General features: G+C 45.2%; 52 protein-coding genes (1 of these 52 only partly in view). 22 read left to right on the plus strand and 30 right to left on the minus strand.

Annotated features, from left to right (window positions below; all coding sequences use genetic code 11):
• Together QUB26_RS01890 and tkt are read right to left on the minus strand one after the other, a co-directional pair.
• Positions 1–500 carry the 5' portion of a PAS domain S-box protein gene (locus tag QUB26_RS01890; RefSeq protein ID WP_333239393.1) on the minus strand. It extends 2,299 nt beyond the left edge of the window, so only the first 500 of its 2,799 coding nucleotides appear in the window; its start codon is at positions 498–500; its stop codon lies off the left edge, out of view.
• 563 nt (positions 501–1,063) lie between these two features.
• Positions 1,064–3,079, minus strand: coding sequence for a transketolase (tkt, locus tag QUB26_RS01895; RefSeq protein ID WP_333245030.1), 2,016 nt, complete (start codon positions 3,077–3,079; stop codon positions 1,064–1,066).
• Between the two features lie 34 nt (positions 3,080–3,113).
• Between tkt and QUB26_RS01900 the strand changes: the two genes are divergently transcribed.
• Entirely contained in the window at positions 3,114–3,251 is a 138-nt protein-coding gene (locus QUB26_RS01900; protein ID WP_333110366.1) for a hypothetical protein, read from the plus strand.
• A gap of 489 nt (positions 3,252–3,740) precedes the next feature.
• Here the strand turns inward: QUB26_RS01900 and QUB26_RS01905 are convergent, their stop codons facing one another.
• Positions 3,741–3,938 (minus strand): hypothetical protein, encoded by a 198-nt coding sequence (locus tag QUB26_RS01905; protein ID WP_333302598.1) that lies wholly within the window; start codon positions 3,936–3,938, stop codon positions 3,741–3,743.
• Between the two features lie 57 nt (positions 3,939–3,995).
• On the opposite strand from QUB26_RS01905, the gene lysS reads away from it, so the two are divergent.
• Positions 3,996–5,549: a lysine--tRNA ligase gene (gene lysS / locus QUB26_RS01910; RefSeq protein ID WP_333316330.1), complete on the plus strand. Its 1,554-nt coding sequence runs from the start codon at positions 3,996–3,998 to the stop codon at positions 5,547–5,549.
• Positions 5,550–5,883: 334 nt separating this feature from the next.
• On the opposite strand, the gene QUB26_RS01915 is transcribed toward lysS, so the two are convergent.
• From QUB26_RS01915 to QUB26_RS01935, 5 genes are all read right to left on the minus strand, one after another.
• Positions 5,884–6,483 carry a TerD family protein gene (locus QUB26_RS01915; RefSeq protein ID WP_333316332.1) on the minus strand — a complete coding sequence of 200 codons (600 nt, stop codon included), beginning with the start codon at positions 6,481–6,483 and terminating at the stop codon, positions 5,884–5,886.
• Between the two features lie 81 nt (positions 6,484–6,564).
• Positions 6,565–8,019, minus strand: coding sequence for a TerD family protein (locus tag QUB26_RS01920; protein WP_333316333.1), 1,455 nt, complete (start codon positions 8,017–8,019; stop codon positions 6,565–6,567).
• Positions 8,020–8,115: 96 nt separating this feature from the next.
• Positions 8,116–8,688, minus strand: coding sequence for a TerD family protein (locus QUB26_RS01925; RefSeq protein ID WP_333056776.1), 573 nt, complete (start codon positions 8,686–8,688; stop codon positions 8,116–8,118).
• Positions 8,689–8,848: 160 nt separating this feature from the next.
• On the minus strand, positions 8,849–9,382 hold the full coding sequence (gene def, locus QUB26_RS01930; RefSeq protein ID WP_333316335.1) for a peptide deformylase: 534 nt from the start codon (positions 9,380–9,382) through the stop codon (positions 8,849–8,851).
• 131 nt (positions 9,383–9,513) lie between these two features.
• Positions 9,514–10,755, minus strand: coding sequence for an HhoA/HhoB/HtrA family serine endopeptidase (locus tag QUB26_RS01935; RefSeq protein ID WP_333316337.1), 1,242 nt, complete (start codon positions 10,753–10,755; stop codon positions 9,514–9,516).
• A 212-nt stretch (positions 10,756–10,967) separates the two neighbouring features.
• Here QUB26_RS01935 and dnaA point away from each other — a divergent pair, with 212 nt between their 5' ends.
• From dnaA to dnaN, 3 genes are all read left to right on the plus strand, one after another.
• Positions 10,968–12,338 (plus strand): chromosomal replication initiator protein DnaA, encoded by a 1,371-nt coding sequence (dnaA, locus tag QUB26_RS01940; protein ID WP_333316338.1) that lies wholly within the window; start codon positions 10,968–10,970, stop codon positions 12,336–12,338.
• A gap of 39 nt (positions 12,339–12,377) precedes the next feature.
• On the plus strand, positions 12,378–12,632 hold the full coding sequence (locus tag QUB26_RS01945; RefSeq protein WP_333239377.1) for a hypothetical protein: 255 nt from the start codon (positions 12,378–12,380) through the stop codon (positions 12,630–12,632).
• A gap of 301 nt (positions 12,633–12,933) precedes the next feature.
• Positions 12,934–14,073, plus strand: a complete 1,140-nt coding sequence (gene dnaN, locus QUB26_RS01950; protein ID WP_006632140.1) for a DNA polymerase III subunit beta — start codon at positions 12,934–12,936, stop codon at positions 14,071–14,073.
• A gap of 108 nt (positions 14,074–14,181) precedes the next feature.
• Here the strand turns inward: dnaN and QUB26_RS01955 are convergent, their stop codons facing one another.
• Positions 14,182–15,621 carry an ATP-binding protein gene (locus QUB26_RS01955; RefSeq protein ID WP_333316341.1) on the minus strand — a complete coding sequence of 480 codons (1,440 nt, stop codon included), beginning with the start codon at positions 15,619–15,621 and terminating at the stop codon, positions 14,182–14,184.
• A gap of 978 nt (positions 15,622–16,599) precedes the next feature.
• Between QUB26_RS01955 and QUB26_RS01960 the strand changes: the two genes are divergently transcribed.
• From QUB26_RS01960 to QUB26_RS01990, 7 genes are all read left to right on the plus strand, one after another.
• Positions 16,600–17,679, plus strand: coding sequence for a permease (locus QUB26_RS01960; protein ID WP_333056769.1), 1,080 nt, complete (start codon positions 16,600–16,602; stop codon positions 17,677–17,679).
• Between the two features lie 145 nt (positions 17,680–17,824).
• Entirely contained in the window at positions 17,825–18,613 is a 789-nt protein-coding gene (locus QUB26_RS01965) for a TIGR03943 family putative permease subunit (RefSeq protein WP_333056768.1), read from the plus strand.
• A gap of 182 nt (positions 18,614–18,795) precedes the next feature.
• Positions 18,796–20,172: an oligosaccharide flippase family protein gene (locus QUB26_RS01970; RefSeq protein ID WP_333239376.1), complete on the plus strand. Its 1,377-nt coding sequence runs from the start codon at positions 18,796–18,798 to the stop codon at positions 20,170–20,172.
• 234 nt (positions 20,173–20,406) lie between these two features.
• Positions 20,407–21,972: a hypothetical protein gene (locus QUB26_RS01975; RefSeq protein ID WP_333239374.1), complete on the plus strand. Its 1,566-nt coding sequence runs from the start codon at positions 20,407–20,409 to the stop codon at positions 21,970–21,972.
• A gap of 229 nt (positions 21,973–22,201) precedes the next feature.
• Positions 22,202–22,768 carry a hypothetical protein gene (locus QUB26_RS01980; protein WP_333239372.1) on the plus strand — a complete coding sequence of 189 codons (567 nt, stop codon included), beginning with the start codon at positions 22,202–22,204 and terminating at the stop codon, positions 22,766–22,768.
• A gap of 1,088 nt (positions 22,769–23,856) precedes the next feature.
• Positions 23,857–25,212 (plus strand): ATP-binding protein, encoded by a 1,356-nt coding sequence (locus QUB26_RS01985; RefSeq protein ID WP_333239371.1) that lies wholly within the window; start codon positions 23,857–23,859, stop codon positions 25,210–25,212.
• A gap of 109 nt (positions 25,213–25,321) precedes the next feature.
• The gene (locus QUB26_RS01990; RefSeq protein WP_333239369.1) at positions 25,322–26,698 is read left to right on the plus strand and encodes an ATP-binding protein; all 1,377 of its coding nucleotides are present in this window, start codon (positions 25,322–25,324) and stop codon (positions 26,696–26,698) included.
• A gap of 382 nt (positions 26,699–27,080) precedes the next feature.
• Here the strand turns inward: QUB26_RS01990 and QUB26_RS01995 are convergent, their stop codons facing one another.
• A complete protein-coding gene (locus QUB26_RS01995; protein WP_333239367.1) occupies positions 27,081–27,881 on the minus strand; it encodes an ion transporter in 801 nt (266 codons plus the stop codon).
• A 25-nt stretch (positions 27,882–27,906) separates the two neighbouring features.
• Here QUB26_RS01995 and QUB26_RS02000 point away from each other — a divergent pair, with 25 nt between their 5' ends.
• Together QUB26_RS02000 and QUB26_RS02005 are read left to right on the plus strand one after the other, a co-directional pair.
• The gene (locus tag QUB26_RS02000) at positions 27,907–29,643 is read left to right on the plus strand and encodes a pentapeptide repeat-containing protein (protein ID WP_333239365.1); all 1,737 of its coding nucleotides are present in this window, start codon (positions 27,907–27,909) and stop codon (positions 29,641–29,643) included.
• Between the two features lie 273 nt (positions 29,644–29,916).
• Complete coding sequence (locus tag QUB26_RS02005) at positions 29,917–30,438, plus strand: hypothetical protein (RefSeq protein ID WP_333239363.1); 522 nt, start codon at positions 29,917–29,919, stop codon at positions 30,436–30,438.
• A 60-nt stretch (positions 30,439–30,498) separates the two neighbouring features.
• Here QUB26_RS02005 and QUB26_RS02010 read toward each other — a convergent pair whose 3' ends face one another.
• Positions 30,499–31,119: a DUF4276 family protein gene (locus QUB26_RS02010; RefSeq protein WP_333239361.1), complete on the minus strand. Its 621-nt coding sequence runs from the start codon at positions 31,117–31,119 to the stop codon at positions 30,499–30,501.
• The gene (locus QUB26_RS02015) at positions 31,113–32,312 is read right to left on the minus strand and encodes an AAA family ATPase (protein WP_333239359.1); all 1,200 of its coding nucleotides are present in this window, start codon (positions 32,310–32,312) and stop codon (positions 31,113–31,115) included. Before QUB26_RS02015 ends, QUB26_RS02010 begins: the two co-directional genes overlap by 7 nt.
• A 223-nt stretch (positions 32,313–32,535) precedes the next feature.
• On the opposite strand from QUB26_RS02015, the gene QUB26_RS02020 reads away from it, so the two are divergent.
• On the plus strand, positions 32,536–32,880 hold the full coding sequence (locus tag QUB26_RS02020) for an NAD(P)H-quinone oxidoreductase subunit M (protein WP_333239357.1): 345 nt from the start codon (positions 32,536–32,538) through the stop codon (positions 32,878–32,880).
• A gap of 320 nt (positions 32,881–33,200) precedes the next feature.
• Here QUB26_RS02020 and QUB26_RS02025 read toward each other — a convergent pair whose 3' ends face one another.
• Positions 33,201–33,557, minus strand: coding sequence for a hypothetical protein (locus QUB26_RS02025; protein WP_333199915.1), 357 nt, complete (start codon positions 33,555–33,557; stop codon positions 33,201–33,203).
• 1,045 nt (positions 33,558–34,602) lie between these two features.
• Between QUB26_RS02025 and QUB26_RS02030 the strand changes: the two genes are divergently transcribed.
• A complete protein-coding gene (locus QUB26_RS02030) occupies positions 34,603–36,912 on the plus strand; it encodes a protein phosphatase 2C domain-containing protein (RefSeq protein ID WP_333239355.1) in 2,310 nt (769 codons plus the stop codon).
• A gap of 162 nt (positions 36,913–37,074) precedes the next feature.
• The gene (locus QUB26_RS02035) at positions 37,075–37,797 is read left to right on the plus strand and encodes a glycosyltransferase family 25 protein (protein WP_333316343.1); all 723 of its coding nucleotides are present in this window, start codon (positions 37,075–37,077) and stop codon (positions 37,795–37,797) included.
• A 250-nt stretch (positions 37,798–38,047) separates the two neighbouring features.
• Here QUB26_RS02035 and QUB26_RS02040 read toward each other — a convergent pair whose 3' ends face one another.
• The 9 genes from QUB26_RS02040 to QUB26_RS02080 form a co-directional block, all read right to left on the minus strand.
• On the minus strand, positions 38,048–38,743 hold the full coding sequence (locus QUB26_RS02040; RefSeq protein WP_333239351.1) for an LPS assembly lipoprotein LptE: 696 nt from the start codon (positions 38,741–38,743) through the stop codon (positions 38,048–38,050).
• A gap of 104 nt (positions 38,744–38,847) precedes the next feature.
• Complete coding sequence (locus QUB26_RS02045; protein WP_333239349.1) at positions 38,848–39,213, minus strand: DUF1823 family protein; 366 nt, start codon at positions 39,211–39,213, stop codon at positions 38,848–38,850.
• 158 nt (positions 39,214–39,371) lie between these two features.
• Positions 39,372–40,403, minus strand: coding sequence for a type I glyceraldehyde-3-phosphate dehydrogenase (gene gap, locus QUB26_RS02050; RefSeq protein WP_333316345.1), 1,032 nt, complete (start codon positions 40,401–40,403; stop codon positions 39,372–39,374).
• Between the two features lie 610 nt (positions 40,404–41,013).
• Positions 41,014–41,325, minus strand: coding sequence for a P-II family nitrogen regulator (locus QUB26_RS02055; RefSeq protein WP_333055079.1), 312 nt, complete (start codon positions 41,323–41,325; stop codon positions 41,014–41,016).
• A gap of 1 nt (position 41,326) precedes the next feature.
• On the minus strand, positions 41,327–42,298 hold the full coding sequence (locus QUB26_RS02060) for a sodium-dependent bicarbonate transport family permease (protein ID WP_333239347.1): 972 nt from the start codon (positions 42,296–42,298) through the stop codon (positions 41,327–41,329).
• 203 nt (positions 42,299–42,501) lie between these two features.
• Positions 42,502–43,236, minus strand: a complete 735-nt coding sequence (locus tag QUB26_RS02065; protein ID WP_333239345.1) for a glutathione peroxidase — start codon at positions 43,234–43,236, stop codon at positions 42,502–42,504.
• A 252-nt stretch (positions 43,237–43,488) separates the two neighbouring features.
• Positions 43,489–44,736 (minus strand): ISL3 family transposase, encoded by a 1,248-nt coding sequence (locus tag QUB26_RS02070; RefSeq protein WP_333316347.1) that lies wholly within the window; start codon positions 44,734–44,736, stop codon positions 43,489–43,491.
• A 289-nt stretch (positions 44,737–45,025) separates the two neighbouring features.
• On the minus strand, positions 45,026–45,556 hold the full coding sequence (locus tag QUB26_RS02075) for a hypothetical protein (protein WP_333316349.1): 531 nt from the start codon (positions 45,554–45,556) through the stop codon (positions 45,026–45,028).
• Between the two features lie 33 nt (positions 45,557–45,589).
• A complete protein-coding gene (locus QUB26_RS02080) occupies positions 45,590–46,093 on the minus strand; it encodes a hypothetical protein (protein ID WP_333316351.1) in 504 nt (167 codons plus the stop codon).
• A 215-nt stretch (positions 46,094–46,308) separates the two neighbouring features.
• Between QUB26_RS02080 and QUB26_RS02085 the strand changes: the two genes are divergently transcribed.
• The gene (locus QUB26_RS02085; RefSeq protein WP_333239337.1) at positions 46,309–47,784 is read left to right on the plus strand and encodes an NB-ARC domain-containing protein; all 1,476 of its coding nucleotides are present in this window, start codon (positions 46,309–46,311) and stop codon (positions 47,782–47,784) included.
• A gap of 253 nt (positions 47,785–48,037) precedes the next feature.
• Here the strand turns inward: QUB26_RS02085 and QUB26_RS02090 are convergent, their stop codons facing one another.
• The 4 genes from QUB26_RS02090 to QUB26_RS02105 form a co-directional block, all read right to left on the minus strand.
• Positions 48,038–48,397: a DUF5615 family PIN-like protein gene (locus QUB26_RS02090; RefSeq protein WP_333204798.1), complete on the minus strand. Its 360-nt coding sequence runs from the start codon at positions 48,395–48,397 to the stop codon at positions 48,038–48,040.
• Positions 48,394–48,729 (minus strand): DUF433 domain-containing protein, encoded by a 336-nt coding sequence (locus tag QUB26_RS02095; RefSeq protein ID WP_333090952.1) that lies wholly within the window; start codon positions 48,727–48,729, stop codon positions 48,394–48,396. Before QUB26_RS02095 ends, QUB26_RS02090 begins: the two co-directional genes overlap by 4 nt.
• A gap of 157 nt (positions 48,730–48,886) precedes the next feature.
• A complete protein-coding gene (locus tag QUB26_RS02100; protein ID WP_333239335.1) occupies positions 48,887–49,282 on the minus strand; it encodes a XisI protein in 396 nt (131 codons plus the stop codon).
• Complete coding sequence (locus tag QUB26_RS02105) at positions 49,267–49,686, minus strand: element excision factor XisH family protein (protein WP_333239333.1); 420 nt, start codon at positions 49,684–49,686, stop codon at positions 49,267–49,269. Before QUB26_RS02105 ends, QUB26_RS02100 begins: the two co-directional genes overlap by 16 nt.
• Before the next feature lie 85 nt (positions 49,687–49,771).
• On the opposite strand from QUB26_RS02105, the gene trpC reads away from it, so the two are divergent.
• The 3 genes from trpC (at position 49,772) to QUB26_RS02120 (ending at position 52,504) form a co-directional block, all read left to right on the plus strand.
• Positions 49,772–50,671: an indole-3-glycerol phosphate synthase TrpC gene (trpC, locus tag QUB26_RS02110; protein ID WP_333239473.1), complete on the plus strand. Its 900-nt coding sequence runs from the start codon at positions 49,772–49,774 to the stop codon at positions 50,669–50,671.
• A gap of 350 nt (positions 50,672–51,021) precedes the next feature.
• Positions 51,022–51,267, plus strand: coding sequence for a DUF5340 domain-containing protein (locus QUB26_RS02115; RefSeq protein WP_041623669.1), 246 nt, complete (start codon positions 51,022–51,024; stop codon positions 51,265–51,267).
• Positions 51,268–51,346: 79 nt separating this feature from the next.
• Complete coding sequence (locus QUB26_RS02120) at positions 51,347–52,504, plus strand: alanine--glyoxylate aminotransferase family protein (RefSeq protein WP_333239331.1); 1,158 nt, start codon at positions 51,347–51,349, stop codon at positions 52,502–52,504.
• 55 nt (positions 52,505–52,559) lie between these two features.
• Here the strand turns inward: QUB26_RS02120 and QUB26_RS02125 are convergent, their stop codons facing one another.
• The 3 genes from QUB26_RS02125 to nblR form a co-directional block, all read right to left on the minus strand.
• Positions 52,560–52,775, minus strand: a complete 216-nt coding sequence (locus QUB26_RS02125) for a DUF2949 domain-containing protein (RefSeq protein WP_333069463.1) — start codon at positions 52,773–52,775, stop codon at positions 52,560–52,562.
• An 821-nt stretch (positions 52,776–53,596) separates the two neighbouring features.
• On the minus strand, positions 53,597–54,112 hold the full coding sequence (locus QUB26_RS02130) for a DUF192 domain-containing protein (RefSeq protein WP_333239328.1): 516 nt from the start codon (positions 54,110–54,112) through the stop codon (positions 53,597–53,599).
• A gap of 225 nt (positions 54,113–54,337) precedes the next feature.
• On the minus strand, positions 54,338–55,033 hold the full coding sequence (gene nblR, locus QUB26_RS02135) for a response regulator transcription factor NblR (RefSeq protein WP_333243894.1): 696 nt from the start codon (positions 55,031–55,033) through the stop codon (positions 54,338–54,340).
• A gap of 251 nt (positions 55,034–55,284) precedes the next feature.
• On the opposite strand from nblR, the gene rbsK reads away from it, so the two are divergent.
• Positions 55,285–56,211 carry a ribokinase gene (rbsK, locus tag QUB26_RS02140; RefSeq protein ID WP_333243897.1) on the plus strand — a complete coding sequence of 309 codons (927 nt, stop codon included), beginning with the start codon at positions 55,285–55,287 and terminating at the stop codon, positions 56,209–56,211.
• 184 nt (positions 56,212–56,395) lie between these two features.
• Here the strand turns inward: rbsK and QUB26_RS02145 are convergent, their stop codons facing one another.
• A complete protein-coding gene (locus QUB26_RS02145) occupies positions 56,396–57,670 on the minus strand; it encodes a ribulose bisphosphate carboxylase small subunit (protein WP_333316353.1) in 1,275 nt (424 codons plus the stop codon).
• Between the last annotated feature and the right edge of the window lies 1 nt (position 57,671).

Here is a 57,671-nt window from a genome sequence, read left to right on the forward strand (position 1 = left end):
GCATCTGCATAAAATATTCCCACCGGCGAAGCTTCAGTTAAAGTTTGATAGCGAGCTTCCGTTTCTCGGCGTTCAATTATTTCTTTTTGCAGTATTGAATCGATCATCCCTAATTGAGTTGGACTCAGGAGAGTTAATGCTTGGGGAACGAAAGGAATTAATGCAAAAGCGGTGTAACCAGAAATCGCGGCGGTAATAATTTTTAGAATGCCAGAAACCCAATAAACAGGATGCCAAAGCGTCCAAACTTCCATCACATGAGTAGTGCCGCCGGAGATAATAAAGGCTGCAAACAGCCAAAAGATATTGCGAAAGGGCAAGTCTTTTCGCTGAAAGATAAAATAATAAATTAGCGAGAGGGGTATTGAATAGTAAGCCAGGGCAATGATAGAGTCTGACACTATGTGGAGTGCTACTAGCTCTCGCTGCCAAAGGTAACAGTGACCGTGAGGAATATAATTTCCCGTGAATAACAGGTGATTTAAAAACTTCCAAATCATAAACGGAATGACAAATGGGGAAGGAGTAATTTAACGCAATAACTTATAACTTATCTTAACTCTCTGAAATATACAGTTCTGGAGGCACGGGAGGCTAAAAACCCGGTTTCTTCATAAAGGCCTCATTGCCAAACCGAATATTGTGGTAGAAACTGGTTTTTCTTCGGTAAGTCTTAATATAGCAATTCTCAATGATTCGCGAGCTGTAGCGAGCTCTAGGTTGGGTATAACTCATATGTTGCACCATTCTCAATCCTTTTATGAACAGGCTTTTCGGCCTGTTCCACAAGAGATGAATTTTCTTGTGGAACAGGCCGAAAAGCCTGTTCCTGACAATGGTGCAAGATGTGAGGTATGACGAAGTGAAACCCTAGATGCCGATTTGAGATTTGAGATTTTAGCTTTTCCTTTCTTCTTCCTTATCTTCTAGATAACTAAAGCCTTCTTCCATCTATCCGTTATCTCTGTTACATCCGTCGAGCGAATCCGTTGCCCAACTTCCTTCTGCTATAAAAAATGGGGCGAGCTCGAAGCCCGCCCCACCCAAAATTATGCTGCTGCTATTAACCCAACAGCGCCTGAGCCTTAGCTACCACATTATCAACGGTGTAGCCAAACTTTTCTAAAGCAACGGGGCCCGGTGCAGAAGCGCCGAATCGGTCAATACTGAGGCTATCGCCTTCAGAACCCAAATAACGTCCCCAGCCGAAGCTAGAACCTGCTTCAACTGCCAACCGCTTAGTAACAGCTTTCGGCAGTACAGATTCGCGGTAAGCGGCATCTTGTAAGTCGAACAATTCCCAGCAAGGCATCGAAACTACGCGCACTTTATTACCTGCGGCGCGCAATTTTTCAGCGGCATCAACGCAGAGGTAGGTTTCGCCGCCGGTGCCGATTAAAATGATGTCGGGAGTGCCGCCGTCGTCGGACAAAATGTAAGCGCCTTTGGCTGTTCCTTCGATCGAACTTCCGGCCAAGTTGGGCAGATTTTGGCGCGACAAAGCCATTAAAGTTGGGCGAGTGCGGCTTTCAACGGCCACTTTGTAAGCGCCGGATGTTTCATTACCATCCGCAGGGCGCATTACCAACAAATCGGGAATTACTCGCAGAGAAGCGATGGTTTCCACGGGTTGGTGAGTTGGGCCGTCTTCGCCCAAGGCTACGGAGTCGTGAGTCATTACGTAAATAACTCCAGCTTCCGAGAGTGCAGAGAGGCGAATTGCTCCCCGCATATAGTCAGCAAATACCAAGAAAGTGGCGCAGTAAGGAATTAAACCGCCGTGCAGTACCATACCGTTGGCGATCGCACCCATGGCGTGTTCCCGCACACCAAAGCGCAGGTTACGTCCTTCGTACTGACCTTTTTGGAAGTCTTTTTCACCCTTGAGCAAAGTCATGTTAGAAGATGCCAAGTCAGCGGAACCGCCGATCAGTTCAGGTAACACACCTGCCAAAGCATTCAAACATTTTCCAGAATGATTCCGAGTCGAATCGGCTTTATCTTCTGCCTTGTATGTCGGCAAAACTTTATCCCAACCTTCAGGAAGTTTGCCGGCAACGCTGCGCTCATATTCTGCTGCTTCTGCAGGATATGCTGCTTTATAAGCATCAAAAGCTTTCTGCCATTCTTGCTCAGATTGAGCACCGCGATCGACTGCTTTGCGGAAGTGTGACAAAGCATCATCAGGAATCTCAAACGGTGCGTGTTCCCACTTCAAGAAATCACGAGTTGCTTTCACTTCATCGGTACCCAAAGCAGCACCGTGAGAACTGTAAGAATTGCGCTTGTTAGGAGAACCGTAACCAATGATGGTGCGGACTTTAATCATGGACGGTTTGTCCGTGACTTTTTTGGCTTCTTCAATAGCTTTGTGAACTGCTTCTAGGTTAGTATCTTCGTCTAGAGCGGTATTGTCTACTGTAATAACGTGCCAATTGTAAGCTTCAAAACGCTTGCCCACATCTTCAGTAAAGGCCAAGCTGGTGTCGCCTTCAATAGAAATGTGATTGTCATCGTACAAGGCAATTAATTTGCCGAGTCCGAGGTGTCCGGCCAAAGAACAAGCTTCGCCAGAAATGCCTTCCATGTGGCAGCCGTCACCCATGATGACATAGGTGTAGTGGTCAACAATTTTATGGTCGGGCTTGTTAAACTTAGCAGCGAGGTGAGCTTCTGCCATTGCCAAACCGACGGCATTAGCAATTCCTTGTCCGAGGGGGCCTGTGGTAACTTCTACGCCTTCGGTGACGAAGTTTTCGGGGTGTCCGGGGGTTTTGGATTCCCACTGACGAAATTGCTTGATGTCGTCGAGGGTGACGCTATCGTAGCCGGTCAAGTACATGAGGGCGTACTGTAGCATACAGCCGTGGCCAGCGGAGAGGACGAAGCGATCGCGATTAAACCATTTGGGGTTTTTGGGGTTGAACCGCATGAACCGATCCCACAGCACAAAGGCCATAGGGGCAGCGCCCATCGGCAGTCCCGGGTGTCCTGATTTTGCTTTTTCTACCGCATCGATGGCCAAAAAGCGGATAGAGTTGATGCAGAGTTCTTCGAGTGATTGGGTTGCAACAGCCATAATTCTGGTTTTTATATGTTAAGAGAGAGTGTGTGTGGTCGATTCTGACAGAGGTGCGATGAGCCGAGTTCGATCGCTCGCGTTTCTGCTGTTCAGTTTCTGTGGAACTGCCGTGAGGCTGCACTACATATCATCTCACCTGTTGCGATCGACAGACAACTTAATTTTTTAATGTTTCGGTCGCTTTGTGCAGTTGATTGTAAATTGTTATAAGGAATACCCTGAAAACCCCGTGACTTCAGTCCGGGGATGAAAGGGCGTTACAGGATTTATCCTGCCTGCTCTCTTTACCCCAGTCCTGAATCTAAAATCTCATCTTTTCAATTCAAAAAACTTTCGTGAAAAGTTTTGGACACGACGGGACAGTATGGTAAACTGAAACAGTCACGGTTAAACTCCCTTGCCGTCGTGAAACGGGACATGAGACACACTTTTAGGCATAAACTGGGGGACAAAGTGCGACGAAAACACTATAAACAGTCGAAACCGAAAATGTAGGTTTCAATCCAGCAAACACAAACTTTTTTACGCTCGAATTGTTAAGTAGGGTAGGGCATACCCGAACTCTAGGGAAATATCCTAGTACGCTTTTGGAGATAGATCCGCTGGGATGTTTCTGAGTTAGGCTCGTCAATTGGTGGTATCCCCACGGTTGAAAGGTTTAAGAATTGCCGCAAGGACAGAACATTTTAAGGTCAGTCGCTGAATTAAGAATCCCCTCGGCTTCAGCCAGGGGAGTGTCAAGATAGAGTTTGGTGTTTCTGACATCTTGCAGCTTTGTCACGAACAGGCAAGATGCCTGTTCCACAAAGAGTGAATTTTCTTGTGGGGCGTTGATTTGAGCAACGCTCGATCGCACGATCGCCAGAATAGTGCAAGATGTCAGATATTTGTAATTTTAATCAGGCAATAACTAATGACTCTCAGTGAAGCCGAAGTCCGCAGTCAAAAAGTAGACGAACTGCGATCGCAAGGCATAGAACCGTATCCCAGTGAATCCTACGCGCGATCGCACACAGCCAAGCAAGTTCGCGAAATATTTAGTCAGCCGGGAAAAGAACTCGAAAACGGACAAAGTGACCCCGAAGAAATTTCCCTGCGATTAGCAGGCCGCATCACTTCCAAGCGAGACAGCGGCAAAATTGGTTTCATCGATTTAAAAGACGCCACAGACAAAATTCAACTCAAAATCGAGAAAGCAATCGTCACCGGCGAAGTCGGTTTGAGCTTTGAACAAATTAAAAAATTGCTCGATGTCGGCGATTTTGTCGGTGTCGAAGGTATCGGCTGCCGCACCCCCAGGGGAGAACTTTCTATTTTAGTGAGGGAATTCAAGCTTTTATCAAAAGCTACCATTCAATTTCCCGATTCTTATTATGGAATTAACGACCCCGAAGTTTGCCGCCGTCACCGCGAAATGGATTTGGCAAGCAACCAAGATGCGCTCAACCGTTTTATGCTGCGTAGTCGCATCGTTCAAAGCATCCGTTCCTATCTCTGGCAAGCCAATTTTTACGAAATAGAAACGCCAACACTCCAAGCTATTTACGGCGGTGCTGCTGCTAAGCCATTCATCACTCACCACAATGCTTTGGAGGTGGATTTGTATTTGCGAGTCGCTCCAGAATTATTCTTAAAAAGAGCAATTTGCGGCGGTTTCGAGCGAGTCTTTGAACTAGGGAAAGCATTTAGAAATGAGGGAATTGACAGCACCCACAATCCAGAGTTTACCTCTTTGGAAGTTTACCAAGCTTATGCTGATGTTTTCGACATTTTAGGAGTAGTCGAAGACGTGATGTGTTTCGCAGCGGCGGCGGTATTTGGGGATGTCAAGGAAATTGAAAATCAGGGAGAAACTATTAGTTTAGAACGCAAGTACGATTACAGCGAAAAATATCCCGGTTTCAGCGGCAAACACTGGCAAGTGAAAACGATGGTAGAAGCTGTCAGAGACGAGTTTGGGCTGGATTTTGACAGTTTGGACTTGGAAAGTGCGATCGACTCTGCAACCAAGCTAGAATTGCACCTGTCTAAGTTAGAACAACAGAGTTTAGGGTACGTGCTGTATGCAGTTTTTGACAAATTAGTTGTTCCCAAACTAATTCAACCTACATTCATCATCGACTATCCTGTTGAAGTCAGTCCCTTAGCAAAAGGACATCGCAGCAAGCCGGGATTTGTAGAACGTTTCGAGCTGTTTATTAACGGTACAGAATACTCTAACGGCTTCTCAGAATTGAACGATCCGAAAGAGCAAAGAAAGCGGTTTGAGGAACAGTTAGCGCAGAAAAATGCGGGCGATGACGAAGCGCATCCAATGGATGAAGACTTTATTCAAGCGCTATCTTTGGGAATGCCTAACTGTGCCGGAATGGGCATCGGCGTAGACAGATTAGTCATGCTTTTAACTAATACTCAAAGTATCCGAGATGCCGTCATGTTCCCGACAATGCGGCCGGTCAAAGATTGATTCGTAATGTTTTGTAGGGGCGGGTTTTACCAACAATATCTAACTCAAACAAACAGTCTCTATAAACCCGCCCCCACCCACAAATAACCTACATCAACCTTGACTTCGATCAAATACGAAAAATGTGCATTGCGATTTACCGTTGGAGGGGGGCGGGTTTATATATATTGTCAATTATTGGCTAATTTTGTTGGTTAACCCGCCCCTACAATTCTACGGAAAATGTGCATTTTGATGGCTGGTTGGGTGGGGGCGGGTTTATATAGATTGTCAATTATTGACAGGTATTTTGGGTGAACCCGCCCCTACAAGCATCAGTTTCAAGAATTTAAGATCACCGCATAAACGAACCGACAACACCGTTCATATCTTCAGCCAAAGGATTTCCCAAAGCCTTAAACTTCCACTCGCCGCCTTCTCGATAAACTTCTCCCATCAACATATTTAATTTTCCTTCATAAGATGGGTCATTTGACAAGCGATAGCGAGCGATTTCTTTGCCTGCGGCATCTACAGCTCTCACGAAAGCATTTTCTACCAGGCCGAAATGCTGTTTTCTCTCTTTTCCATCGTAAATATTTACGCCCAAAATAATTTTGTGATATTCTGCAGGCAAAGAACTCAGTTTCACCACTATTTGTTCGTCGTCTCCCTCTCCCTCACCCGTGAGATTGTCGCCTGAGTGAACAACTGTTTTGTCCTTTGACTCCAAATGAGAGTAATAAATTACATCCTCTTTGTAGTTCTTTATTTTGCCATTTTCTCCCAACAGCATAGCGTAGGAATCTAAGTCAAAATTTGCACCGCTGCTTCGGCCGAAAAGACCTTTTTTAGTTTGTGCCACATCCCAGCCCAAACCCATTGTCAGTCTGGACAAGTCGTATTCGCTTTTGCTGAGAACTATTGATTGTCCTTTTGTTAAGTTGATAGCCATAGTTTTGTGATTTTGTAAGGTTTATGGTGAAGTTGAATGATTGCCCTAAGCTAGCATTTTGTTTGTCGGCAAAAGCTGTTTCTAGGGTAAGAGATTTTTGATTCGTGCTGATTTTACCCAATGCGGATATTCTGCAGTCAACAAATCGTATAATTCCTCATCGGCAATATGCTCCGGGTCTTCTAAACTGAAGAAATCGGCGTTGTCTAGGTAGCGATCGCCCATTTGGTCAAGCTGCTCTAAAAAGCTAAAATCGCTCGCTACGGCTCTTGCTAACCACCCGCGCACTCCCTTACTTTTGACATCTTTCTGCGACTTACCGATCGCCATAAACTGCCAAAATATCGGCTCATAGGACGACCATTGTAGCTGCTGCTTGGTTTCCGATTCGTCCGCAGTGGCTCCATCAGTCACAAACATCACGTAGACAGGTCGATCGGCTTTAATAGCTGCGTAGCGCCTGCTACCGCGACCGTCTGGAAAATAGAAGTTTCTAATTTCCTTGATTACTTTACCGTAGTAAGTACCTCCTTCTAAAGGATACTGTTGGAGTATATGGTGGATGAAGTTTGAGAAATTGTCGATCGACATTTCACCGGGATTGTGGGGGTTGACTCCAAACAGAAATATGTCGATAGCAGCGTTGTCATCAAACCGACATCCCAAAGCCAAAATCTTCTCTGCCAAACGCTGAATCTTTCCTGAACTGTATAGCGAAGACATGGAACCAGAAATATCGAGGCAAAGCGCTACTTGAGCATCGTGATTGGTGAGATTTGCCTTTTTTAGCGAGATATCTGCTTTCTTAGCGAGATTGAAAATGTGCGGCGCTTTCTCCTGAAGCTTTTTGTCTAATGCTATAGCTTTCTGACTTTTGTTGCTATCTTCAATAACTGGTAATCTAGGCAGTTCTACTGTACGTTGTGCAGGTTTTTCTGGCTGTTGAATCTCTGAATGATACTTGTCAACAAAACTCTGCAACCCTGCTTTATATCCTTGTCCTACAGCCTGAAATCTCCAAGCTGCATCTTTTTTATACAACCGTCCAAATTCGACTGCTGTTTCTTCAGAAAAAGCTTCTGTTAAATCATACCGCGCTAGTTCGCTGTCGGTTTCGCGATCGTACAATCGGATAAAAGCATTTCTGATTTGGCTAAAATTTTGATGTTTAGCTTGTGCGTCATGAATCGTGACCACAAAAACCATTTCCTCAACAGCAGCCGTTACTTTTTCCAAGTCTACATCAATTGTCTCGTCATCCCCTTGAGTTTGACCAGTTTGATTATCTCCCGAATGGGCGATCGCTCCGTCCGGCGACTGCGAGTTATTGTAAAATACAAAGTATCTTTCATCGGGAATCTTGCCGTCAGAACCTAACGCAAAAACCGAGGCATCGATATCGCAGCTTTGCTGGTTTGAGTCTGAAAAATTTAGTTCAGTTGCTATTTCCCATCCCAGGGCGATCGCAACTTTTGTTAAACTTGGAGATGTTTTAGAAAGATTAAATCTTTCGCCCTTCTTTAATTGAATTCCCATCTGGTTTGTCACCTCATGAGTCTGGCTTAAAATCGAGGGAAATATTCCTGCTTCCGAATTTCCCCTCGATTTATTTAGTTAGGAGCGATCGACCTTTTATCCGGCATACTTATCTACAAAGCTTTGCAAGCCGGAATTGTAGCCTTCTCCTACAGCTTGAAACCTCCACTCGCCGTCTTTCTTGTAAAGTCTGCCAAACTCTACCGCTGTCTCCCTAGAAAAATCCTCGTCCAAATCGTACTTCGTTACTTCTGTGTTAGTAGTAGTGTCGTAAATCCTGATAAAAGCATTCCGCACTTGACCGAAGTTTTGCCTTCTCAATTCTGCTTCGTGGATAGTTACCACAAACACAATTTCTTGCACCGCCGGATCGACTTTGGTTAAATCGACTGTAACGGTTTCATCATCGCCAAATCCTTCTCCGGTTCTGCTATCTCCCAGATGTATTACAGAAGTGTCCGGCGACTCCTTGTTGTTGTAGAAAACAAAGTATTTTTCGCCGGGAATTTTGCCAGTAGCCCCCAACATAAACACGGAAGCATCTAAGTCAAACGCTGCGCCGGTGTCTGTAGCATTGGTATCCCATCCCAAACCAATCCCGGCATTTTTTAGCCCCGGTGCTTCTTTAGAGAGATTGATTCTCCCGCCTTTTTCTAAGTTGATAGACATTTGCTCTCCTGTTTGCAACATCTCTGATATTACTGCTAACAATTATACCAACTGTCAGAGCAGCTTGACAAATTGCTTTTGGTACTCGTCCTCGGTCAATCGATTTTAGATTTTAGATTTTGGATTTGGGATTTTGGATTGGAGAATTGCTCCCGTATGGTCAGAGCAGCTTGACAAATTGCTGCTGGTACTCATCCTCAGTCATCAGTTCGTGGGTATTTTCCACCCTGTCTAAAAACACGATTCCATCTAAATGGTCGTGTTCGTGTTGAAAAATTCGGGCCACAAAGTCTGTCAATTCTTGTCGGTGGAGTTTGCCGTCTCTACTGGTGTATTCTATCTCGATCGCCCTACTTCTCGGCACCAATCCCCGAATCCCCGGAATGCTCAAACAGCCTTCCCAGTCTTTGACTGTCTCTGTTGATGCAGCCACAATCCGGGGATTAATCATCGCTGTGGGATCCATGTGGGGTGCTTGGGGATACCGCAGGTTGGGGCGAGATGCGACGATGAACAGACGATCGGACTGAGCCGCTTGAGGGGCGGCAATCCCCACTCCGTTTGCCTGCTGTACTGTACAGATTAAGCTGTCGATTAACTGTTGAATGCGATCGTCCTTAATATTCTCGACAACTTGCGACTGGCGGCGCAATACGGGATTTCCTAATTGTGAGATTTGTAAGAGTTCTGCCATAGTTATTGGTTAGTCGTTATTGGTTATTTGTTGTTACCGTTTTGTCGGTTGAATGGAGGAACAAAATCTAACTTACTCACTCAATAATTAATCCGTGTATCCGTGTCAAAATCCGTGTCGTGCTTTCCTTCTTATCCAACTTTTTGAACCGGCAAACTCCCCGGTATAACAGTCAAATTAACTATTTGCCCGTTGCGGTTGATTTCCATTTGCAACAGCCCGCCAACCTTAGCATTTAGCACGAACTCCTGAACAGCTTCCGACTGAATAATCGGCTGATTGTTAATTTTTTGAATCACATCTCCAGCCCGCAAACCTGCCGCCGCTGCCGGAGAATTAGGAACAACGCTAACAATAGCCACACCCCGATCGACTGCAACTCGCAGGCTGCTGTTAGCGTTGCTGTTAATTTGCTGCTTAACATCCGGAGTCAGCGTCGCCATTTCAATGCCTAAATAAGCGTGTTCGACTTTCCCCGTCGTAATCAGTTCCTTCGCCACCTGTTGGGCCGCCTGAATGGGAATCGCAAACCCCAGTCCTTGAGCACCTTGAATAATCGCCGTATTCATGCCAATAACTTCGCCCGAAGCATTCAGCAGCGGGCCGCCAGAATTCCCCGGATTAATTGCAGCGTCTGTTTGAATAAAACCGATCCGCTTGTCGGGTACGCCCACATCAGTGCTCGATCGCCCCGTAGCGCTAATAATCCCCGCAGTTACGGAATTGTCCAAACCCAAAGGATTGCCGATCGCGATCGCCCATTCCCCAGGCAACAGCTTATCCGAATTGCCGATCGCCACCACAGGCACATTATTCGCCTCAATCTTCACCACAGCCACATCCGTCACCTTATCCGCCCCCAACACCCGCCCCTGAAAGCTGCGGCCGTCCTTGAGAGTTACATTTACCGTATCGGCTCCCTCTACAACGTGAGCGTTAGTGAGAATCAGGCCGTCGGCCCCGATGACAAAACCCGAACCAGTGCCCCGTTCGATCCCGCCCCGGCCACCCGAATTCGGTTCTATCCCAAAAAAATCTTCCGGCGACAGCCCTCTATTTCCCGGTTTCACCAGGCGCGAAGCATCGATCCGAACCACTGCCGGGCCAACTTTTGCCACCGCAGCCACAATAAAATTCACATTAGTCCCGTCGCCCGACAAGGAAGCCGGCGGCAAGACTTTGCTAACTCGATCCTTTGTATTAGGAGGCAGTTGCAATTTCGGTTCCAGCGCCCTTTGTCCCGAATCGCCAGAATTTGCACGAAATGGAGAAACCGTCAGACGATCGCCCAACATGGCGGCCCCGGCTCCCGTTACCAGCAGCAATATGTAAATTGCCGGTTGCTTCCAAAATTTGCCAGTAGAACTCTTCATTGCCATGTTTTAAGGCTTTCCTGCCAAATCTAAATATTTGCTGAGCAGCTCCCCGATAGCTGGCGCAGGACTGCAGAGCCGCCAAATTTGTGGGCGATGGCGTCGGGCCCTTGCCCGTGCTACGGCAGACTCCCTTAAACTTTAGCATCTGAGGACTAAACTCTCTAGACTGTAGAATTAATATCTTGAATGCCGATCGGCAGAGGTGAGCAGTGGACATTCCCCTCGAAAGTCTGTGGAATCAGATACTTGAACGTCTCCAGGTACAACTGAGCAGACCTAGCTTTGAGACGTGGATCAAAACTGCCAGGGCAGAACAACTCGAAAATAACTGTTTGATCGTCAGCGCCCCCAACCCCTTTGCTCGCAATTGGTTGCAAAAATATTACAGAGAAATCCTTGCCGATGCAGTCGCAGAAATTCTCGGCTATCCCGTAGACATTTACTTGACAATTGCCGGGGGAAACGAAACAGGCGGCAGCAGCGACTCTGCCATAATTTGGCCCTCCCCCATCGCCGATATCCCGGAAAGCCACTCGCTTCACCCCCCCAAACCCGCCAATTTAAACCCCAAATACCTATTTTCCCGCTTTGTTGTCGGTTCCAACAACCGCATGGCCCACGCAGCCTCCCTCGCGGTAGCTGAGTCTCCCGGCCGAGAATTCAATCCCCTATTTTTGTGCGGTGGCGTTGGTTTGGGCAAAACTCATTTGATGCAGGCGATCGGTCATTATCGCTTGGAAATTGACCCCAACGCCAAGATTTTTTACGTTTCTACTGAGAAATTTACTAACGATTTAATCGCCGCCATTCGCAAAGACAGTATGCAAACTTTCCGCGACCATTATCGGGCTGCCGATGTTTTATTAATAGATGATATCCAATTTATTGAAGGTAAAGAATATACTCAAGAAGAATTTTTCCACACTTTTAATACTCTGCACGAAGCCGGGAACCAAGTAGTTTTAGCTTCTGACCGTCCGCCGCAGCAAATCCCCCGCCTGCAAGAGCGTTTGTGTTCCCGATTTTCCATGGGATTAATTGCCGACATTCAATTGCCAGACTTGGAAACTCGGATGGCAATTTTGCAGAAAAAAGCTGAGTATGAAAATATGCGCCTGCCGCGAGATGTGATTGAATACATTGCTTCTAGTTACACTTCCAACGTTCGGGAATTGGAAGGTGCTTTGATTCGGGCGGTAGCATATCTTTCAATTACTGGTTTGCCGATGACTGTGGAAAATATCGCCCCGGTTTTGAATCCGCAAACTGAAAGTGTAGAGGCAACGCCAGATGCAGTAATTGCAGTTGTGGCTGAGGAGTTTGATGTTTCTGTTGAAGATTTGAAAGGCAGTTCCCGGCGGCGAGAAATTAGTCTTGCCCGTCAAATAGGGATGTATTTAATTCGGCAGCATACTGGTTTGAGTTTGCCGAAAGTTGGCGAAGTGTTCGGTGGCAAAGACCACACGACTGTGCTTTACAGTTGCGAAAAAATTGCTCAGTTGCGGAACACTGACCCGAATTTGGCTCAAACTTTGCGTCAGTTGAGCGATCGAATTAATGTTGTCAGCCGCAAAACTTGAGAACAAGTAAGTTGTCAGTTGTCGGTTGTCAGTTGTCCGTTGTCAGTTGTCATCACTCAACGCCGTCAACAGTTAACAGTCAACAGTCAACAGTCAACAGTCAACAATTCCCATTCCCAATTCCCAATTCCCCATAATAGACAATCTTGCCTGTGGAAAAACCTGTGGAAAAGTTGCCCTCGGTTTGTGGAAAACTTTACTCGATCGCCCGAAACAGCTTTTGCACAAAAATGGGCGGGCGATCGACCGCACCAGCTTTTCCACAAGTTTTCCACAGGTATTTATTACCTATAAGTGACGCCCCGCAAGCAGTTAGCTTTTTTTTCCACAGTTTCCACAGGGCGATCGGTACAAAAATAATTCAATAAATTAAAAAAATAGGCGAGCCCTTCGCACCCTACACAGATAGTTCACGACGCGCGCTGACTTCAGAAACCGGGTTTCTTGGAAGATTTCTCGTTTTTACAGACAAAATTTTGCGTAGAAACCGGGAATAAGCGCCCAGCCTTAAGCCCTGACAGAGAAAAACCGACCCGCCGGCTTTCTGTGATACCATTTGTTTCTGTTTCAAATCCGGTTAATTAACCTTCGTACCATGAAATTGGTTTGCACCCAAAGTGACCTCAACGCCAACCTCTCGTTGGTAAGTCGGGCCGTTCCCTCCCGCCCGACACATCCGGTACTCGCCAACGTGCTCTTAGTAGCGGATGAGGAAAATCAGCGGGTTAGCTTGACAGCTTTCGATCTCAGTTTGGGCATTCGTACCAGCTTCGCAGCAGAAGTAACAGGCGGCGGCAGTTTTACCATACCCGCTAAATTGCTTAACGATATTGTTTCGAGACTCCCAGATGGAGAAATTACTTTAGAAGACGAAGCGGGGGACACCGTAGCATATCTCACTTGCAGTTCTGGCAGCTACCAAGTTAGAGGCATGGGCCCAGAAGAATTCCCAGAATTGCCCGCAATCGAAGCCGGAACAATCCTCAAATTGCCGCCGGAAGCCTTGATAGAAGGACTCAAAGGAACTTTATTTGCGACAAGCCCCGACGAGGCAAAACAGGTACTTGCAGGCGTGCATTTAAAGGTATTACAAGATTGCTTGGAATTTGCAGCTACAGACGGCCACAGATTGGCAGTAGTTCAAACTGCCAATGAAAAAGCTGAAGGCGAAGAAACCCAAGAAGAATTTGAGGTGACAGTCCCCGCTAAAGCATTGCGGGAAGTAGAAAGAATGCTGGTGATGCGGCAGTGGACTGAACCTGTAACCCTGCATTTTGAACACGGTCAAGTAGTGTTTGAATGGGCAGACCAGCGGCTGACCACTCGCACCTTGGAAGGGCAATATCCCGCATACCGGCAGTTGATTCCGCCGTCTTTTGAGCGGCAAATTACCTTAGAAAGGCGATCGTTCTTAGCAGCAGTTGAAAGAATAGCAGTTTTTGCCGACCAAAAAAACAATATTCTCAAATGCAGCATCGACGAGGAGAATCAGGAAATTACTTTGTCTGTAGATGCTAAAGATGTCGGCTGTGGCAAAGAGTCAATGCCCGCACAGATTTCGGGAGATAGCATCGATATTGCTTTCAACGTGAAATACTTAATTGACATTTTGAAAACTGCTCAATCCCCAGAAATTCAACTGCAATTAAACGGTGCTTTAGCCCCCGTAATTTTCCAGCCTTTGGGCGGAGTCAATGCTACATTCTTGGTAATGCCCGTGCAGCTTCGAGCGTAACGGATTGGTAGGGGCGGGTTTTACAAACAATCTCCGCCTAAAATTGCTCCTCTAATAAACCCGCCCCCGCTTGGGCGGTAAATCGATATCGACAAGTCGCCCAGGCATTCAAATCCATGGCAACAAAATTTCAAATTCAGTACCTGTACCGGGCGTAGAATGCAAATTTAACTTGCCTTTATGCTTTTCCGTAACAATTTGATGGGTAATTGCCAACCCCAAACCGGTACCTTTCCCCGCCGGTTTAGTGGTGAAAAATGTCTCAAAAATCCGCCGCTGAATTTCGGGCGGAATTCCCGGCCCGTTATCGGCAATTCGGATGGCTATCCAAGCGTTATTTTGATTTTTTTCCGCAGATTCTGGGCATAAGTCGCCGTTTTGGCTGGCGGATAATAGCTGTTTGGCATTTGGTCTATCGCCCCTAACATAATTTTGAATTAATTCCGAATTCACACAGTCTCCGTCACAACTTTCTATTACCTCGGTTTCAATAGTAATCGCAGGCATAAATTCTTTTTCTGCTTTTACCTCTTCCAAAGCGTCGATCGCATTACTGATGATATTCATAAATACCTGGCTCAACTGACCCGAGTAACATTTTACCAAAGGCAAATCCCCATAGTTTTTAACTACTTTAAATCCGTACTTCAGACGATTTTTCATAATTAGCAGCGTACTGTCAATACATTCATGGATATTAGCTTGCTTCAAGTGGGCTTCGTCCATGTGAGAAAATGTGTGCAGGCTAGTGACGAGTTCGGTCAGCCTCTGCGATGAAATTTTCATACTTTTGAGAATTTCCACCCAATCTTCTTGCAAAAAATCAAATTCTATATTTTTTTTGAGATGGTCAATTTTTTCGCTTTTACCCACAATCTCTTCGTAAGCAGACAGCAACTCCATGATGTCTTTCGAGTAGTTGGACAAAAAGCCGATATTTCCGCTGATGCAGGTGACGGGATTTCTAATTTCGTGGGCAACTCCAGCTACCATCTGTCCCAAACTCGCTAGTTTTTCGGTTTGAATTAATTGAGATTGAGTTTGCTGCCTCAGCAATTTTGTTGCTAGTTCGTGAATGTTGGATTGGGCTACTAACAGTTCGTGCACGTCTAGCAAACTATAAGTTTGAGGCGACACTTGAACCACAATCGGTTCGTAAAGCAGTTCTTTCGATCGCAACAGCGACTTCCGGGCTGCATCCACGATTAAAGTATTGCTGGGAAAAATTAAACTCTCAGTTTCGGCAAAGCGGTACAAAGCCCTCACCGGTCGCTTTAAAAATAATTCTCGCCCAAAAGGACGGCTGATAAATTCTAAAAATCTCCGCCGGGAAATCATACCGGCAAATTCACCTTGATGGGTCACAATGACTCCCGGTAACAGCGGATTAGCTTCTAACATCTGAGAAATTCGTATTCCCCAATCCGTAGCTTCTACCTGAAAATCGTAAAGCGACAATTCTTGGAGAGTAGAGTCTAAACAAAGTTCTCCTAGGTCAGCCTCGGAGAGGGGTTGGACTGGTCTTTCTACGCAGGAGGTATTGAACATAAATTTATCAGCACGCTTTTTTTGGGGTTCTATTTGCCAGACATTAAGCTACCAAAGGTCAGCAGGTGAGTTGCTGAGTGCTTTGACAGACATCCCTCTGGCCAACTGCATTTTAAATTACACAAAAAACTGACTGTACCAAGGAAAATTTTACCACTTAAAGTATTAGGCAAGATTGAGGATCACCGAGATCAATGCGCCCTTGTAATTATACCTAACTTTATTTTATACTGACTTGAGCGGTATTAACGCTTGTTTCTACTATTTAACTATCCATTAATCTTAGGTGGTCATCTTAACCTTGTGTTAATAAAATATTAGGCTGAGAAATATAAGTGATTGATAATAGAAGAAAATCGGAATTGCCCGATCGCCAACACGATGCAGCCCGTCAGCAGAAAATTTAAAAGCAGAAAGTCGGGGGGTGACGCCCCGGAATTTTAGCTGGCTATCGCGATGGCGGGACGCCCTCGCCCGTGCTAAGGCGTTTGAGGCGATTTTATCCCATATCCCCGATCCGGTACTCGCAACCCTCCGTAACGCTCAGCCAGCTACACACCTGCCAGTGCGTCCCCTATAGGTTTGTCGTGAAAACAATTATTTTTACCCGAAATATCTATCAAATCGGCGACGGTTCGCAGAGTCAATCGATTTTAGATTTTAGATTTTAGATTTTAGAATTGAAGCATTGACCCCAGGGATAAATTCGGGGGCTTGTATCCTGGATAATTTCGGTCAATTATTGATTGGCTGTACGAGGCGGATATGAATAGAAGTTCATTCAAATTAAAACAAGTTTAACCATTCCCAATCATTCAAGGCATCAGCATTGATTAAATTAGAAGCTCTACAAATTCCCGCAAAAAAAAGACAAAATAAAATTAACGGGATCTTAACTTAGTGCTATGCTTTGGTATGATCTACAAGGAGTTCTACCAAAGACGTATAGCTAAATAGCAATCTACCAGTAGGTGATCGATGCAACCCGCCCTGACAAATCAGTTAAATAATGCTTTCACCCTGTTTCTCAGCTTGTTAGTAGAAGCAATACCTTTTCTGCTGCTCGGAGTTTTATTTTCAGGTTTGCTGCTGGGGTTTGTAGACGAACGCAAACTCGTATCGCGCATCCCGCGAAACCCGCTGCTGGCGGCTTTGATGGGCAGTTCGATCGGCTTTTTGTTTCCCGTGTGCGAGTGCGGTAACGTGCCCGTAGCCCGCAGGTTACTGATGCAGGGAGTACCCGCACCAGCAGCGATCGGCTTTTTGCTGGCGGCCCCCACCATCAACCCCGTGGTAATTTGGGCTACTTGGACGGCATTTCGGGATCAGCCAGAAATTGTAGTTTTTCGGGTGGTATTTTCTCTGTCTATAGCCACAATTATCGGCTGGGTGTTCAGCGCCCAAAAAGACTTGCGGCCTCTGCTGCAACCCTCTGTAGCCCGTGCGATTCCTCTGCCAAAACCAGAGTTTTCCGAAAAAGAACTCGTCCAAGCTAACACTCCGCTGCTGTTGCAGTCGGGAACATTTATGCTCGGTCAGCCGGGGGGGGTGGTGCCGATCGAATCTTTGCTACAAGACAACTGGAAGCCATTACAAACAGGCAAAACAGAAAAAACCTCGAAACTTTCCTCAATGTTCCACCCCGTTTCTAAAGAGCGTCTGCGCCTGCTTTTAGATACTATGGTACAGGAGTTGCGCGAATTAGGAGGAGTGTTGGTAATCGGAAGTGCGATCGCAGCCATCATTCAAGTTGGCGCCCCCCGCGAACTAATTCTCAACCTCGGCCAAGGCCCCGTTTCCTCGATTCTAGCCATGCTGCTATTAGCGGCAGTCGTATCGATTTGTTCTACAGTAGATGCCTTTTTTGCCCTGTCTTTTGCTTCCACATTTACCAGCGGTTCGCTGTTAGCATTTCTCGTTTTCGGCCCGATGATTGACCTCAAAGGTATCGGTTTAATGCTGTCAATTTTCAAAGGTAGAGCCGTAGTTTACTTAATTGTATTAGCAGCTCAGTTAACCTTTTTAATGACCCTTTCTATTAACTTGCATTTAGGTTAATAAACTAGCTCAAACAGACAACTCATACGATGATTTTCGATGGGCTATTTTCAATTACCTTGCTCCCCGACACAGAAGTCACCGATATACGGATAGTTTTTTTTCTTTTCCTTCTACCCTCTTCCTTCCCAGTCACTCTTAAAAAATGAATTTAAAAAAAATTAGCCCCTGGCTGGATGCCCTAGCTATCTTAGCCTGGGGAATATTGCTCCTCAAATATTGGATCACGGGCAAATTAAGCATTCTCATTCACCCCAATTACTTTGGCTTGACTCTAGCAGGAGGAATCGGCTTAATAGTTATTGGCGGTTTAAAAACTTGGGAACTCTTAAAACTCGATCGCACCACAAAGCAATCGCGGACATCAACAGCAAATAACTCTCTCAGAATCACAGAAGTTGAACACGTTACTTTGTTTCCCCCCAGTATCGGCAGCACCTTAATGTTGAGCGTCGCATTAATAGGTTTACTAATAACGCCACGCACATTTACCAGCCAGACAGCTTTAGAACGGGGCCTCACCGAAGCCCTGCCCATCACCAGACTGCAACCCCAAGAATTTCGCAATACTACCAAACCAGAAAATCGATCGCTCGTCGAATGGGTGCGGCTGTTAAATTTCAACCCCGAACCGGATACATACAGAGGTCAAAAAGTCAAAGTTCAAGGATTTGTAATTCACCCCCCCAACATAGCCGAACAATATATGTGGCTCGGGCGTTTTATCATTACCTGCTGCGCGGCAGACGCCTATCCGATCGGGTTGCCTGTAAAATTACCGATCGGTCAAAGCCGCGCCGCCTTTGCCCCAGACAGTTGGCTAGAAATAGAAGGAGAAACGATCGTAGAAGAACTGCAAGGCAAGCGCAAATTAACCATTCAAGCATCCTCCCTCAAACCAATTCCTGAACCAAAAAACCCTTATGATTATTAGATGTGGAATAAGTATCAGATTAAATTTTACCTTGATTGCGAGATCGACAGTCCAGAACCGTCCTGCGTATACAAATTAAGATACTGTACAGTCAGCGATCAAACTTGCAAAAGCATCCTGTAGTAGTTGCCAAAAGTAAATTCAGCAACTACACTCGTCATTAGTAAATAAATTCTGAGTATATGTCAGCAGAAAAAAAATTAGCTATCAAAGGTGCGGCCTGGACGATCGCCAGCTATGGAATCAGTCAAATTATCCGATTTGGCAGCAACTTAATCCTGACGCGTCTGCTTTTGCCCGAACTATTTGGTCTGGTAGGTCTAACCTACGTTTTCATCATAGGGATCAACTTATTTTCAGACATAGGTCTAGGCCCAAGCATCATCCAGAATAAGCGCGGGGAAGATCCTCAATTTCTCAACACCGCTTGGACACTGCAAGTCATTCGCAGCTTTTTCGTTTGGATTTGTTTGATTATAATTACCCAGCCTGTTGCGAGTTTTTATGGAGATGCCCGTCTGGAGTGGTTGATTCCAGTAATAGGTATAAATTCCTTAATAGGAGGCTTTAAATCCACTGCCACATCCAGCCTAGAACGCAAAATGGCAGTGAAGAAAGTAGTAATTTTTGAGTTAGGCCAACAGATTTTTTCTACTACAGTAATGATTGTCTGGGCCTGGTTCGATCGCAGCGTCTGGGCGATCGTTGCAGGCGGCTTGAGTGGAGCTTTAATAGAGTTAGTATGGAGCCATTTTTTGATTCCCGGCAAGTCAAACCGCTTTGCTTGGGATAAAGAAGCAGTTAAAGAAATATTTTCTTATGGGAAATGGATATTTCTGTCTACGGCTTTGTATTTCTTGTGTTCTCAAGCCGATAGACTCATCCTGGGGAAAATATTTACTTTAACAACGTTGGGCATTTACGGCATCGCTTTTACTCTCGGCGATATGCCGCGCCAAGTCATCATCGCCATTAGCGGCAGGGTGATTTTTCCCTCGATTTCTATGCTGGCAGAGTTGCCACGGGAGGAGTTGCGCGCGAAGATACTTAAGAACCGCAAGTTAATTCTAATACCATTAGCCGTAGGTTTAGCAATTTTTGTGAGCTTCGGAGATCAGTTAATTTTAACACTGTATCGGAAAGAGTATGAGGCGGCATCTTGGATGATGCCTATCTTGGCTTTAGGTATCTGGCACACCACCCTCTACAATCTGATGGGTTCTTGTCTGTTAGCCGTAGGAAAGTCTCAGTACCAAGCTATGGGAAATCTGCTGACTTTTGTGAATCTATGTATAAGTATACCGCTGGGATATCACTTAAAAGGTAATTTAGGTGCCGTGATTGCTGTAGCTCTCGGCGACCTTCCTACCTACGCAGTAACTAACTACGGTTTGTGGAAAGAAGGACTAACTTGTTTTTGGCAGGATATTCAATTAACAGCACTGTTTGTAGGGGTGCTGGCAAGTCTACTTTGGTGTAGAGTCGCTTTTGGTTTGGGTCTGCCGATCGATAAAATATCACCGATGGATTTAATCCCCATCAATCAACTGTTTCAGTAAACAAACCTGTTGAAACTGCAGCGTGTCCCACCTAATTAATATCTTAAGTTTCATTCAGTCCTGGAGGCACCACAAGTTTCAAAAACTAGGTTTGTTACGGGAAATAACTCGTTGCAGCCATTTACTGTGGTAAAAAAATGGCTGGGTGAGTGTTAGGAATGGGCCCATAAGTGTAAAATTTAATAGGGAAAATTTGGTAGTTAATTTTCAGCAGAAAGTAGGAGAGAAAGATTGGTGAGTATTTTTAAGAAAAAAATTAATCCTTCACCCTTCGCTATTGGGCCATTCAAACAGCCGATCGACCGCACGGCGATCGTCCTCATGCTAGTGCTGAGCTTCTTAATCGGGCTGCTGCTGCTGAGCGGCGATCGCACAGCACCCAGAGTGCGAGAATTTACCTGGGAAAACAAACAAATCGGCGCCGAAGATACCGGCTTTATCCTCACATTCTTTCGGCCGATGAACCAGCCCACCGTCGAGGAAAACTTAAAGCTAGAACCCCCCCTCCCCGGTAAATTTAGTTGGGCTGGAAGGCGCATGGCTTACACCCTCAAAGATCCAGCACCCTACGGCGTTACCTACACATTAAAACTCGCCGGAGCAACCGACAAGTATTTCGGAGAAAAAAACCAAAATAAAGGAACGCTAATGCAACCGTTTAGCAGTTCCTTTCGCAGTCGCGATCGAGCTTTTGCTTACATCGGTGTCCAAGGCGAAACAGAAAGCAGATTAATGCTAGTCAATCTCACCAGCAGCGACTCGAAACCAATACCGCTGACTCCCAAAGATTTAGTTGTCACCGATTTTAAACCATATCCCGACAGCGATCGCATTTTATTCTCCGCCACAGATCGATCGATCGCCCGTACTCGCGGCACCCTCAATCAAGAACTCTTCACAGTCACCACCGGCCTCAACCCCCAATCAGGCTCAGGAAATCAACCAAAATACCCAGCCGGTAGAATCGACAAAATCTTAGACTCCAAAGATTACCAAAACCTCAAATTCGACCTCTCAGCCGACGGAAAAATCATAGTTGTCCAGCGCGTCAACCGCCGCAATCCCGGCGATTTCAGTCCTTGGATTGTGGAAGAAAAAGTGCCGCCCAGACCATTGGAAAATGAACAAGGCGGAGATTTTATGATTCGCCCCGATAGCATATCGATGGTAATATCTCAAAAACAAGGATTAGCGATCGTCCCCCTCAAACCCGAAGCAGATCCAGTCGAATTTTTGCCAAAATACGAACAAGTATTGGGCATGGCCCGCGACAACTCCGCCGCCGCCTATGTTAAATACAACAGCGATTTTACTCGATCGCTTTTCATCTTAGATAACCAAGGTGTAGAACAAGAAATATTGCGTATTCCCGGCAGCATTATGGCCGTTTATTTCGACCCCCGCAAAAACGAAGACAACCAAGTTCAGCGTCTCTACTGTTTGTTAGCCCAACGCCTCAAAACAGAAAGCTACAAAGAACAGCCTTTCATCGCCACCATCGACCTCAAAAAAGAGGGTACTCGTTTGGTAGGAACCATCAAACCGCTGCTGATTTTGCCCAACCAATTAGATACCCAAATCAGTTTATCTCCCGACGGACTGGCATTAATTTTCGACCAATCAGTCACAGCAGCAACTCCCTCAGCAGCAGACAGTCCCCGCAACGATAGTGGACAGTCGATCGCCACCAGCCGCCTCTGGCTGCTACCCTTAGTAGAAAGACCTGCAGACGGTTCTCCCGCCAAAGTACAGCCAGAAGAACTTCCCTTTGCCGGCTATCACCCCCGCTGGCTACCATAAACCAATTTTAGATTTTAGATTTTAGATTTTAGATTGACCGATATTGGTAAATATCGATAGGGTAAGGTGCACGCCTAAACACCAAGCGTTGAAATGTGCTCGGTATACATCCTACTTTTACTAAATCCATTTGAGATTAGAGATTAGAGATGGAGTTGATACTATGCGATACTGGTAAATACGACAAATTTTGACACCTAAAATCTAAAATCTAAAATCTAAAATCATTATGACTCCCGAAGAAATTAGCAATACCCTTAAAGACTTATTTGGTGAGAGTGTTGAGATGCCTGCTGCCACTTCTTGGCAAGTAGAAACCCCCAATTTTCGCCTGTTAGTCCTCCTTTCAGAAGACGGGAGTTGGCTGCGGATTTTGCTGCCGATCGCCGATGCCCAGGAAGCTCAACCATTTCTTGATAAACTGCTAGAAGCTAACTTTGACACCACCCTGGAAACTCGCTACGCCTTACATCAAAACGTTTTGTGGGGAGTATTTCAGCACAGCCCGGCCACACTCGCGGCCGCCGATTTCTCGGCCGCCGTCGCCAGACTGCTGGCTTTGCAAGAGAGAGGTTTGTCTGACTTTTTCGACGGTTTGATAGAAAGCCGCATCCGTCAAATCATCAAAGCTGCGAAGATGCAGGGACAGTCTGTGGAAACTACCCTTCAGACTTTAGACCGTTTCTACGCAGAGGGATTGATGGGTGAAATGGAACTAGGCCGAGAGTCTCGCGAAAACACTCTCGCCGCTTGGCGGTATCAGCTAGAACGCCTCTGGCCGGAGGTGGAACCCTAAGACGATTGCAGATTGCAGATTGCAGATTGCAGATTGCAAAAAACTGATGACTATTGAGGTTCGGAAGTTGCCTAAAGTTGCATTTCTTTGTAGTGGTATAGGAACTGGGGCCGACGGTTAGGATGTTCTTAATTCCACAAACCCTTGCGGAACATTGCTTCTTCCTTCTCTCCTAGGGAATGAGAATTAAATAACTTCCACTCTTGAAAGTGGGATGGGCGTCCCGCCCGTCCACTCATGACGGGCGGGACGCCCATCCCACAATAACAATTAAAATTGTAAGTTATTTAATTCGCGATCCGAGATAACTAAAGCCTTCTATCCGTTACATTCGGTTACATCTCACATCTTGCAGCAATATCAATAAGAGGATTTTTCGTGGGGTCAGGCGGGTTTATAGAACCTATTTGCAAGCTTTAAGGCTGTTGGCGAGCCCGCCCCTAGGGCTAATTGAGAATGGTGCAAGATATCAGTTACATCTCACATCTTGCACCATTCTCGCTTAACAGGCTTTCGGGCCTGTTCTGTCAAAGAGTGAATTTTCTTGTGGAACAGGCCGAAAAGCCTGTTCATAAAAAGCTTGTTGAAAATGGTGCAACATCTCAGTTACATCCGAAGAAAGCGAATCCGTTGCCGAACTTCCTTTGGCCTGGGCCCTAGTCTTGACAGTTGCAGCCTGAAGCCCCTTGGACGATGGCTAATCCGGGCCCTCGAACCCTTGAAGGATGCCCGTATATTCACTGATAACCCGATCGCAGTTCTCCAATTCCCTTCGACCACTGGAAAAATGGTATAATTTATCACAATAATTAGTTATAAATATTAAAAATTTTCCGAAAACACCCGATCGCAGGTATATCATGGTAAAAAGTTTAAAGCGCCTACTCCGTAAGTTCCACAAAAGCTTCGATCGTTTAATATTGACTTAGAAACAAAATCTTTAGCAGATAATGCTACTGCGATCGGGTTTTCCCATCGGGTGCTGTTGTAATTTGACAAATTAGCAACTACCCGCTACCAATTACCCGTTATGAATTAATAGCAACTTAAGTTGTTCATGAATACAATTTTTAACAGGGGTTTCATCTATGTTTGCTGTGCGTGAGACTAGCTCGGAGTTATCAGTGTTGCATATACCTGAAATTTGTACTTGGAACATCTCCTTAGAATCAACTCTCCTAGACCTGCCACTTTACAACTGCCAAATTGAATTAACTCAACAGGCAAAAGAAGTAGCCCAGGCTTTTGAACAAAATTCCATGCTTCCCGGCGTAATTTTGACAGATGGGGGTAATTTTGTCGGCATAATATCGAGGCGTCTATTTTTTGAAAAAGTTAACTGCCGCTACGGAGTAGAAATGTTTTTCAAGCGACCAATAGAGGTGCTGTACAAGTTGGCCAGGCCAGAGGAACTCATACTTCCCGCCAGTAAATTAATAGTAGAAGCAGCCCAGGAATGTCTTTACAGATCAGCCGAATTAATTTACGAACCCGTAGTAGTGGAAATAGCGCCTCAGACCTACAAGCTGTTAGACTTACACCAATTAATGGTCGCTCAATCAAGAATTCACGAATTAACAAATAAGTTACTCCACAAACAAACCCAAGCCAAACTCATCCAAACAGAAAAAATGGCGAGTTTGGGCAGGATTGTAGCAGAAGTAGCCCACGAAATCAGAAATCCGCTGAACTGTATTTGGGGAAATTTAACTTTTCTGCTGTCCTATTTTGAAAACTTGCTACAGCTAATGTCGGTTTATGAAGAAGAATATTCGGCACCCTGTCCCCGAATTGATGCCCTTAAAAAAGAAATTGAATTTGATTTTTTACAAGAAGATTTGCCGATCACCTTAGAAGGGATGGAGTTGGGAGCCTCGCAATTGCTAAAAATAGTTAACGGGCTGCACCACTTCTCTCACATGGACGAGGCAAAACCAGCCGAGACAGACATTCACGAATGCGTGGAGATGACGCTGTTAATTTTGAAAAACCGCTTTAAAAACAGCATAGAAGTGGTTAAAAATTACGGCGAACTGCCGCTAGTTAGCGGCTACTCCGGACAGTTGAGTCAGGTGTTTTTGAATTTGTTAGTTAATGCTCTAGACGCCCTGACAGAGTACGCAGCCGATCGAGAAATACACACCCCGTGCGGGGACAACTGGCAGCCCCAAATCGAAATTACCACTAAAGTTATAGAAACCGAACTCGGCAAGCGGGTGGCAATTTGCATTGCCGATAACGGGCCCGGCATTGCCCCAGAAAATCACCAGCAGATATTTGACACCTTTTTTACCACTAAACCAGCAGGCAAAGGCAGCGGTATGGGGCTGGCTATCTGCCATCAAATCGTCACAGAAAAGCACGGTGGCCAACTCAAATTGCGATCGCAACCAGGAAAGAATACTGAATTTGAAATTCTCCTGCCTATAGTTGGCACAACATGATCAACTCCAGAATATTCTCGGTTGTTCGCTCAGAAAAGTGAAATGATAGGGTAGCTTAGTAGTAGGTTCTCATTTCAATTTCCCAGCGTTTCGGCAACTAAAAGTTCCAGTGGCAAATAAATTCAGTTCCAAACTCCTTGGCCCTTCACTCTCCGAAGGCAGCCATCAAGACCTTTCCCTAGAGTCTACACTCTGGGATTTGCCCCTGTATGACTTTCAGGTTAAATCGAGCTGCTTAGCCGTGGCAGTTGCCGAAATGTTTGAACAGTATCCCCTAGTGCCGGGGGTCGTCTTGATGGAAGCAGGAGAGTTTGCTGGCATGATATCCCGCAGGCAACTGCTGGAATATTTGCTCAAACCCCAAGGCCCAGAGCTATTTTTGCACCTGCCACTAAAAGTTCTCTACAGTTACGCTCGCGTCGAAATATTATTGGTGGCAGAGAGTACAACCATTTTGGCAGCAGCCCCACAAGCTCTGCGTCGATCGCCCGAATTGCAGGCAGAACCGATCGTCGTCCAAATAGACTCCCAATCTTACCGACTCTTAGACCCTAACGCACTAAACATCGCCTACTGGCAAATTCGTGGCATCGAAACTCAAGTCCGCTACGAAAGAGCCCAAACTCAAATGATTCAAAGCGAAAAAATGGCTAGTTTAGGGCGTTTAGTCAACGGAGTAGCCCACGAAATTTTAGATCCCGTAGGCTTTATCTGGGGGAATTTAACCTACGTCAGCGACTACAGCAAAAACTTGATGGAATTGCTCTCAGTTTACGACGCATACTGTACCGATCCCCCGCCGGAAATAGCACGGCTCAAAGAAGAGATCGACTATGACTTTTTGCAAAACGATTTTCTCCGAACTGTGGCTAGCATCAAATCAGGTGCAGAACGTTTGAGCAAGTTGGCAACCAGTTTGCAAAACTTCTGCCACATCGACGATATTTATCCCAAACCCACCGACTTGCACGCCAATATAGACAGCATACTTTTGCTGCTCAAAAGTCGTTTGACTAGGGAAATCCAAGTAGTGAAAAACTACGGCTACCTTCCACCAGTGCCGTGCTATGCAGGACAGCTAAACCAAGTATTTATGAATATATTGACCAATGCTATTCATACATTAATTAATGAAGCAGTCGGTCAAGAATTGGCGAAAGAGTTTAAAGGTGGAGGACTCAGAGACGCCGATCGCCAGCCTAAAATTGAAATCACAACTCAAGTCTGCTGTCCCGAACCTGCGCCGGATTTAGATAAACTTCATGTTCGCTGGGTTTCGATTTGCATAGCCGATAACGGGCCAGGAATGTCACCTAGCAAGTACAAAAAAATCATAGAATCATTCTCTACGGAAAAACGCGCCCTCAAAGAAACCAGTTTAGCCGTTAGCTATCAAATAGTGACGGGCAAACACGGCGGTGCATTCAGAATGCGATCGGAATTAGGCAGAGGCACTGAATTTGAAATTTTGTTACCGTTAGCTTAAAGAAGTCAGTAGTCAGTAGTCAGTAGTCAGTAGTCAGTAGTCAGTAGTCAATAGTTATTGGTTATTAATTATTATGAAAAATACTGCTACATATAAATTAGAGGCAATCTTCTGTAGGCAAACGGCAATGCCCATTAGTGTCAACTTAACGTCAAACCTAGTACCGGTCTACTCTTTGACGATTATAACTCGATCCCCCCTAGCCCCCCTTAAGAAGGGGGGAACAAGATTCTTCTCAAAGTCCCCCTTCTTAAGGGGGATTTAGGGGGATCTAGACTTTGCCTAAAACCAACATTTATCAGGGGTTTCAGGTTTAAGTTGTCACCAACGGGCAATGCTGTGTCCCTACCTGAAAACTGCTGTAACAGTCAACAGTCAACAGTCAACCATTCTCTAATTGACTGCCGCACATTTTACAAAATCTAGCATTAGCATCGTGTACAGACCAACCGCAACCTTTACAAACAGCTTCTCCGTGATTAGCACTTTTAACTAAGTGTTTAATCAAGTCCCCCAATTGCCAAGGAATCAGAGCAATTCCCGTCAAAATCATCAAAATAGTCAGAAAACGACCGGATTCCGAAATCGGAGTAACATCGCCAAATCCCACAGTCGTCATGGTGACAACCGAGAAATAAACAGCATCCAAAAAAGTTCCAAAACTTTCGGGATTTGCCGGATGTTCGACTTGATAAATCAAACCAGAATAAACAAAAATTATTGCCAGCAAAGTAAACAAAATCCGAGCAAAAATCACCCCATCTTCGCTGCTGATGCGAAAAATAGAAATTTTCAAGTCCAGAAAACGGATGAGTCGGAGAATTCTAAACCAGCGGAAAATGCGGATAAAACTGACGTTGACAAATCCCAGTAAAAATGGTAATATTGCCAGCAAGTCAATAATTGAAAAAAAACTAAAAATAAATTTAACTCGATTTTCGGCACACCATAGTCGCAATAAATACTCAAACACAAAAAAAACTAAAAGCGCTGTATCGAGAGTTTGCAAATTAATTCTGACAGTTTCCGAAATCGGGTAAGTTTCGGCGATGAAGCTGGTCGAAGATAGGAGAATTAGTCCGGTAAGAGTTAAATTGACGGTTCTGCCAATTGGGGTTTCGATGTCTTCGAGATAAAATCCAATTTGCGATCGGGTTAACATAGATGAGAGAATTAATACCATTTATGAGGTAAGGGAATTATCGCATATGAGTATCGAATTAACTAAGGGTGAAAGGTTCAATCTTTCTAAAGAAAGTCCTAATTTCAGTAAAATTGCGATCGCCCTGGGTTGGCAAGTCAGCCAGACAGCACAAAACTGCGACATTGACGCATCTGTTTTTATGTTAGGGGCGGACGGTCGGATTCCTGATGAAAAGTATTTTGTATTTTACAACAATCTGACCTCCCCCGACGGTGCGGTGAGGCATTCAGGAGACAGCGCGACTGGCCAAATAGACGGAGATGATGAGACGGTTTATGTGGATTTGAGTAAAATCAATTCGGCGATTCAGGAAATAGTGTTTGTGGTGACTCTTCACGAGGGACAGGAAAAAAATCAAAGTTTTAGTCAAGTTGAAAATGCTTTTATCCGGCTTTACAATTCAGAGAATCTTAGCGAATTGGTTCGGTACAATTTAAATCAGATATTTTCCCAAGAGACGGCTTTAGAATTTGGACGCTTGTACAAGAAGAATGGCGAATGGAGATTTCAGGCGGTAGGACAGGGATATAATGCTGGGTTGCAAAGTTTTGTAGATAAGTATTACGTTGAGAATGCGGTTGAGAAAAGCTCGAATGCTGGTGAGAAGCTTGATGATGCTGAGGTTGTGAGGCGGTTTAGCGATCGGGTCGATCGGTTATTGCGCGAAGAGGCGATCGAGGAGACAGCGATTCCAGCATCTAGCGAAGCGGTAGAACAGGCTGCTGCTACTCCTGTGAATGCAGATACTGCGGAATCTGAGGAAGAGGCAAAAATAGATGATTCTGCACTAGAAAATCTGGAACCAGCTATCAGTGCTGAGGAATTTTGGCAACGGTATGAAGACGGAGAACGCGACTTTACAGGGATTAACCTAACGGGAGTAAATCTAAGTGGGAAAACTCTCGACTCTAATGTCAGTCTCAGTCAAGCAAACCTGAGCAGTGCAAATCTAGCAAGTGCCAAATTGACTGGGGTAAATTTGATTGGAGCTAACTTGCAAGGCGCTAATTTAAACTCAACAAACTTGCAAAGCGCTGATTTGATTGAAGCTAACTTGAGTGGGGCTAACTTAACCAATACAATCTTGTATTACGCAAGACTAATTCAGGCAAATTTGAGTCAAGCTAACTTAAGCGAAGCAAAGTTAGATAGCGCAAACCTGACTACAGCAAACCTCAGTAGCGCTAACTTAACTCAGGCAAGTCTAGGTAGTGCTAACCTGACAGGAGCCGATTTAAGTCAATCGAAGGTAACTAAAGTCAACCTTAGTTGTGCCAACCTTAGTGGTGTTAACTTAACAGGGGTAAGTTTGATTGGAGTAAACCTTCAACAAGTTAACCTTAGTGGCATGAATTTGAGTGGGGTAAATTTGACTGGCACAAATCTAAGTTATGCAAACCTTAGTGGCGTTAACTTGAGTGGTGTTAAGTTAAGTGGGGCAAATTTGAGTGCCACTAACTTGGATGGTGCTAACCTCACAGGGGTAAATTTGATTGGGGTAAACTTACAGAGCGTTAATCTAAGCGGGCAAAACTTGAGTGGCTTTAATCTGTCTGGGGCTAACCTATATGGAGCAAACTTGAGTGGAGCAGACTTAACTTCTGCGGACTTGCGCGGAGCAAATTTGAGCTGTGCAAACTTAGAGAAAACTAACCTGAAGGAAGCTAAACTGGTTGGAGCAAATCTGGAAACGGCAAAACTCGCAGGTGCAATTATGCCAGATGGCACAATTCACGAATGAATTAATCTTTGTAGTAACGAATTGAGTCTTTAGAAATGGCAGGAGTAGGGCGTGTTTTCTTGACCCGGAGATCCCCCCTAGCCCCCCTTAAAAAAGGGGGGAACCGGAAGCACTCAAAGTCCCCCTTCTTAAGGGGGATTTAGGGGGATCCAGACTTTGATAGAAGTGACATTTATTATGGGTGTCAGTCTTAAATTGATACCAATAGTGGGGTGTGCATCGCTTTAGAAATAAAGTATGATGAGTGTGAAATGTCAAATACATAAATTTTCGATGAATAAATCTGACACGGAAATTATAGAATCTACCCTCAGATGGATGACCGAGTTTGTCGAGTTACCGCATCCAGTTTTCAGCGATTTACCGATTTGTCCCTTCGCTAAAAAGGCACGCTTGGCTAATCAAATTTTATTCAAAATCGAGCGGTTTTCAGCGCTGACTGAGTTCGATCGCGATTCTGCCATAATGAAATCCATTTATGAATTTTACAATTCGGAATTTGAAATAATGGTAGTAATTAATCCCGAAAAAACTGCAATTAGTGCGCCAGAAACTAAAGAATTGATAGACAAATTGAATAATCAGATTTCAGAGTTGGGCTTGCTGGCTTTTCACATCCATCCCGAAGAAGATTTTAATATTGACGGGCTTCATACTCGGAGGATGCCCTATCCGGGCTTCACTGTTCAAGTAAATTCTAAGCTGAAGCCAGCTTCCGATTCTTTAGAGAAAACTGAATATTACAAAAATTGGACGCCCGAACAACTAAAAGATTTCGGGATTCCGAGAAATTGACGATCGCCCACCCTCCCTTTCTCCCTGTCTTGCTTCGCGCCCTTGGCTACTTTCATCGCTTCAATCCTCCATGAGTTTGATGAGAGTTGTAAAAATACGATCGCACTCTGAAGAAGCCTTGCGAACCTTGTCAACATCCAACATTTCTAACAGCTTGGAAGCGTGCTGTATCTTTTGATATTCGCCTTTCGATTTTGTGTCGCGGCTAGCTGCTTTCAGACTTCGTTCTAACAAATCCTTTTCAATCGTCTCTACATTGATCTTTTTAGGAATCGCATTTTCTTTAAATCCCTGCCCGTAAAATCTTTTTAAAGTATCAATATCCGCCATGAACCAAGCTTCCATCGCTTGAACCATGAGATAGCAATGAGTGTCATCAACCCCAGGCGAATCCCCGTTATCCCTCGACTTCAAATGCTCCCAAGGCGACTGCTTTACAACAGGTGCTTCTGAGTCAACCAGAAGGATGACAAACGCATCTGGGTGATCTGCCAAAGCATTCTTGAAATCCCTAAAAGCATTATTCCGGGAACCGCAAAGAGTGATAGTCCACTTGATTTTCTTGCTTTGAACAACCTGCACAATTTCTTTGAAAAAACTGCTAAATCCTTGTCGGAGCAATGCCTTTGTATTCTTGCCCTCGCCGCCGCCTTCGATGTAAATGCGAATTTCTTTTACCATCGGTTGCCCCCGATTTCTCCCATCCGCCAAAGGTCTCCCAAAGTGTAATTCTCAAGCCATTTTTTCAGTCGTTCGGGATCGAGACGGTTCAGGTGACTTCCTTTATCATCCCGATCGCATATTAACACTGACTCAGGACTCAGAGCGGACACTAAAGCATCGGAATGAGTTGTCACAATCAATTGTGTGCGCTGTGACGCTTCGATCAACATTTCAGCAACAGCAGGCAGAATGTCGGGATGCAAGCCAATCTCCGGTTCTTCAATACAAATAAGTGGCGGGGGAGTTGGATCGAGGAGTAAAGCTATCAAGAATAAATAACGCAGCGTACCGTCTGATAAACGAGTTGCGGGAATTGGCTGAATTAATCCTGTTTCGCGGATGAATATCTGGACAGTACCGCCATAAATCTTGATACTCAGTTCTTCGGCTGCATCGTAGAACAGTTGTAATTTTTCAATAATCAGCCTACTTCCTAATTGATACTGTAAGTTATTTAAAACCAGTCCTAAGTTGCCACCATCTTCTAGGAGGGGATGTTCTGGCAAGTCAGTTTGCTGAGCTTTTCTAGATACTGCATCTCTCCCTGTCTGCCAGTTACGATATAAACCAATGTCGGCAAATTTATTTCCCAGATATGATAGTTCGGGATATAGTTCTGGATCTTTTCTTTGAGATAAGATAGATTGATCGGGAATGATATCTTCTCGCCGCAGATTCCGCAGCTTTCTTGTTTGCGGCTCGTTGTCCTCTATAACATTGATAACAGGGCGACCCCGATCGCTATAACGGTAGTAAAAAAATGGATGGCTTTCAGAACTATGGCGCGGTGCCCTATCTTCTATAGCTTCGTCCACTACTTCAAGTCTCTGACCGACTGCGGTAAAACTAATCTGATAGCGCAGTGGCATCGTTCGTTCTGGGTAATCTAAAATAGCCTCAATTTTTGCTGTGGGAATACCTTTTTCACCTTTCCACAGAAACTCGCTGATACCACCTCCTTGACGAATCGGAGCAAGTAAGTCGGTAGTTGTTGCTTTCAACACTCCCATCGCTTCAATGAAGTTAGATTTGCCGGAGGCGTTAGTACCGATCAATACATTCAGGGGTTGCAGTTCAATTTTTTCCCCTTCACTTCCATAGGAAAGGAAGTTTTGCAGTTGCAGGGAGTGAATAAATCTCTTGCCTTCCACCTTGTCCTCCTATGCCAATTCTGAACTATTATACTTTACGAATGCTTTCGTTTTTAGTCTTGAATTAAGTAGGTTTCAAAACTACCGATTCCAAGTCTTTGCCTTGAAGTCTGAGGGGGAGTGAGATATGCCGATCGATCGCACAACAGGCGACCTACTCTCCTGCAAAGGTCTGTGACCCATTACAATTAATTCAGCAAAAAATCTTTACACATAAGAACTCATGCAGCTTAAGTCAACAACCCGCCATATTCGCATATACACCGCCATCCTCGAAGATAACGAACTCGTACCCAGCAATGACCTTTTGACGCTCGACATTGACCCAGATAACGAACTTAACTGGAATGATGAGTCTGTCAAACAGGTATATGCCAAATTTGACCAACTCGTAGACGCTTACGAGGGCGAAGATTTGACCGAGTACAACCTCCGCCGCATCGGTTCGGAGTTGGAACACTTGGTACGATCGTTCTTACAAAAAGGCCAAATCAGCTACAACCTCAACAGCCGCGCTGTCAACTACAGCATGGGCTTGCCTCAAGTTGATGCCAAAATTCACCTGTAAGGGCGATCCTCTTCGAGGGCTTCGCTAACGGGCGATCGGCATTTATGTCAACTTAAGATTGAAACCCATAATAAATGTCGCTTGTAGCTGAGTTTCGATCCCCCCTACTCCTCTTAATCACGGGAGTACCGCAGGGCGGTTTCATTTTCTTGTAGGGGCCGTGCTACCCCTACTCCCCGTGCCGGCCCTTTTGGTCTGACTGCCGATCGATGGTTGGTGGCGGGGGTAGGCACGGGGGCACTACCCCTACAAAAACCTCGTTTTTGGTGAGAATGAAACCGCCCTGGGAGTACGGGGGGTTTAAAGCTGAAAATCTGCTTTTATTCTTCTTCCTGCTTGTTTCTGACTCCTGACTCCTGACTCCCGGCTTCTTCCTTCTTCTGACTTCGATCGGACTTCTCCCCCGCCTCCCCAGCATCAACCGGAGAATTGGGAACGCGATCGCGTTCCAAAAACTGTTTAACTGCAAGTTGGCGGTTGCTCATAAACTGACCCCAAGCGCCGGGAAACATCCCATCCAAGGTTTCCACCAGCGCCCAAACCTCAAGATTCATCACTTTGTAATAGAAACTGTGAGAATGTTGAATGCTAGTGAGTATTTCGTCTATTTCAACAGCAGGCAGCCGCTTCGGATCGGGCAAATTCTTGGAAAAGGCGCTGGGTTCATGTGGGGCCATGGTTAAATACTCAACAGCTTGCAGAGGCCGGTCAGTCGATTTTAGATTTTAGATTTTAGATTTTAGATTGATTCCACAGATGAATCTGGGGGCTTGAACTAAATATCTAATTTTTTTGGCTTTCCACGACTCCTGTCGGGGGCTTGCGTCCATCAGTCGATTTTAGATTTTAGATTTTAGATTTTAGATTGATTCCACAGATGAATCTGGGGGCTGGAACTAATATCTAATTTTTTTGGCTTTCCACGACTCCTGTCGGGGGCTTGCGTCCATCAGTCGATTTTAGATTTGAGATTTGAGATTTTAGATTGACTCCACAGATCAATCTGGGGGCTGGAACTAATATCTAATTTTTTTGCTGTCCCCGATTCCTGTCGGGGGCTGGCATCCGTCAGTCGATTTTAGATTTTAGATTTGAGATTGACTCGACAGATGAATCTGCGGGCTTGTATCCGTCTTTGGGTAGGGTTAAATTTAACTTCTGCTTTGCAAAACAAGGGCGCGAGGCACAGATGACCCTTCGCGAGAAAACCGACAATTGATATTTATTTATATCTGTCGGCTCAGGTGATTTCTACCTAGCTGCATCATACCATTAGAGTTAGTCTAAAATCTCAATTCCCTTGAGTGCTGCGATTTCTTCGGAAATTGCCGCTATCATGAATATGCTGAAAACAGCGTGATTTCCAGCCGATGACTGGGGTGTCGCGCGATCGTCTAACCCTGAAAGCTCATAGTAAGATTCATCCGGCAGTCAACAAAATGGTAAACTGTTCGTGTCAGTACAAGACATTAAAACCTACCCCTGGACTGGGGGAAAGTCACGCCTAAAACATTGTAAGGAGATATCGCTACGCACACAACAGTGCAAACGTGGTGAGCCAGGGAACCTGAAAAATCAGGATATTAGGACTGCGAAGTCTTAAGAATCTCCGTCTGTTGAGAAAGCGGGGGTGTCAAATAATCGCCACGTATCAACCCGTCGAGGTTCAATCGCTAAAATAGTTCAGATCAGCACGCTTGCCCAAAGGCGTCAGGAACCCTTATGCAAAACTCTGTGGCAAAACACTACTTATGGGCTTTAGGTGAAGGGATCAAAGGGTGTAAGCCAGGCGATCTGATCGCTGGTCGCTACTTGGTCAAGCGCGATCGACTTCTTGTCGATACTCAACCCGAACACTTGCCGGAACTGCCCGATGAGATTCCGAGTGTTGTCACTCCTTATCTGAGACTGTTTGCCTATCAGTTGCACGTACCTCAAGTATACGGCCTGGTATCGTCCAAGATGAGCAAGCTATCGGGAGATATCTGGCTACTGGAAAACGTGCCTATTTTGAAGGTGACGGAATCTTTAATGCCGGAATTGGCGGACTCCTGGAAAGGAGCTGCAGCGATGCGCCAGCTCAATTGGCTGTGGCAAATGGCCAAGTTGTGGCAGCCTTGTATCGCTCAGGGCGTGGCTTCGACGCTGCTGACTCCCGAACTGCTACGGGTAGAAGGGCAATTGGTGCGGTTTCTGGAATTGCAGCCCGATCGCAAACAGCCTCATTTGTCCCAGTTGGGCAAATTGTGGCAGCAGTGGCTCGAAGATGCTCACCCAACTATTGCCAATTTTTTGAGGCAACTTTGCCAGCAAATGGTTGCCGGTCAAGTGCGCCACGGCGAACAACTGATGAGCCAGTTGGATAAAGCTTTGGCAAAGTGCGGCCGATTTTACGATCGTCACGTTGAAATTGCCACGGGCACGGATGTAGGCAGATCCCGCGCTCACAACGAAGATGCTTGCTATCCGCCCAGCGGTACGCTGTTGGCAGGAAGCCCGGGTGCGGAAGCTTGCGCGATCGTCTGCGACGGTATCGGTGGACAAGACGGGGGCGAAGTCGCTTCGGAAGAAGCAATTGGTGTGCTGCGCGAAAAGTTGCAGCAAATGCCCCTACATCAAGCTAATTGGGACCCGTTGAGCCTGACTTCCAAGCTGGAACGGGCAGCTTGTGCTGCTAACGACAAGATAGCCAGTCGCAACGACAGCGAACACCGCCAAGGCCGCCAGCGGATGGGAACTACGCTAGTTATGGGTTTAGCCCACATTCACGAGCTTTACGTCGCCCACGTCGGAGACAGTCGGGCTTACTGGATTACCCGCACTGGCTGCTATCAACTTACTCTCGATGATAATGTGGCTTGCCGCGAGGTGCGTTTGGGCTACTCTCTCTACCGGGATGCTTTGGAACAAGTCGCCGCCGGAGCTCTGATTCAAGCTTTGGGGATTACTTCGTCCAACACTTTGCACCCGACTGTGCAGCGTTTTCCAGTGGATGAAGACTGCGTTTTGCTGCTGTGTTCCGACGGTTTGAGTGATAAAGACCGGGTTGAGGAATGTTGGGAAGCGGAGATTTTGCCAATTCTCGACGGTAGCATTAGTTTGGCTAAGGCGCGCGATCGACTGATTGAGATTGCTAATACTAGAAACGGTCACGATAACGTCACTGTTGCTTTAATTCACTGTCAAGCACATTTGAGGGAAGACGGCAATACTTTGACAGAACTGTCTGTCGCACCTTTAGATACGCCGATCGAACTAATTTCCGACAGCGAGGATTTGCCAACGGATTTGAATGGGCCCACAAGCCTTGGCAATGGGAATTCTGAAGGAAAAACGCAGTTGTTACAGCCGGAAAAAAGCAAAAGTTTATTTTCGCTGCTGCTGAAAATTTTATTTTTATTAGGCTTGGGGGGTGTATTTGCTTATTTTTTCATCCCTCCGGTGGGTCGCGCGATCGATACTGCCGGGGAGTCGATTTTCGGGAAACGCGGTTTAATTAAAGTTGGAAAGACGCCGGAGAAAACAGTTGAATCTGTAGCTTCTCCGGTCAAATCTTTAGAAACCGGCTCGTTTATAGAGATTAAAAGTTCTGCGGCTGGGGAATTGGGAAAAGAGGGCGATCGCTTGGATTTGCGAGGCGCAATCGGTGAGTTGACTGTCAAAGGAACAGTCCCCGCCGGCAGCGTTTTGCAGGTGACAAACAAACAGCTTACGCCTCAAGGCAATTGGCTGGAATTGAAAGTTTGTTCGATTCCTGAAATAGTGCGATCGAACTCTCCCAAACCCGAGTCAAATAAAGATTTTTCTACAGTTTCAAAACCGACACTGAATCCATCTCCCGCTGTGGCAACTCCCTCGCCTTCCCCAGCAGTTAAGCCAACCGTTGAAGTAGAAAGCGCCAAGCTGCAACCGGGGGAAATCGGATGGATTCAAGAACAAGCTGCTGTTGATAAGATACTCTCCAACCCAGCCCCCAACCTTAATCAACAGGGAAAATGCGTTAATTCTGACTCAACTCCCAATGCTAATTAAACTGTTAATGCTAGCTCCGACCTAGGTAATTTGAGTAAGTTTAGGAAAATGGAAGATGCAGCTTGCTAAAAATATAATAGTTTAAGGCATACACAGAGCTCAAATAAAATTTGAGGCCGCTCAAGCCGAAGATTCATCAACTTCTTGATTCCCGATCAAACTATGACGAAAATTACAGACTATTTCCAGGGAGTTTATGCGGTAAATCTCCCTGAAAGGAAAGACCGACGGCAACTCATAGTCAAGGAATTAGAGAAAGCAGGAATGCCCCTCACGCCCCATAAGGTTGAGATATTTCCCGCAATCCGCCCCGACGAAGCTGGAGGTTTCCCCAGCATTGGGGCGAGGGGATGCTTTTACAGTCATTTAGCTATCCTCAAGCAGGCAAAAGACAAGCGGTTTAGCAATATTTTGATTGTAGAAGACGACCTAGAAATTTCAGCAAAGTTCAGAACAGACCAAGCTGTTATCCTCGAACAACTGTGTCAGCAAGATTGGGATTTCGTCTACTTCGGACACGTCGAAGAGGTTGAACAAAAGTCTCCTGTCGCCCTCGTACCCTTTTCTGAGGGGCTGATGACCGCTCATTTTTACGCTGTAAATGGCAGGATTTTCGATCGCCTCCTGCGGTTTCTGGAAGAACTGCAACAGCGACCTCCGGGACATCCCGACGGCGGCCCGATGCACCTCGACGGAGCTTATTCTACTTTCCGATCTCAAAATCCCGATGTTGTCACCTTGATTGCTTCTCCAAACCTGGGGTGGCAAAGGAGTTCCCGTAGTGACATCAGTCCTAAGTGGTTTGACCGTGTACCTGGGTTGAGTCGATTGGTAGGTGCAGGAAGAACCAGCAAAACAAGGCTGAAGCGTTGGCTTTCTAGTTAATTGAATTCGATTTTAAAATCCTTCGCTTATATCAAATCTGTTAGCACAATCGCCCGGAAAATAATTAATACCAAATCCGGGTTTATTAGTCCCTTTATCAAGGAGGCGGTTGAAACCTTTTGGCCTCAAACTCTACAAATAAAGTCTGCCGGAGTTTACGCGACACGACGTAGCCTCAAACAGACAAGCGAGATCGAGGGGATATTTAAGCCGGATTTGGTATCAGCATATTTGAGATGATGCCTGATTGCTAACCTAATTTGTTAGATACTTCTGCCAGTTTAGTCACCATTTGGGAGACGGCTTTGTCAACTGCCTCGCTCAAAAGTGAGTCTTCATTGCTATTGCTGGAATTGCCGCCAATACCCCTAACGGAAATATTAGAAGCGCTTTGATCTGCTTCTCCTACTGCTTTGGCAGTGGCAAGAATATCTCCCGAAGCTGTACCGATTAACCGCACATCTATTTGAACGGTAGCTTTGGTTTTTTGTGAACCGGCGCCGATTCCCATGAAACTGCCGCCGCCGGATTGTTTGTCGATATTAAACTTGGTAATGGTGCCGATGAGCACGGCGTCAACTCCTAATTGTTTGCCAATTTCGGCTGCTGTCCCGGCATCCATCGCACCGCTGCGATTTTGCTGTTTGAGCACTTGTTCGAGTTTGCTGCGATCGACTACTGTATAAGTGCCGTTGTTGACGAGTTCGTTGATTAGCAGTTCGCTGATGCCTTTGGCGGCGCCGACTCCCCTGTAGGAAGTGTAATAGCTGTTGGTGGGGCCGTAGTCGAAGTCCATGACGACGAGGCGCTTTTTGGCAGTTGCTTGGGCGAGTTGGGTTGCTGGTTGGGTGCTGGCTGGTGTGGCGATCGCATTGACTGAAACGCCTGTTAGCATTAGGGTAGCGAGGGAAATGCTGGTTAAGCGAGATATGGTGGTTGTTTTCATAAAGCTTACCTCACAGTTGTTTTGTGCCGACTCTAGGATACTTTAAGGAACAGTCCGATGTCAGGGTTGGGGGTGAGGAGGTTGGAATTGGTGGTTTTTAGTGTTTACCCCCCAGCTTCCATAAAACCCATCAGCCAATTAGCCATCGTCGCCCTGCGAGTCTGTCTCGGCCCAAATTCCCCAATTTTATAGCCTTTAAAGCCTAATTTTTCCTTCAGCAACTGCTTGTTTTCTGGAGGAGTCGATCGAGTCAATTTCACCGTCGCCGGCCTAGAATCGATAAAATCCGGCGGTTCCGGGTACTCTTGACGCCACTCGGCTGCAACACCTGCACTGTTCCATTTGCCAGTCTCGGCATCCCAGCGGTAGCCCAGATACTGCCAAACTAGCTGATTGACGGCAGCATCGTCGATTTCTTCGTTGAGAATAGCCCAAATAGTTTCGTTATTCAGCGGTGGTAATTCAGACATGAGCGCGATCGAATCGGAAACAAAAAAAGTTTAACTCACATTAGGTACTAATCTCAGGAACGGGCAAGATGCCCGTTCCACAAAAAATCCTAGGAATTTGTTTGTGGGGAGTAGGGGTTGGGCACGCGAGTCCGCCCAAACTGTCACCCCACAAAAAATTAATTATTCAAAATTCCGTCTTTCTCGGCCATAGACAGCATTAAGTCAATCACGCGACTAGAATAACCCCACTCGTTGTCGTACCAGGAAACAACTTTGAAAAACTTAGAATTCAGTTCAATTCCCGCACCTGCATCGAAAATGCTCGATCGCGCGTCGCCCTGAAAATCCGTCGAAACCACCGCATCCTCAGTATATCCAAGAATGCCTTTGAGTTCGCCCTCCGAAGCTTTTTTCATTGCCTCGCAAATTTCTTTATAGCTAGTTTCCTTCGCCGTTTTGAAAGTAAGGTCAACTACAGACACGTCGGGAGTTGGCACCCGCAAAGCCATTCCCGTCAATTTTCCTTTCAATTCTGGCAACACCAAAGTAACAGCTTTCGCTGCACCGGTCGAAGATGGAATAATATTTTGAGCCGCACCGCGTCCTCCCCGCCAATCTTTTTGGCTGGGCCCGTCTACAGTTGGTTGAGTAGCTGTCATTGCGTGAACTGTCGTCATTAAACCTTCTTCCAATCCGAAGTTATCGTTAATAACTTTGGCAATTGGTGCTAAACAATTCGTCGTACAGCTAGCATTAGAAACAACCGTATCTTTTGTCGGGTCAAATTTGTGGTGGTTGACGCCTACTAGAAAAGTTGGAACTTTTTCCGGGTCTTTTGTCGGTGCTGAAAGTATTACTCGTTTGGCTCCTGCAGTCAAGTGTTTTGATGCGCCTTCAAAATCTGTAAACAATCCGGTAGATTCTACAACATAATCTGCGCCGGATTTACCCCAGGGCAATTCGGCAGGATTTCTAATCGCTGTACAGGGGATAAAATTTCCGTCAACGACAATCCCGTCTGGTTTGCTTTCAACTTCGCCGTCGTAAATGCCGTGGGTGGAGTCGTATTTGAAAAGATAAGCCAGGTTTTCTGGCGAAACTAAGTCGTTAATGCCGACAAATTGGATGTTGGGGTTTTTGATGCCGGCACGCATGACTAGCCGTCCGATGCGACCAAATCCGTTGATGCCAACTTTTAATGCAGCCATGTTTAAACTCCTCTTGAAAATCTCGTTAGTCGATCGGGCGATCGTCTGTGGTGGCTTAGAATTTACCACGCTAACGGATTTTTGCCAGTGATTCTTTTCTATCTCTTAAGAATTCTGAATTCTGCCCCGGATCGGAAGGGCAATTAATCCTGAAAATACCGCTGACTAATGGCTAATGGCTGATTTTTGTCAACTTGTAAAAGTGCTATAATAGACAGAAAATATTTTCAAAATTGCATTTTTTAAATCAGCCTAAAGTAATAATAAAAAACTTATCCAAAAGGAGAAACGGATTAGCATTCTCACCAGTGACGATTGTCGGAACCAAAGCCTAGGATTAAAGTCGCAGATACGCGTAAGGACACAGCACTGCCGTGTCCATACACCTATGGCGTACAATCTATAGGAATCCTTGCAGGAGTCGTAAATTTTTTACCCCACCCCAACCCTCCCCGACCTCGCGGGGAGGGAGTAAGAAATTCACAAATGATGCGAGGATTGCTATATGTGTAGCTCAAATTTTCCGAAGTGGTATGAGCACTAATGACTAATGACTAATGACTAATGACTAATGACTAATGACTAATGACTAATGACTAATAACTAATGACTACCCAACGCACCTAGTAATTAGCAATTCCACCGCATCTGAAATAAAACACGACCCACCAAATTTATTGAGTACGGGTCTAATGTTTTCTGCAACTGCTGAAACTTGAGCTGGTGAACAAAAAGCAAGCACATAAATGTTATCCAGCGCCGTCATTGATGAATCACGGGAAACGTGATCCCTAGTGCTTTTTCCAGCGACATCACGAATCACCGCATAATCGGGTACGCCAGCTTTGTCTAAACCATCTAAAATCTTGCCTAGTTCTACTGAGTGGGCTATGATTTCTACTCTTTTGACTGACTCCATCATCTCACCTCCAAAACATATTGATTCCGTATAGATACAGGGGAATGCCTACAATGATATTAAATGGAAATGTCACTGCTAAGGCCGTTGAAATGTAAAGACTTGGATTCGCTTCGGGAACAGTTAGGCGCATGGCTGCTGGTACTGCTATATAAGAGGCACTCGCGCACAATACGGCAAACAGCAAAGTGTCTCCCTGCGGCATTCCGATTAATTTGGCTATCACCAAAGCAATTACTGCGTTGACTATGGGAATTAGGATTGCAAAGCCGATCAGAAAAACTCCTGCTTCTTGCAAATCTTTAATTCTGCTAGCCGCAACCAGCCCCATGTCTAGCAAGAAAAAAGTCAGAACTCCGTAAAACAAGTCTTGAGTAAACGGACTCATAACTTCCCAACCATGTTCTCCTGTCAGTACGCCCATAATTAGGCTGCCAATCAGCAGAAAAACAGAACTGTTTAGGAAGGCTTCTTGCAACACTTCTGGCCAAACTATTTCGCGTTTTCCTTCTTCCCCGCCAAATACACTGACTAGAATCAGACCGACTATAATTGCTGGGGATTCCATTAATGCTAGCGCGGCTACCATGTAACCGTCAAAGTCGATGCCCTGTGCTGTGAGGAAGGAGGTTGCGGTGATAAATGTGACGGCGCTGATGGAACCGTAGGTGGCTGCGATCGCTGCGGCATTGTAAGAGTCGAGTTTGATCCTCAGTATGAAAAAAGTATAAATTGGTACTAGCATTGACATCAGCATCGCTGCCAAAATTGTCAGGGCAACTTGCTGGTCAATGCCGCTTTTGGACAGTTCGACGCCGCCTTTAAATCCGATCGCAAACAGCAGGTACAGCGAAAACAGTTTGGGGATGGGGGCTGGAATTTCTAAATCAGATTTGAGAAAAATTGCCAGCATTCCCATGAAAAAAGCTAATATTGGGGGATTTAAGATATTTGACGATACTAAACTCAAATCCACGATCGGTCACTCCCATTTCTTGCGTTTTTAATATGACTTCCCCAGTAATTGTTGCACGAGAATGGATAAATAGACCGATCGAACTTTTGACTCAGAAGTTTGCTGAGGCTAAATATCCCCAAATACGGCAAAGGCGCACAGTACACACCGTACAACGAGTAAGGTGTGCACTGTGCACCTGCAAGCTAAGTATTTTGGTTTAACTAAGCAACACCCAAATAAGACTCTAGGGCTTCGGAACCACCGATCAACTTGCCGTCGATAAATACTTGCGGCACAGTTGTAGCCCCAGTCATAGCGCGGAGCGATTTGGTTGTGATCTCCCGGCCCAAGACTATTTCTTCATAATCCAAGCCCTTTTGACTCAGCATTCCCTTAGCCTTAGCGCAGAAGGGACAGCCCATTTTTGTAAACAGCGAAACTACCTTCGGCTTGGTTGCTGCGGAGTTGATGTAGTTGAGCATTGTCTCGGCATCGGACACTTTGAAAGGGTCGCCCGGTTCCTCTGGCTCAATAAACATTTTTTCAACCACGCCATCTTTTACCAGCATCGAATAACGCCAAGACCGCTTCCCAAAACCTAAATCTGTTTTGTCTACCAGCATTCCCATGCCTTGAGTAAATTCGCCGTTACCGTCGGGAATTAACGTCACATTGTCTGATTCTTGGTCTTTTGCCCACTCGTTCATCACAAAGGTGTCATTGACGGAAATGCAAACGATTTCATCTACGCCGTTTTCTTTAAAAACTTTCGCCAATTCGTTGTAACCGGGGAGGTGCGTTGACGAACAAGTGGGAGTAAAAGCTCCCGGCAGCGAGAACACTACTACGGTTTTACCTGCAAATATATCATCGGTGGTGACATCCACCCACTCGTTGTCTTTGCGAGTGCGAAAGGTGACTTTGGGTACTCTTTGACCTTCTTGGTTCGTCAGCATGATTTTAAATTCTTAGGTACTTGGGTTCAATTCCTTTGCTTATTATAGCGTACTCATAACGAGTATGACTTGTCAAGGGGAGGCGAGTTTTTTTTCTCGGACTTGGGCGCGCGCGCGAGTTCAGTTCATTGTCTTTGCGACAGCTAGCAGATTTAAAACTTGCTGTTTAAGTAAGTCGGCAATTCTGTCTCCATTCCTTTGCTGCTGCTAACGGGTGAGGATTTTTGGCTCTTCATTAGCTAGTATGCTAAACTAACAATCAAACTGCCAAGTAAGCAAACATCTAACTCGGAAGTTTTCAAAGTTTCTAAATCCGTAAGCCGAACGTTTAATCAACTTGAGTTTATTGTTGATGCCTTCGACAACACCACTGGTAGTCTTATAATCGAAGTAAGCAATAATCTCATCTAGCCAACGAATAATAGTGTTCTGACTATCGGTAAAATATTTTTTAGCTCTTGACAACCATCTTCCCACTTGCCACAAACCGACTAACCAATTATTAGCCCGATCGAAAATTCTTCTAATTTCTTCTTTTAATTCAAGCATAGTTTTGAGAGTAAAAAATACATCTTTAACTTGCATTAGTTTAGCTTTTTGCTCTTCATTTATATCTGATTGGTTCTTCAATAACACATATTTACTTTTCTTCAATGCTTCTAAAACTTTCTCCGGGTCTGCTTTTTCTTCTGACGATTCTGCTTTTTTAATTAAATCTTCTACCTGTCTCTTCTCTCCCTTCCTTTGGGCATCTAATTCCTTATTTATTTGTGCCATTACATGAAATCTGTCGGCGACCACCTGAGCATTTGGCATCAACTCTCTCACTACATTTCTGTAACTTTTCCACAAATCTATACTTACTTCTTCTATTTGCTCTAATACTTCTTTACCCCATCCGAGCATTACTTCCTTAATTTCTTCTTGTTTCCTTCCTGCCAATATCGCGATTAGCTTAGACTTCTCTAAATCTATTAATACTGCACAGTAATTTACTTTTCCTTTAATTAGAGCTATTTCATCTATCCCTAATCTCTTCAACTCGCTAGGCTGGGCTTTTAAGTATTCTTTCGATGCGTCTTTTAACATCCTTTCTATTTCTTCTGTTGTCACGACCCCTTTTTTCGCTACGCTGTGGATATCATTCTCTAACACTTCTTGGATTATTGCTCTTGCTAGCCGTTTCGTATAGGTTCTTCTTTTTTTGACCAACTCCAACTCTTCACTAAATGGCTTGAGACATTTTTCACACTTAAACTGTCGTCGGTTGATTTCTAAAAATACGAAGTTCTCTCCCCAAGGTAAATCTTTGACTAGGTATCTATGATTTTGATGTAATCTATGACTTTTTTTTCCACAACGTGGACAGTTACTTTCCTTACCGATTCCTTCCACCTGTAAAATTATTCCAATCCCTTCATACTGGCGATGTGAGATTACTTTTATTCCCTCTATATTCAACAGCTCTGTTAAAAACTTTATCTCCTTTTTCGTTCTCATGGCTGTTCAATCCACCTCACCCCTCTAGCTTTTGCTTATATTTAATAATAAATGAGCTTCCTCTGTCAACCCCGGTAATGACTCTCCCAGCTATTTTCCTAGCTTCATTTGTCTTTCTTTCCTGGCGCCAGCTATTCATTTAGCATATTAACTACTGAAGAGCAAAAAAAAGAGCGATCGCACCTCAATAATATAAGGGCGATCGCTCTTTCAGCAGCTAAGTCAATTATCAGAAATACCAGAACAACATAGCCTATGCTTAGCATTCTCAGGTCGTGGATTTAAAAGACTACTGGGGTTTAGCTGCTTCAACTATAGCGTGAACCATCTTAATTGCCTCTGTGATAGGTATTTGACCACTTTCGACAGCCCTCATTAAATCCTGAGCCCTTTGAGGGGTAATTAGATTAAGCCTAACTGGTTCTTTCAAGGAAACGATAAATTTTGTCTTGTCACTGTCTCTAACCTGAGATGCTCTTTCTTTTGCTTCAACCTCTTCTAGCTGTTTTTTTAACTGTTTGAGTATTTCTGCTTGTTTCCCTTCGTTGAAAGTGCCATCCAAGAAGATCCTCTTTGCTCCAACGAGAGCTGCTGCACCTAATGCTGCACCGCCAACAACCAATCCTACTGGGGGTGCAACCGCTATTAGCCCAAATAATATGGATGTACCGCCGAAAGCCGCAACAGCACCCGCAGCAGCACCAGCACCTACCACACCAATCCCAATATCAGCTAAAATTCCGAGTTTATCATCTGGATTTTTTTCCAATTGCTCGATCGCTTTAAGGATTTGCTCCTGAGTTGTTTTATTTTCTGACATATTAAGCCTCCTGATTGTTTCAAATTTTCTTATTTAAGCAGTAATAACGTTGATAAAAACTGCATTGAAAACATCAATCAGTAGTTGAAAAAACAATTTGGCGAGTTCAATAATGTCTTGTGCTACTCCAACTATCCCATCTACTTGACGGTAGCCTTGATCTAGTCTATGTCCAGCGATCGCACCAACAGTTATACCTAGCACTGCTGCCAATGGCGCTAACACTGGGCCGATAACTGGTACTGAACGTACCAATAGTCCCACAGCAACTCCTAGAGCAATGCCCGTAGCTAAATTAGGATGTGCTTTGACAAACTCCATAATTTTGAGCAGAATAATTTTCCCTACAGCCAAAACTTTGTTACCAGATTTTTTCGTGTAGGTAGCCAACTCGTGCAATCTGATGGTGACTTCGTGGGGCAAGCCGAGATCATTTAACCGGACATACAAATCGCTACTACTCATTGAATCGGCATCTACTTGCCAGAGAACCATTTCTAAGTTTGCTTGGGGGAGGGATAATGCTTGTGTAGTCATTTTTTTCCTATGGGAAAGCTATAATAGTGCCTCTTAAATATGATTGTGACTCTAAAATCTCAGTCTTGTCCAGTCGGAAAAAATCGGAAAAAGTAGGCACTTTTATATCATTTGCCATTTACCCACGCCAGAAAAAGCTGGAGAAACTCGATCGGGTCGGAAAAAGTCGGATCGAGTAGGATATAATAGGCAAAACCCCAGCATTAACCCGACCTATGGACGTTCAAGAAGTCTTAAAACTTGCCGACGACCTAGTTTTTATTAATACGGGAAAACACTTAGACAATCTGCAAGAGGTGATACTGCGGGGAACTTTACAAGGTCAGAAATACTCGAAAATAGCAGATGAATCTCACTGTAGTGAAGGTCACATCAAGGATATTGCATCTGAATTCTGGAAGCTACTATCAGAATTATTAGGTGAAGAAGTCAATAAATCAAATTTTAGAGTCACACTCGAGCGATTAAAATTCTCAAGTTTCGGGAACTTCTATAAAGATTTTGTACACATTGGTAACGTCAACTTCTGTGAAAATAGTTCACAGTCCCCAAAATTACCCACCTCACCAACCGATGAAGAACCTCTAAACAAAGGCAACACTGAACCAAAATCTCGTCAATTTTTAGCTGAAATGCCTAAGTCTGGCATTTTCTACGATCGCACATCCGAACTCGCTACCCTCAAACAGTGGATTATCCACGAAAACACCCGCCTACTCGCCATACTAGGCATAGTCGGCATTGGCAAAACCGCACTCGCCGTAAACCTAGTAGAACAAATCAAACATGAATTTGATTTCGTCATCTGGCGAAGTCTCGCCACATCTCCACCCCTGTCAACACTTCAAAAAAATATAATTCAATTCTTCAGTAGGGGCGGTGCCCCCGTGCCCGCCCCAAATGCCGACGGCGTGCCCGCCTTCAGTAGGGGCGGTGCCCCCGTGCCCGCCCCCTTCCCAGAAGAAGGGGCAACCACGGGGGGTTTGCCCCTACTGAACTACTTGCAAAAATACCGCTGTCTGCTGATACTCGATGACGTACAAATGGTAAATAGCAGCGGACAATTTGCTGGCAATTATAAACCTGGATATGAAGATTACGGCACACTCTTCAGACAGGTAGGAGAATTATCTCACAATAGTTGTTTAATCCTGATAGGTTCGGAAACACCCAGAGAAATCGCCGCATTAGAAGGCAAAAACCAGCCGATTCGCTCATTACAACTGAATGGTTTAGGTGCAGCAGCGGGGGAAATTATCAGAGAAAAAGGTTTAACTGAAGATGCAAAATTATCTGAACTAATTGAACAATACAGAGGCAATCCCTTGTGGTTAAAAATAGTTGCTACAATGATTCAAGATTTGTTTAACGGCAGCCTATCGGAATTTTTGTCGGATGATACACTATTTTTAGGTGATTTAGAATCTTTACTGCATCAGCCATTTAATCGCTTATCCGAGTCGGAGAAACAGGTAATGTCATGGCTAGCGAGTGAAACCGCGCCTGTTTCCCTCTCAAAAGTGCCAGAGAATCTGCAATTATCTCGATCGCAATTTTTGCAAGTTATGCAATCCTTGGGACGGCGTTCATTAGTTGAAAAAATCCCGGAGGGCGATCGCACATTTTTTACCCTTGCACCGCTACTAAAAGAGTATGTCAAAACTAACTATTCCCGCCCCAACGGTGAGTAAGAAAAAATTATATTGTCGTCAAGCGAATTATCTTGAATTTAGAAATGTGCGATCGACCTTTTGGTAAAATTTGGGAATGCGCGATCGACCTTTGTTTATTGAATTGGCTTTTCAGTCCTCTTTTAGAGGACTTTTGCTATGAGACGGGGGTTTTCAACCCCCGGCGGACTTGCGGGTTAGCGAAGGGATTTTAGCGGCAAAATGTGCGATTCCCTACAGGATAGCTAAGCTTCAGGCATTTTACAACAATTTTTTATAAGGGAATCCAATCCAATTTATCAATCCATTCTTCAGCTTCCGAAGTCTCCCAAACTATCACAATTTCTTCTGCCCATCTGCCTAAACTTGCACTTGGACGCACCCAAAACAGTCCCCAAATTTGTCCTCCCGTTGCCCAATATTCCTCCAAATGTCCGGGAATACTTTTGCGGTTATCCGTTACCAATAGCCTTTGCGATGATTCCAAATAGCTGATGATTTCTGGATCGAGGGTTCCTAATGGCGGTGCATTGGCGTCGCCCACCCGCAAAATATCTATCTCCGGCTGGAGTTTTAAAACAGCACTTTTCAGCTTAGGTGGCAAATTTTCATCGAGTAAAAAACGAATTTTCACTTGAGTAGAAGTAACTCCTGTTCTCGCTGTGCTTTGATTGCTCTTACACGCTTTACTACATCAGAAGGTTCCTTAGCCAACCATTCCTGATAGCGTTCTTCCCGCCACTTCGCCAGCCGCAACATATAAGCATCCATCTGCCTCCGATTTTGCAGATAATAAGTTAGCGTCGCGTAAATCTTCTCTAAATTCAAACTTGGTAATTCTTCCAGAATTTGGTCTGGCGAATATCCATCCAAGTAATATTTAATTACATCGTCGATGCCGATCCGATGTCCTTTGATGCGGATGTCATCGGGGTCGAGAAATTCAAAATAGTCTTCTAATTGCATCGGTTTATCTCCGAATACTTAGTTAATCGCATTTTATCATAAATTGAAAAGGGCGAGCGACCTTATATAATAGAAACTTGTTACGATCGCCCTTTATCCCCCTATCATGCTTCAAATCCGCCGTCGTCCCCCCAGCACCTCAGTCTCCGTCCTCTACTTAGGCTGACTGCATAACAACAGCCGCTTCCGGAACATTTCCTTCATCTTTACCACTCAAACCCGTTCCAAATTCAGTATATTGTCGCACATTAGGATGGCGAAAACCGAGTACAATGTCTTCTTTAGGAATACCGGCTGCCAGTAAATCCGTCGCCACTCCTTCTTCGGTATCATCATATTGAATCCAGATTTTATCGCCGATTAAATCGAGGTGAATTGGTGTGGCGTGAAGGTATTTGGCCTCATTCCAACCAATATCCAAGACTAAGTAGCTTCCTCGTTCATCATCAAAGAGAACTTGGGAATTATATCCGTCAGGTATGGCAGCGCGGTAGTTGGCGTGTTCTTGCAGTATGGTTTTGATAATTTCTTGGTATCTTAATCGGGTATCCATTGAACTATCGCCTCACTTTTATCATCAAAAACAATCAGTTTTATAATCTGATTTTTTAATAACAATTGTCCTAATTCAATGGTAAATACGCTATTAAAAATAGGTTGAGAAATTGCCAAATAGAGACTTCTATCGATCCGCATTTCATTAAGCACTTGGCGGTAAAGAACGTACTGCCCCAAAGCCTGCTCCAAATCTTTTACATCCGATCGTCCCACAAAACTTTTGACCTCAACAACAATTTTTTGGGTTCCTTTTTCGGCATTAATTAGACGCTCTGCACCCAGGTCGGCAGATAAACGCTTGCGGCCAATTTGCAGGGGAAATGGATCGTGAGTAATTATCCAACCATCCTTTTGTAAGGCACGCTTAACTGTATCGTGATAAATATCTTTAGCTGGCACGCATTAGCTCTCAGGCTAGGAGGATTTACTGTAACCATTATATAATACGTTGAAACTTGTTACGATCGCCCTTTATCCCCCTATCATGCTTCAAATCCGCCGTCGTCCCCCCAGCACATCCGTCTCCGTACTCTACCTCAGCTACCAAATCGCCGTACCCGACGCCGAACCCCAGCACATCCTCGAAGAAATCGTCTGGGAAAAAGAAGCTGAAGTGGCCCAAAAGCGCGATCGCACCCCATTAGCCGATCTTCACAAAAAACTCCCGTTTGCACCGCCCATCCGCGACTTTCTTGCCGCCCTTAAAAACGGCAAAACCACACCCGCTATCATCGCCGAAGTTAAAAAAGCTTCTCCCAGCAAAGGCGTAATTCGCGAAGATTTCGACCCAGTGGCGATCGCCCTAGCTTACCAACAAAACGGCGCCAGTTGCATCTCCGTACTCACCGATGAAAAGTTCTTTCAAGGCAGCTTCGACAACCTCGCTAAAATCCGTGCCGCCGTCGATTTACCCTTACTTTGCAAAGAGTTTATTATCTATCCCTACCAAATCTATCTCGCCCGGATTCACGGTGCCGATGCTGTACTTTTAATCGCAGCTATTCTATCTGACAAAGACTTACAATACTTTGTGAAAATTGTCAAGACATTGGGCATGACAGCTTTAATAGAAGTTCACACTCTCGAAGAACTCGATCGAGTATTAACCCTAGAAGGCGTCAACCTGATCGGTATCAACAACCGCAACCTAGCAGACTTTTCCGTCAGCCTAGAAACTACCGCTCAACTATTAGCCGATCGACAAACCGAAATCCAAGCAAAAGGCATCCTCATCGTCAGCGAGTCAGGAATCCACACTCCCGACGACCTAGCTAAACTTGCCACCGCAGGCGCCGAAGCCGTTCTCATCGGCGAATCTCTAGTCAAACAGCCCGATCCGGGTGCCGCTTTAGCCTCGCTTGCCGATCGCCCTCCCAGCCTGTGAAAGGCGAGACCGCTTGACAAACCACCCTTAATTCTGATAAAAAATGATTAAGTAGGTAAATAATGAGAATTTCTAGCCTGCATCGACTCAAGCGCTACTGTAAAAAAGAAATAGCACTGAAAGCTATATTGCATAGAAATATTTTGCCAGAAAGCAATTAAATCTATTCTGTAAGCCTGTCGATCGCAAGATTTAGCGTGTCCAACGCCCCCAGCCCCGAATATTCGATCGGCAAAGCAGGGGTTATTGTACGGTTAGAAAACAAATAAAAAATCGGGCATCTAATGTTCACCTGTGATGCCTCATGCAATTGCAATGGGGTGTCGGTTCGCTGAGGTATGTTAGCTTTCATGGAGCCAATCCCCCTTCCTTCGTACATTCATTATGAATTGCTACTTCAATTGTTAGAGCGCAAAACGATGTTTGCTGTCAGTCCACAATCGCCGCAGCAGCAACAAGTGCACCAACTTATTATTACACTGCGTAAAGCCCTTGCCATTCAAAAGCAATTAGAACAAAGCTGCGAGCGATCGAACTTAGCGGTAGAACACCGCTGGTCTCTAAATGAAATTAACCACAAGGGAGTTAAAAGTTAAAAAAGTTAGAGTAGCGACGTGACGTATCGTATTTGATTTATTCTATAGAACTCCCACAGGAAAACTTAGGACAATATTCATGGACAACAAATTAATGCTGATGATTCCCGGCCCGACGCCGGTGCCTGAAGCGGCCTTGTTAGCGATGGCAAAACACCCGATGGGCCACCGCAGCAAGGAATTTGACGCGATTTTTGCAGAATGTACCGAAAACCTCAAATGGCTGCACCAAACTAAAAGTGACGTGCTGAGTTTAACGGTTTCTGGTACCGGCGCGATGGAAGCTGGGATAATTAATTTCTTGAGTGCGGGCGATCGAGTTTTAGTCGGCACTAACGGCAAATTTGGCGAACGCTGGGCTGAAGTTGCCGAAGCTTACGGTTTAAACGCCGAAATTATTAAAGCTGAGTGGGGCCAACCTTTAGACCCCGAAAACTTCCGCGAAAAACTCGAAGCAGATACAGAGAAGCAAATCAAAGCTGTCATCATTACCCACTCGGAAACCTCTACCGGCGTCCTCAACGACCTCGAAACCATCAACCGCCACGTTAAAGCCCACGGTGAAGCTTTAATTATGGTCGATGCTGTCACTAGCTTAGGCGCTGTCAATATTCCGATGGATGCTTGGGGAATCGATGTCATTGCTTCGGGTTCTCAGAAAGCTTACATGATTCCTCCAGGTTTGGGTTTTGTGGCCGTCAGTCCCAAAGCTTGGGAAGCTTACAAAACTGCGAAACTGCCCCGCTATTATTTGGATTTGGGTAAATATAGCAAAGACGCTGCCAAAAATACCACTCCTTTTACTCCCCCTGTCAATATGTTTTTTGCCCTGCAAGCATCGCTGCAGATGATGAAAACAGAAGGGTTGGAAAATGTTTTCGCGCGGCACAAACGCTTAATGACAACTACTCGCGCTGCTGTCAAAGCTTTAGGTTTGCCGTTGTTTGCTGCTGACAAAGCCGCCAGCCCTGCGATTACTTCGGTTATGCCGCCAGCATCCGTAGATGCTCAAAAAGTGCGGACTTTGATGAGAAAGAGATTTGACATTGCTCTCGCCGACGGACAAGACCATTTGAAAGGTAAAATCTTCCGAATCGGTCATTTGGGCTTTGTGTGCGATCGCGATATTCTAGCAGCAATTTCCTCTTTAGAAGTTGTGCTGAGCGAATTGGGTCATGAAGGCTACACTCCGGGTGCCGGCGTTGCCGCTGCTGCCAAATTCTTGGCTGAATCCTAATCTCAGTTGTTAAAGGATTTTAGATTTTGGATTATCTCTAAAATCTAAAATCCTTTTAATATGCTTCGGATAACCAATCAAAGATTTTATCCAACTGTTCGAGAGTGACTAAACCGTATTGCCACAGAACCATCGGCAAGGAATTCGGGTCTTTATCACGCTGGCGCTGTTTGTCACCGCCACGACGTTCGGCGACAGCAATTGACGCGGGAGAAATTGCCAAGTCTTCTTGTAAAAATCGAATTAATCGAGTGTATTTAGCGGGTGCCATGTGATTTCACCTATAAGTATAGGACACCATTTTCTGATGTGAACCTGATGTTTTTGATGAGTAATAAGCCAGTTTTAAATTTGTCTTGTTACCGTCGATAGCTTTTAAAACGCTATTAGCGGTTGAACTGCCAAACGTAATGCTGAGTGATACTGTAAAGCTAACCTTTCCCAAAAAGTGAAAGGTTTTGCAATTTTGCTGATGTCTGCCCGATCGACTGGTAATCGCGATCGAACCTAAACGGAATACCTCGGCATCTTTGCAGCGCGAATCAGAATAAATTCTGCTACCTAAAGACTACTAAACCAAGTTCAGAGTTTAACTTCATCTGCCAAAATGCAGAATCCGCAAATCTACTTCGACAAAATTAGTTAGATATTTCGATAAAACCCGAAACTGCTACCAGAAGTTAAGTTTGCCAATTCCCGCCAATTAACTTGGCTCGTAGCATATTACTTTAGATAGGTTTAGTAGATTTAGCTCGATCGCCAGAACTTCCAGAGAATTTCTTTTCGTGTTGCTACACCTTGAGGCTGAGTATCGTCTCTCAGGATTGGTAACGAGTCGCTGACTCGTCTCATACCTGCGACCAACCATCTACAGCTTCCGGAAACAAGCTCAAGTCCTGACTGACTGAGATCGACATCGTAGCAAATCTTTCGGTGTTTGTACTGAATCTTACATTAATATTCTAATAGATTTTATCAATTTTTGTAAAGTTTCTAAATTTTCTTGGGTATTCCGAAGGCAGGGGGCTCTCTGGGGGATGGAAACCGGGGGATTATGTCTGTGTGCAGATTTTACTGAAACAGTCCGAAGTTTTAGTCGAAAAACTCGATTTCAATACGATCGCCCTTTTTGACACCGAGTTCAGCAGCCCGCCCGCCCCGGAGTTCAATAACTCGATCGACAGCAGTATCGGGCCCATAGGTAGGACAAGGATCAGCAGTACAAGGAGGTGCAGAAACTTCGATCGCCTCAACCACCCCATCCCGGACAAAAATCATATCCAGAGAAATCTTGCAATTTTTCATCCAAAAATTGACCCGCCGGGCAGGTTTAAACTCAAACAGCATTCCTCTGTCATCCGGCAAAGAAGTTCTGTACATTAAACCCATAGCCTGCTGTTCCGGTGTTTTCGCCACTTCGAGTTCGATTGGGCGATCGCCTATCCGAGCTCTAGCAGAAACAGGCAGCACTTGACCCGATGTAGTCGCCGTAGGAGACTCAGCCGCCAAAATACCAGTAGCACCAGCATTCGCGATCGGTAAAGTCGGCGAACATCCCAGCAAAAATATACTTACTCCAATACCGAGCAAATTAGTTAAATAATTCATAATGATTTTAGATTTTAGATTTTAGATTTTAGATTTTAGATTGGGAATTGGCAATTGGACATAAGGAACTAAGGAATGAGAATTAAATAACTTCCACAAGTTTGTGGGATGGGCGTCCCGCCCGTCCAAAAAGGACGGGCGGGACGCCCATCCCACAATAACAATTAAAATTATAAGTTATTTAATTCGCGATCCTAACCAACAGTCAACAGTCAACTGACTTCTTCAAGCTTCCCGCATCACATAGCCAACACCGCGCACCGTCTGAATCAAGCGCTTTTCACCCTCATCTTCAATCTTGAGCCGCAGATAGCGGATGTAAACCTCAATCACATTCGACTCACCCAAAAAGTCGTAACCCCAAACATTTTCCAGAATTTGTTCCCGCGTCAAAACCTCGCGGGGATGTTCCATCAAATACTTTAGCAGCTCATATTCCTTCATCGTAAGGTCGATCGCCCGTCCGTTCCGCAGGGCCCGCCTAGAGGCCAAATCCAAAACTAAATCGCCAAACCTCAATTGTTCGTTGCTGCTGTTATCCGGCTGCAAATACAAGCGCACCAACTGCAGAAACTCCTCAGTGCGGTAAGGTTTGAGAAAATAATCATCCGCCCCAGCTTCCAGACAAGCTACGCGATCGTCAACTGTATCACGACCGACCAATAGCAGCACCGGCACCCGATTGCCAATACTTCTGAGGTGAGAACACAGTGACAGCCCCGACTCAGCGCCAAGTATGCGATCGATTACAATCAAAGCTGGCTGCAATTCACGGGCTAAATGTTGGCCTGTGGCGGTATTAGAAGCCACTACCGGTTCGTAGCCGGAGGATTTTAAGTCGAGACTCAAGTGTCCGGCGAGAACTTCGTCTGTTTCAACTAGCAGGACACAGGGATTGCGATCGAGAGTAATTGCAGCCATTGAATTGACCGATGAAGACCATAACTGTTCTAGCACGTCTTAAGGAAGAGAGGGAGAGTGGGAGAGAGGGAGAGGGGGAGAGGGGGAGAATGGGAGAGTGGGAGAATTACCAATTACAAATTAAGTTATTTGGCATTTAAATTGAAACTTGATCGCCCCGCGCTATCCTGCCCGCCCCACAAGAGTTTAAGTAAAAAGTAGCTTACAAATTAAATGCGCTACAGCTTACCAATTACCAAATTGAATAATTTATGACCATCATCGTATTCGGCAGTATCAACATCGACCTAGCAGCAAAAACTCCCTGGTTGCCGCAGCCAGGGGAAACTATCATCGGTAGCAATTTTTTCACAGCAGGCGGTGGCAAAGGAGCAAATCAAGCCGTCGCCGCCGCCCGTCTCGGCACTTCTACCCACATCATCGGTCGCGTCGGCAACGATAAATTTGCTGAAGAATTATTGACAAATCTACAATCTTATGGGGTAAATACAGACAATGTATTAATAGACCAAAACACTCATTCAGGAGTGGCAATTATCGCCGTAGACGAGACAGGTCAAAATAATATTATTGTGATTCCGGGCGCGAATAACAATGTCGGTGAAGCAGATATAGAACGTCTCAAAAAACTGTTAACAGCAACTACATCCTTGTTGTTACAGTTAGAAATTCCCCTGGAAGTTGTGCAAAAAGCTGCGAAAGCTGCTCGTGAAGCGGGGGTGCGAGTTATTCTCGATCCAGCACCGGCTAGGGCGGATTTGCCACTGGAACTTTATCCGCTAATTGACATTATCACGCCGAATGAAGTGGAAGCCAGCCAGTTAGTCGGCTTTCGGGTGAATGACACGGAAACAGCGATTGTAGCTGCAAAACATTTGCAGGAGCGCGGTGTCGAGAATGTTATTGTCAAATTGGGCGATCGCGGGGCTGTTGCTGTTACGGCGGATGAAACGTTTTTTGTACCGGCTTTTGCTGTGGAGGCGATCGACACTGTGGCTGCTGGCGATGCTTTTAACGGCGGTTTGGCCTCTGCATTAGATGCCGGTCTGTCCTTGTCGGAGGCGGTGCGGTGGGGCGCAGCAGCGGGCGCTCTGTGCACAACTAAAGTGGGTGCTCAAGGTGCTATGTGCGATCGGGCAACTTTTGATAAATTTTTGCACAATAGAGTGATTGGATAAATCTTTGATAGAGCCGGTTAACCGCAGATTTTAAGCAGATAAACACAGATGAACGCAGATAATTTCAAGAGATGAAAGTGAACGACTATAATAGGTCTATTTTATGTAAAAAAATCATAATCTTGTGGGGTGGGCTTCTAGCCCGCCCCAAATATGCAAGAATTTAAATCTGTAACCGCTTGTCCTAATTCGGTCGCTGAATAATTGTTTCAGCTACCCGCCGCTTGACTTTTGGATCAATACCAATCAGCCGCACGTATTCGCCGCCGTGTTCGGCCAAACAAGTTTCTAAAGATGCAACCACATCTTTTTCCTGTGCACTGTTAATCGTCGCACAACTTTGCCAAGAACCTGTCTTAAATCGGCGATTATCTGCATATTCCATGCCAATTTTGCAGCCTCTTGCTAACAACTGTTTTACTTGTTCCAATACCTCGGAACTCAGCCGCGCCCCATGACCGTTACCACCTTCAGAACTTGGCTCGACGTAAGCCTTATAATATTTGGATGACGGGTCGTTTAATTGACTTTGCGTTGGCACAGCAGCCGCAGCATTGGGGGTTCCTTGAACGTTAAACAGGCGCGATTGGTTGTATTCATCTACTAAGCGCATTTCCTGAATCCGCTTTTGTTGACCCACCATCAAACTGCCCATTTCTAATAAATGAGCGAGGCTGAAATTCGGGTTCTGGAAATCTGGCGCTGCTTCCAAAGTGTTTACCAAACGCTTGGAAACTCGCTCAATTCCTATTTTGTGAATGAATTCGCGGATTTGTTCGTCATAAATGCGCGATCGCAAAGCACTAAAAAAGTCGATCGCCTGATCGGGAAAATGATCGACTAGCCCCACAATATCGGTTTTTGACAATTTGTCCGACTCAAAAATTCCCCCAACAATCCCAATTTTATCATCCCGGCTGGGTTCCCAATAAAACTTTTCCATCCGCCCGTCGCGAATCAGCGGCGCGTACAGCGTAGAAAAATCATTTCCGGTGACAATAATCGGCACTCGGTGCAGCGGCGTACTGTCATAACTTCCCGGTAACTGCACGTTAGTTGGATTATCAGCAATATTCATCAGAGTCGCATTGACCATCTGAGTATTGACAGTATATTGAGTAGTAGTATCGAACCTGCCAGCACCGGCATCCAAATCGTTAATAAAGATGGCGCACATCTCGCCGCGCACGCGAATTTGCTCCGCCGCTTCCCGATAGCGCAAGCGAATTAAACGCGCCGGATCTCCCGCATCCGGGCTTTCTAATTCCCCACCAGATATCATCACCGGTTCAAAGCCCATCCGCCGAAAAACCAGTTCGGTTTGAAAAGTTTTGCCTTCTCCTTTGCGGCCGTGAATTCCCAAAATTAGGGGAACTCTTACCCCGGGTAAATTTAAAAAGTTCTTAGTGACGTGCACCGCAACTTTATCGAGAAAGTTAGGAGAAATGTAATAACTCATC

The sequence above is a fragment of the Microcoleus sp. B4-C1 genome (assembly GCF_036705285.1).
Taxonomy (GTDB): Bacteria; Cyanobacteriota; Cyanobacteriia; order Cyanobacteriales; family Microcoleaceae; genus Microcoleus.

Excerpts from the sequence above, each read along its gene's own strand:
- QUB26_RS02080 (WP_333316351.1), bottom strand. The coding sequence starts at position 46,093 with ATGACTACACAAGCATTATCCCTCCCCCAAGCAAACTTAGAAATGGTT.
- QUB26_RS01955 (WP_333316341.1), bottom strand. The coding sequence starts at position 15,621 with ATGTTCAATACCTCCTGCGTAGAAAGACCAGTCCAACCCCTCTCCGAG.
- rbsK (WP_333243897.1), top strand. The coding sequence starts at position 55,285 with ATGACCATCATCGTATTCGGCAGTATCAACATCGACCTAGCAGCAAAA.
- QUB26_RS02070 (WP_333316347.1), bottom strand. The coding sequence starts at position 44,736 with ATGAGAACGAAAAAGGAGATAAAGTTTTTAACAGAGCTGTTGAATATA.
- dnaN (WP_006632140.1), top strand. The coding sequence starts at position 12,934 with ATGAAATTGGTTTGCACCCAAAGTGACCTCAACGCCAACCTCTCGTTG.
- QUB26_RS01925 (WP_333056776.1), bottom strand. The coding sequence starts at position 8,688 with ATGTCTATCAACTTAGAAAAAGGCGGGAGAATCAATCTCTCTAAAGAA.
- QUB26_RS02145 (WP_333316353.1), bottom strand. The coding sequence starts at position 57,670 with ATGAGTTATTACATTTCTCCTAACTTTCTCGATAAAGTTGCGGTGCAC.
- QUB26_RS01970 (WP_333239376.1), top strand. The coding sequence starts at position 18,796 with ATGTCAGCAGAAAAAAAATTAGCTATCAAAGGTGCGGCCTGGACGATC.
- QUB26_RS01985 (WP_333239371.1), top strand. The coding sequence starts at position 23,857 with ATGTTTGCTGTGCGTGAGACTAGCTCGGAGTTATCAGTGTTGCATATA.
- QUB26_RS02025 (WP_333199915.1), bottom strand. The coding sequence starts at position 33,557 with ATGGCCCCACATGAACCCAGCGCCTTTTCCAAGAATTTGCCCGATCCG.
- QUB26_RS02075 (WP_333316349.1), bottom strand. The coding sequence starts at position 45,556 with ATGTCAGAAAATAAAACAACTCAGGAGCAAATCCTTAAAGCGATCGAG.
- QUB26_RS02120 (WP_333239331.1), top strand. The coding sequence starts at position 51,347 with ATGGACAACAAATTAATGCTGATGATTCCCGGCCCGACGCCGGTGCCT.
- QUB26_RS02040 (WP_333239351.1), bottom strand. The coding sequence starts at position 38,743 with ATGAAAACAACCACCATATCTCGCTTAACCAGCATTTCCCTCGCTACC.
- QUB26_RS02125 (WP_333069463.1), bottom strand. The coding sequence starts at position 52,775 with ATGGCACCCGCTAAATACACTCGATTAATTCGATTTTTACAAGAAGAC.
- QUB26_RS02095 (WP_333090952.1), bottom strand. The coding sequence starts at position 48,729 with ATGCAATTAGAAGACTATTTTGAATTTCTCGACCCCGATGACATCCGC.
- gap (WP_333316345.1), bottom strand. The coding sequence starts at position 40,403 with ATGGCTGCATTAAAAGTTGGCATCAACGGATTTGGTCGCATCGGACGG.
- QUB26_RS02030 (WP_333239355.1), top strand. The coding sequence starts at position 34,603 with ATGCAAAACTCTGTGGCAAAACACTACTTATGGGCTTTAGGTGAAGGG.
- QUB26_RS02010 (WP_333239361.1), bottom strand. The coding sequence starts at position 31,119 with ATGGTAAAAGAAATTCGCATTTACATCGAAGGCGGCGGCGAGGGCAAG.
- lysS (WP_333316330.1), top strand. The coding sequence starts at position 3,996 with ATGACTCTCAGTGAAGCCGAAGTCCGCAGTCAAAAAGTAGACGAACTG.
- QUB26_RS02045 (WP_333239349.1), bottom strand. The coding sequence starts at position 39,213 with ATGTCTGAATTACCACCGCTGAATAACGAAACTATTTGGGCTATTCTC.
- QUB26_RS01980 (WP_333239372.1), top strand. The coding sequence starts at position 22,202 with ATGACTCCCGAAGAAATTAGCAATACCCTTAAAGACTTATTTGGTGAG.
- QUB26_RS01960 (WP_333056769.1), top strand. The coding sequence starts at position 16,600 with ATGCAACCCGCCCTGACAAATCAGTTAAATAATGCTTTCACCCTGTTT.
- tkt (WP_333245030.1), bottom strand. The coding sequence starts at position 3,079 with ATGGCTGTTGCAACCCAATCACTCGAAGAACTCTGCATCAACTCTATC.
- QUB26_RS02085 (WP_333239337.1), top strand. The coding sequence starts at position 46,309 with ATGGACGTTCAAGAAGTCTTAAAACTTGCCGACGACCTAGTTTTTATT.
- QUB26_RS02000 (WP_333239365.1), top strand. The coding sequence starts at position 27,907 with ATGAGTATCGAATTAACTAAGGGTGAAAGGTTCAATCTTTCTAAAGAA.
- trpC (WP_333239473.1), top strand. The coding sequence starts at position 49,772 with ATGCTTCAAATCCGCCGTCGTCCCCCCAGCACATCCGTCTCCGTACTC.
- QUB26_RS01965 (WP_333056768.1), top strand. The coding sequence starts at position 17,825 with ATGAATTTAAAAAAAATTAGCCCCTGGCTGGATGCCCTAGCTATCTTA.
- QUB26_RS02115 (WP_041623669.1), top strand. The coding sequence starts at position 51,022 with ATGGAGCCAATCCCCCTTCCTTCGTACATTCATTATGAATTGCTACTT.
- QUB26_RS02055 (WP_333055079.1), bottom strand. The coding sequence starts at position 41,325 with ATGATGGAGTCAGTCAAAAGAGTAGAAATCATAGCCCACTCAGTAGAA.
- QUB26_RS02020 (WP_333239357.1), top strand. The coding sequence starts at position 32,536 with ATGCAGCTTAAGTCAACAACCCGCCATATTCGCATATACACCGCCATC.
- QUB26_RS01915 (WP_333316332.1), bottom strand. The coding sequence starts at position 6,483 with ATGGCTATCAACTTAACAAAAGGACAATCAATAGTTCTCAGCAAAAGC.
- QUB26_RS01920 (WP_333316333.1), bottom strand. The coding sequence starts at position 8,019 with ATGGGAATTCAATTAAAGAAGGGCGAAAGATTTAATCTTTCTAAAACA.
- QUB26_RS02035 (WP_333316343.1), top strand. The coding sequence starts at position 37,075 with ATGACGAAAATTACAGACTATTTCCAGGGAGTTTATGCGGTAAATCTC.
- QUB26_RS01935 (WP_333316337.1), bottom strand. The coding sequence starts at position 10,755 with ATGAAGAGTTCTACTGGCAAATTTTGGAAGCAACCGGCAATTTACATA.
- QUB26_RS01995 (WP_333239367.1), bottom strand. The coding sequence starts at position 27,881 with ATGGTATTAATTCTCTCATCTATGTTAACCCGATCGCAAATTGGATTT.
- QUB26_RS02065 (WP_333239345.1), bottom strand. The coding sequence starts at position 43,236 with ATGCTGACGAACCAAGAAGGTCAAAGAGTACCCAAAGTCACCTTTCGC.
- nblR (WP_333243894.1), bottom strand. The coding sequence starts at position 55,033 with ATGGCTGCAATTACTCTCGATCGCAATCCCTGTGTCCTGCTAGTTGAA.
- QUB26_RS02130 (WP_333239328.1), bottom strand. The coding sequence starts at position 54,112 with ATGAATTATTTAACTAATTTGCTCGGTATTGGAGTAAGTATATTTTTG.
- def (WP_333316335.1), bottom strand. The coding sequence starts at position 9,382 with ATGGCAGAACTCTTACAAATCTCACAATTAGGAAATCCCGTATTGCGC.
- QUB26_RS02100 (WP_333239335.1), bottom strand. The coding sequence starts at position 49,282 with ATGGATACCCGATTAAGATACCAAGAAATTATCAAAACCATACTGCAA.
- QUB26_RS02005 (WP_333239363.1), top strand. The coding sequence starts at position 29,917 with ATGAATAAATCTGACACGGAAATTATAGAATCTACCCTCAGATGGATG.